This window comes from Fodinibius salsisoli (assembly GCF_026229185.1).
Lineage (GTDB): Bacteria > Bacteroidota > Rhodothermia > Balneolales > Balneolaceae > Fodinibius > Fodinibius salsisoli.
This window is the reverse complement of the sequence record NZ_JAGGJA010000010.1, coordinates 57,672-115,342: the sequence shown is the minus strand read 5'-3', so window position 1 is coordinate 115,342 and position 57,671 is coordinate 57,672. Positions and strand designations below refer to the sequence as shown.

51 protein-coding genes and 1 tRNA gene (2 of these 52 cut by a window edge) are annotated in these 57,671 nt (G+C 43.3%); 17 read left to right on the top strand and 35 right to left on the bottom strand.

The features are described 5' to 3' along the window. The 3 genes in view from J6I44_RS14865 to J6I44_RS14855 are tightly spaced (at most 24 nt apart) and all read right to left on the bottom strand, a layout consistent with a single transcriptional unit that may run on beyond the window. Positions 1-226: the 5' portion of a phage tail sheath C-terminal domain-containing protein gene (locus J6I44_RS14865; protein WP_265766941.1), read on the bottom strand. Its footprint begins 1,742 nt before the window's first position; the window shows 226 of its 1,968 coding nt (coding positions 1-226); it begins with the start codon at positions 224-226; the stop codon falls past the left edge of the window. Positions 227-250: 24 nt separating this feature from the next. Then, entirely contained in the window at positions 251-1,306 is a 1,056-nt protein-coding gene (locus J6I44_RS14860; protein ID WP_265766940.1) for a hypothetical protein, read from the bottom strand. After that, positions 1,293-1,886, bottom strand: coding sequence for a Pvc16 family protein (locus tag J6I44_RS14855; RefSeq protein ID WP_265766939.1), 594 nt, complete (start codon positions 1,884-1,886; stop codon positions 1,293-1,295). Before J6I44_RS14855 ends, J6I44_RS14860 begins: the two co-directional genes overlap by 14 nt. Before the next feature lie 342 nt (positions 1,887-2,228). Here J6I44_RS14855 and deoC point away from each other — a divergent pair, with 342 nt between their 5' ends. From deoC to J6I44_RS14830, 5 genes are all read left to right on the top strand, one after another. Continuing rightward, positions 2,229-3,122, top strand: coding sequence for a deoxyribose-phosphate aldolase (gene deoC / locus J6I44_RS14850; RefSeq protein WP_265766938.1), 894 nt, complete (start codon positions 2,229-2,231; stop codon positions 3,120-3,122). Positions 3,123-3,281: 159 nt separating this feature from the next. Continuing rightward, positions 3,282-4,808 carry an aldehyde dehydrogenase family protein gene (locus tag J6I44_RS14845; RefSeq protein ID WP_265766937.1) on the top strand — a complete coding sequence of 509 codons (1,527 nt, stop codon included), beginning with the start codon at positions 3,282-3,284 and terminating at the stop codon, positions 4,806-4,808. Positions 4,809-4,925: 117 nt separating this feature from the next. Continuing rightward, on the top strand, positions 4,926-5,543 hold the full coding sequence (locus J6I44_RS14840) for a transposase (protein ID WP_265766936.1): 618 nt from the start codon (positions 4,926-4,928) through the stop codon (positions 5,541-5,543). A gap of 27 nt (positions 5,544-5,570) precedes the next feature. Further along, positions 5,571-6,440 carry an aldehyde dehydrogenase family protein gene (locus J6I44_RS14835; protein WP_265766935.1) on the top strand — a complete coding sequence of 290 codons (870 nt, stop codon included), beginning with the start codon at positions 5,571-5,573 and terminating at the stop codon, positions 6,438-6,440. 4 nt (positions 6,441-6,444) lie between these two features. Beyond that, entirely contained in the window at positions 6,445-7,026 is a 582-nt protein-coding gene (locus tag J6I44_RS14830; protein WP_265766934.1) for an SPOR domain-containing protein, read from the top strand. Between the two features lie 70 nt (positions 7,027-7,096). On the opposite strand, the gene ychF is transcribed toward J6I44_RS14830, so the two are convergent. The 3 genes from ychF to nusB are packed head-to-tail and all read right to left on the bottom strand — an operon-like array spanning position 7,097 to position 9,371. After that, entirely contained in the window at positions 7,097-8,191 is a 1,095-nt protein-coding gene (gene ychF, locus J6I44_RS14825; protein WP_265766933.1) for a redox-regulated ATPase YchF, read from the bottom strand. A gap of 31 nt (positions 8,192-8,222) precedes the next feature. Next, positions 8,223-8,888: a metallophosphoesterase family protein gene (locus J6I44_RS14820; protein ID WP_265766932.1), complete on the bottom strand. Its 666-nt coding sequence runs from the start codon at positions 8,886-8,888 to the stop codon at positions 8,223-8,225. Positions 8,889-8,915: 27 nt separating this feature from the next. Next, positions 8,916-9,371 (bottom strand): transcription antitermination factor NusB, encoded by a 456-nt coding sequence (gene nusB / locus J6I44_RS14815; protein WP_265766931.1) that lies wholly within the window; start codon positions 9,369-9,371, stop codon positions 8,916-8,918. A 189-nt stretch (positions 9,372-9,560) separates the two neighbouring features. Here nusB and J6I44_RS14810 point away from each other — a divergent pair. The 7 genes from J6I44_RS14810 to J6I44_RS14780 all read left to right on the top strand — a co-directional run bounded on the left by J6I44_RS14810 (position 9,561) and on the right by J6I44_RS14780 (position 15,136). Further along, positions 9,561-9,638: transfer RNA gene (locus J6I44_RS14810), tRNA-Val, on the top strand. A 450-nt stretch (positions 9,639-10,088) separates the two neighbouring features. Continuing rightward, a complete protein-coding gene (locus tag J6I44_RS14805; protein ID WP_265766930.1) occupies positions 10,089-10,304 on the top strand; it encodes a DUF433 domain-containing protein in 216 nt (71 codons plus the stop codon). After that, a complete protein-coding gene (locus tag J6I44_RS14800; RefSeq protein ID WP_265766929.1) occupies positions 10,301-10,633 on the top strand; it encodes a DUF5615 family PIN-like protein in 333 nt (110 codons plus the stop codon). Before J6I44_RS14805 ends, J6I44_RS14800 begins: the two co-directional genes overlap by 4 nt. A gap of 912 nt (positions 10,634-11,545) precedes the next feature. Then, positions 11,546-12,775: a sensor histidine kinase gene (locus J6I44_RS14795; RefSeq protein ID WP_265766928.1), complete on the top strand. Its 1,230-nt coding sequence runs from the start codon at positions 11,546-11,548 to the stop codon at positions 12,773-12,775. Positions 12,776-12,981: 206 nt separating this feature from the next. After that, complete coding sequence (locus J6I44_RS14790) at positions 12,982-14,076, top strand: hypothetical protein (protein ID WP_265766927.1); 1,095 nt, start codon at positions 12,982-12,984, stop codon at positions 14,074-14,076. 82 nt (positions 14,077-14,158) lie between these two features. Then, the gene (locus J6I44_RS14785; RefSeq protein ID WP_265766926.1) at positions 14,159-14,485 is read left to right on the top strand and encodes a nuclear transport factor 2-like protein; all 327 of its coding nucleotides are present in this window, start codon (positions 14,159-14,161) and stop codon (positions 14,483-14,485) included. Between the two features lie 141 nt (positions 14,486-14,626). Further along, entirely contained in the window at positions 14,627-15,136 is a 510-nt protein-coding gene (locus J6I44_RS14780) for a RipA family octameric membrane protein (RefSeq protein WP_265766925.1), read from the top strand. Positions 15,137-15,169: 33 nt separating this feature from the next. Here J6I44_RS14780 and J6I44_RS14775 read toward each other — a convergent pair whose 3' ends face one another. The 3 genes from J6I44_RS14775 to J6I44_RS14765 are packed head-to-tail and all read right to left on the bottom strand — an operon-like array spanning position 15,170 to position 19,100. Beyond that, a complete protein-coding gene (locus J6I44_RS14775; protein WP_265766924.1) occupies positions 15,170-16,213 on the bottom strand; it encodes a UDP-glucose--hexose-1-phosphate uridylyltransferase in 1,044 nt (347 codons plus the stop codon). Positions 16,214-16,232: 19 nt separating this feature from the next. Continuing rightward, positions 16,233-17,429, bottom strand: a complete 1,197-nt coding sequence (locus tag J6I44_RS14770; protein ID WP_265766923.1) for a galactokinase — start codon at positions 17,427-17,429, stop codon at positions 16,233-16,235. A 33-nt stretch (positions 17,430-17,462) separates the two neighbouring features. After that, the gene (locus tag J6I44_RS14765) at positions 17,463-19,100 is read right to left on the bottom strand and encodes a sodium/sugar symporter (protein WP_265766922.1); all 1,638 of its coding nucleotides are present in this window, start codon (positions 19,098-19,100) and stop codon (positions 17,463-17,465) included. 252 nt (positions 19,101-19,352) lie between these two features. Here J6I44_RS14765 and dgoD point away from each other — a divergent pair, with 252 nt between their 5' ends. From dgoD to J6I44_RS14750, 3 genes are read left to right on the top strand one after another with little or no spacing between them, the layout of a single operon-like run. Next, positions 19,353-20,507 carry a galactonate dehydratase gene (gene dgoD, locus J6I44_RS14760; protein ID WP_350356712.1) on the top strand — a complete coding sequence of 385 codons (1,155 nt, stop codon included), beginning with the start codon at positions 19,353-19,355 and terminating at the stop codon, positions 20,505-20,507. Beyond that, the gene (locus J6I44_RS14755) at positions 20,501-21,484 is read left to right on the top strand and encodes a 2-dehydro-3-deoxygalactonokinase (RefSeq protein ID WP_265766920.1); all 984 of its coding nucleotides are present in this window, start codon (positions 20,501-20,503) and stop codon (positions 21,482-21,484) included. The genes dgoD and J6I44_RS14755 overlap by 7 nt, the downstream gene beginning before the upstream one ends. A gap of 3 nt (positions 21,485-21,487) precedes the next feature. Then, the gene (locus J6I44_RS14750; RefSeq protein WP_265766919.1) at positions 21,488-22,858 is read left to right on the top strand and encodes a GntP family permease; all 1,371 of its coding nucleotides are present in this window, start codon (positions 21,488-21,490) and stop codon (positions 22,856-22,858) included. Between the two features lie 9 nt (positions 22,859-22,867). On the opposite strand, the gene eda is transcribed toward J6I44_RS14750, so the two are convergent. From eda to J6I44_RS14720, 6 genes are all read right to left on the bottom strand, one after another. Further along, positions 22,868-23,497 carry a bifunctional 4-hydroxy-2-oxoglutarate aldolase/2-dehydro-3-deoxy-phosphogluconate aldolase gene (gene eda, locus J6I44_RS14745; RefSeq protein ID WP_265766918.1) on the bottom strand — a complete coding sequence of 210 codons (630 nt, stop codon included), beginning with the start codon at positions 23,495-23,497 and terminating at the stop codon, positions 22,868-22,870. Positions 23,498-23,504: 7 nt separating this feature from the next. Next, the gene (locus J6I44_RS14740) at positions 23,505-24,563 is read right to left on the bottom strand and encodes an aldose epimerase family protein (RefSeq protein ID WP_265766917.1); all 1,059 of its coding nucleotides are present in this window, start codon (positions 24,561-24,563) and stop codon (positions 23,505-23,507) included. A 133-nt stretch (positions 24,564-24,696) separates the two neighbouring features. Next, positions 24,697-25,848 (bottom strand): cellulase family glycosylhydrolase, encoded by a 1,152-nt coding sequence (locus J6I44_RS14735; protein WP_265766916.1) that lies wholly within the window; start codon positions 25,846-25,848, stop codon positions 24,697-24,699. A 21-nt stretch (positions 25,849-25,869) separates the two neighbouring features. Further along, positions 25,870-27,453 (bottom strand): family 43 glycosylhydrolase, encoded by a 1,584-nt coding sequence (locus tag J6I44_RS14730; RefSeq protein WP_265766915.1) that lies wholly within the window; start codon positions 27,451-27,453, stop codon positions 25,870-25,872. A gap of 67 nt (positions 27,454-27,520) precedes the next feature. Then, positions 27,521-30,010 carry a glutaminase family protein gene (locus tag J6I44_RS14725; RefSeq protein ID WP_265766914.1) on the bottom strand — a complete coding sequence of 830 codons (2,490 nt, stop codon included), beginning with the start codon at positions 30,008-30,010 and terminating at the stop codon, positions 27,521-27,523. A 39-nt stretch (positions 30,011-30,049) separates the two neighbouring features. Beyond that, positions 30,050-31,102, bottom strand: a complete 1,053-nt coding sequence (locus tag J6I44_RS14720; protein WP_265766913.1) for a glycoside hydrolase family 43 protein — start codon at positions 31,100-31,102, stop codon at positions 30,050-30,052. 164 nt (positions 31,103-31,266) lie between these two features. Between J6I44_RS14720 and J6I44_RS14715 the strand changes: the two genes are divergently transcribed. Continuing rightward, complete coding sequence (locus J6I44_RS14715) at positions 31,267-31,428, top strand: hypothetical protein (RefSeq protein ID WP_265766912.1); 162 nt, start codon at positions 31,267-31,269, stop codon at positions 31,426-31,428. A gap of 384 nt (positions 31,429-31,812) precedes the next feature. On the opposite strand, the gene J6I44_RS14710 is transcribed toward J6I44_RS14715, so the two are convergent. From J6I44_RS14710 to J6I44_RS14625, 18 genes are all read right to left on the bottom strand, one after another. Beyond that, entirely contained in the window at positions 31,813-32,610 is a 798-nt protein-coding gene (locus J6I44_RS14710) for a 3-keto-disaccharide hydrolase (RefSeq protein ID WP_265766911.1), read from the bottom strand. Positions 32,611-32,629: 19 nt separating this feature from the next. After that, on the bottom strand, positions 32,630-33,505 hold the full coding sequence (locus tag J6I44_RS14705; RefSeq protein ID WP_265766910.1) for a glycoside hydrolase family 16 protein: 876 nt from the start codon (positions 33,503-33,505) through the stop codon (positions 32,630-32,632). Between the two features lie 228 nt (positions 33,506-33,733). Continuing rightward, positions 33,734-34,069: a hypothetical protein gene (locus J6I44_RS14700; protein ID WP_265766909.1), complete on the bottom strand. Its 336-nt coding sequence runs from the start codon at positions 34,067-34,069 to the stop codon at positions 33,734-33,736. Positions 34,070-34,321: 252 nt separating this feature from the next. Continuing rightward, entirely contained in the window at positions 34,322-35,575 is a 1,254-nt protein-coding gene (locus J6I44_RS14695) for a DUF4998 domain-containing protein (protein ID WP_265766908.1), read from the bottom strand. 38 nt (positions 35,576-35,613) lie between these two features. Then, positions 35,614-36,849, bottom strand: coding sequence for a DUF5000 domain-containing lipoprotein (locus tag J6I44_RS14690; RefSeq protein ID WP_265766907.1), 1,236 nt, complete (start codon positions 36,847-36,849; stop codon positions 35,614-35,616). A gap of 57 nt (positions 36,850-36,906) precedes the next feature. Next, positions 36,907-38,850, bottom strand: coding sequence for a RagB/SusD family nutrient uptake outer membrane protein (locus J6I44_RS14685; RefSeq protein ID WP_265766906.1), 1,944 nt, complete (start codon positions 38,848-38,850; stop codon positions 36,907-36,909). 64 nt (positions 38,851-38,914) lie between these two features. Further along, positions 38,915-42,427 carry a TonB-dependent receptor gene (locus J6I44_RS14680; protein WP_265766905.1) on the bottom strand — a complete coding sequence of 1,171 codons (3,513 nt, stop codon included), beginning with the start codon at positions 42,425-42,427 and terminating at the stop codon, positions 38,915-38,917. 88 nt (positions 42,428-42,515) lie between these two features. Next, positions 42,516-43,565, bottom strand: coding sequence for a FecR family protein (locus J6I44_RS14675; RefSeq protein ID WP_265766904.1), 1,050 nt, complete (start codon positions 43,563-43,565; stop codon positions 42,516-42,518). Positions 43,566-44,050: 485 nt separating this feature from the next. Beyond that, positions 44,051-44,644, bottom strand: a complete 594-nt coding sequence (locus J6I44_RS14670; protein WP_265766903.1) for an RNA polymerase sigma-70 factor — start codon at positions 44,642-44,644, stop codon at positions 44,051-44,053. A 204-nt stretch (positions 44,645-44,848) separates the two neighbouring features. After that, positions 44,849-46,408, bottom strand: a complete 1,560-nt coding sequence (locus J6I44_RS14665; RefSeq protein WP_265766902.1) for a glycoside hydrolase — start codon at positions 46,406-46,408, stop codon at positions 44,849-44,851. A 91-nt stretch (positions 46,409-46,499) separates the two neighbouring features. Further along, the gene (locus J6I44_RS14660) at positions 46,500-47,837 is read right to left on the bottom strand and encodes a BNR repeat-containing protein (RefSeq protein ID WP_265766901.1); all 1,338 of its coding nucleotides are present in this window, start codon (positions 47,835-47,837) and stop codon (positions 46,500-46,502) included. A 23-nt stretch (positions 47,838-47,860) separates the two neighbouring features. Further along, on the bottom strand, positions 47,861-48,886 hold the full coding sequence (locus tag J6I44_RS14655) for a LacI family DNA-binding transcriptional regulator (RefSeq protein WP_265766900.1): 1,026 nt from the start codon (positions 48,884-48,886) through the stop codon (positions 47,861-47,863). A gap of 306 nt (positions 48,887-49,192) precedes the next feature. Next, a complete protein-coding gene (locus J6I44_RS14650; RefSeq protein ID WP_265766899.1) occupies positions 49,193-50,230 on the bottom strand; it encodes a porin in 1,038 nt (345 codons plus the stop codon). Between the two features lie 137 nt (positions 50,231-50,367). After that, a complete protein-coding gene (gene phoU / locus J6I44_RS14645; RefSeq protein WP_265766898.1) occupies positions 50,368-51,057 on the bottom strand; it encodes a phosphate signaling complex protein PhoU in 690 nt (229 codons plus the stop codon). Between the two features lie 39 nt (positions 51,058-51,096). Further along, complete coding sequence (gene pstB / locus J6I44_RS14640; protein WP_265766897.1) at positions 51,097-51,927, bottom strand: phosphate ABC transporter ATP-binding protein PstB; 831 nt, start codon at positions 51,925-51,927, stop codon at positions 51,097-51,099. Between the two features lie 41 nt (positions 51,928-51,968). Next, a complete protein-coding gene (gene pstA, locus J6I44_RS14635; protein WP_265766896.1) occupies positions 51,969-52,826 on the bottom strand; it encodes a phosphate ABC transporter permease PstA in 858 nt (285 codons plus the stop codon). Further along, positions 52,819-53,694, bottom strand: a complete 876-nt coding sequence (gene pstC, locus J6I44_RS14630) for a phosphate ABC transporter permease subunit PstC (protein ID WP_265766895.1) — start codon at positions 53,692-53,694, stop codon at positions 52,819-52,821. Before pstC ends, pstA begins: the two co-directional genes overlap by 8 nt. Before the next feature lie 63 nt (positions 53,695-53,757). Continuing rightward, positions 53,758-54,726, bottom strand: a complete 969-nt coding sequence (locus J6I44_RS14625) for a PstS family phosphate ABC transporter substrate-binding protein (protein ID WP_265766894.1) — start codon at positions 54,724-54,726, stop codon at positions 53,758-53,760. Between the two features lie 312 nt (positions 54,727-55,038). On the opposite strand from J6I44_RS14625, the gene J6I44_RS14620 reads away from it, so the two are divergent. Beyond that, entirely contained in the window at positions 55,039-55,782 is a 744-nt protein-coding gene (locus J6I44_RS14620) for an NYN domain-containing protein (protein ID WP_265766893.1), read from the top strand. A gap of 89 nt (positions 55,783-55,871) precedes the next feature. Here J6I44_RS14620 and J6I44_RS14615 read toward each other — a convergent pair whose 3' ends face one another. Next, a complete protein-coding gene (locus tag J6I44_RS14615; protein WP_265766892.1) occupies positions 55,872-56,759 on the bottom strand; it encodes a cell division protein FtsX in 888 nt (295 codons plus the stop codon). 12 nt (positions 56,760-56,771) lie between these two features. After that, positions 56,772-57,671, bottom strand: partial view of a putative porin gene (locus J6I44_RS14610; RefSeq protein ID WP_265766891.1) — the 3' portion only. 1,152 nt of this gene lie beyond the right edge of the window; only the last 900 of its 2,052 coding nucleotides appear in the window; its start codon lies beyond the right edge, outside the window; its stop codon occupies positions 56,772-56,774.

The window sequence follows — 57,671 nt, the reverse complement described above, 5'->3', positions numbered from 1 at the left end:
GGTTTACCGATTTTACATTAACCGGCGGAGCTCCCCCGAATTTCTCCTGGTATTCAACCATGGAGCTTATTTTAAATGGTTCAAGATGCAGATCTCCGGCATTTTTATTCTTAGCTTGCTTAGTATACCCGATAAAAGCTGGAATAGCGGTTTCTACTTCCGCCACTGAGGGCGGAAATATCGATATCTCTTCAACATAAACGTCTGGTGTTTTATATGTAGGCATTAGACTATCGGTTTGTGGTTGTCATTAGATATATAAATAAACTTCTGAGTAAAATTTGTTGATATTGGCCTCATCCCTTCTAAGCATATTTTGTCTCGGATTGGGCAACCCATCCAGAACTTTTCGGTTAGAAGTGCTAAACTTTTTCCTCAGGCTCAGCGAGTCGATCCCCTCCTGGGAAAGCGGAATCTCCTGATCTGAAATAAATACGGAATAGTTACTGGGATAGCTTCCGGAGGTATCCTGCGTAAAAGTATAGCTTCCGTTTTGAATGCCCGGATCATCTAAATCGGCCCCACTCTTATTTACGATAATATATTTCCAGAAGGTGCTTCGCTTTTGGAAGGCCAGCTGATAGTTTTGAGCCTCAACAAAATTATTGTCATCCAAAAATTGATAAGTGGAAGGCACCTCGTTGGAATGGAAGACTTCTATAATCCCAAATACACCTGCCATCTGCTCTGTTCCCGCGGAATAAAATAACTCCTCTTTACTGCCATCAATCCATAGTTCTGCACGTCCGGCCGGGTAGTTCGATAAATCAAATTGGAAGTTAAACACCCCTTCTGTATTTGAAACCTGCTGTTTCTCTTCAATACCCAGATCGGGAAATACCAGGCGGGCGGTTTTCTGTATCTCTGTACCCGAAACTGCATAACGGTAGTTGCCAGACTCAAGATCAAGTTGATCTCCTGCTGTCACATGATCCGAGGCAAAATGCAAATATTTTATCCCTCCATCGATATTGGACTGTAGGTTGTTAAAGTAGTAGATTGTTTTCCCAACCTCATGAAATGGCAAATCGGTGTAATTAAGAAAGTCAGGCTGCTGCTGGTGTAGCAAGAACTGATATCGGGCCGGTTTCTCGGGCGAACGAAGTAACTCTACATCACCTCCACCTGCAGGAATAACTTCCCCAAGAACGGAAAATCCCGAAGGGTTTTTCCTGAACAGAAGCCCATGATTACGCAATTGCCGGACCGTATCTCCCGCCGGTGTTATCCTAAAATCAGCCGACTGATTGTTACGGTAGTAATCGTGGGAAATTTCAAGTTGGAATAATGATTCATAAAGTGCCATAACCCGATTTTTTCTCCCCTTCTATGTTAATCTCTTTTATTGGTAACACATCCCCTTTAATTTCTTCATCTTCTACTATCAGCGCTCTCACCTTATATAAAACTGACGGCATATGTTTAGCCCCCAGCGCTCCCCACAGATGGTTCATCTGTTCGAAGCTCATGGTTTGAAGATCAAAAACTAACCGGTCAAGAGAGGGGTCAAGCGAAGGATAGGTTGTTCGGTCAAAGACATTCCGGCTTTGAAAAAAACGAATGACATGACTTATCGCCTTAAGCGCCTCATCATATTTCCCAAAACGAGCTACAAACAGCAAAAACAGGTTAAGTTGAATCTCCGGATTATATTTCCGGTATCCATTTTCCTGCTTAAGGTGGGGCTTTTGGGCTTTCCGAACTTTTTCTTCTTCGATGTTGACCAGTGTTATACCAACACTGTCGGATTCAATACCTACTTCCCCATTTTGTTCTACAACATTACCTAGTACAACCTTGTCGGTATTGTCATTATCCCCGGCTTGTTGTTTAAGGTAGAAATCCAGCTGTTCCTGGATAAATGTCAATGAGCGTTCTATTATCATATCCCTCTCTCTCCATCAACTTAAATTCAATCCCTTTGTATTAAACTGTTTCAAACATGAGATAATTTTTTCTTTTTTCAAAGCAGTTTATTAAAAAAAGTTAACTTTTTTGTTCTTCGGTAAAATTCAGGCGGAATTGGATACTACATGAATAAGGATCCTTTCTTTTGGTGTCACCCTAGCAGTCAATCCAGATTTAATTGACTTGTGTCCATTCTTTTTTTTGTGAGGTTTTTACCACAACATTTCTACACAGATAACACTTGGGGGAATAACCAAGGAATTATTACCTTTTGATAGACCTTAAGCAAAAGCAGTAACCCAATATCTAACACTTTAAATATGCCGGATTTCAGTGAAACCATCCCCATAGATCAAGTCGGTATTAAAGAACGCGTAGCGCGTCTGAATAGTCGTAGCATTAAAAAGGAGTCCAAAATAATGGCCCTCAAAATGGCTCTGAGTATGGTTGATTTAACTACGCTTGAAGGCATGGATACCCCGGGTAAGGTTATACAGTTGTGCCATAAGGCCAAGGAACCATACGCTGATATGCCTGACCTTCCTACCGTTGCCGCCGTCTGTGTCTATCCCAATATGGTGAGCGTTGCCAAGAAAGCGTTGCGCGGTACCGACATAAACGTTGCCAGCGTTGCTACTGCTTTTCCAAGTGGCACAGCAACCCTTGATGCCAAGCTTAAGGAAACTCGCCAGGTCGTAGCGGATGGGGCCGATGAAGTGGATATGGTTATCTCTCGTGGTAAATTCCTCGCAGGCGACTACCAATACGTCTTTGATGAAATAGCAGCAGTCAAAGAAGCCTGTGGTGGCGCACATCTAAAAGTCATCCTGGAGACCGGGGAGCTGCAGACACTCGAAAATGTACGCAAAGCCAGTGATCTGGCGATGCATGCCGGAGCTGATTTCATCAAAACTTCAACCGGCAAAGTACAGCCGGCAGCTACGCAGCCTGTTACGCTGGTCATGCTGGAGGCCATCCGGGACTTTTATTATGAGACCGATCGAATGGTTGGCATGAAACCAGCGGGCGGAATTCGCAAAGCAAAGCAAGCCATCCAGTACTTGGTTTTGGTGAACGAGACGTTGGGAGCAGACTGGCTTACGCCCAACTATTTTCGATTTGGAGCCAGCTCCCTTGCAAACGATCTTTTACTTCAAATTGTAAAACAAGATACTGGTGTATACCAAAGCAAAGATTATTTTTCTAATGATTAGTTAACTGCAGAGCCGCAATGGATCCGCAAAGATCGCGACGTTATTCTCAATAATGAGTTATTTCGGCGTGTTGTAAATAATTTGTAATCATAGCGAACTCCTGCGATAACTCCGCGTATTTTGCGGTTTATTCTTAATTCACAAATATCTTTTAAAAAAATGGCTGACGAACAACAATCCACCCAAGAAGTTGAGCAGGCAGAGGATGCCTACAAACCATCTTCTCCTACTTCGAAACTTAATTTTGAGGGTCCATGGCAGTATGACGAGGCCCCGCAGAGCAACGATCATATCGAAATTAAGGATCAATACGATCTCTTTATTGATGGAAAATTCCAGAAGCCTGCCAAAGGTCGATATTTCTCGTCTGTCAACCCGGCTACCGAAGAAGAGCTTTCTTCTATAGCCGAAGCCACCCAGCAGGATGTAGACAAAGCCGTAAAAGCGGCCCGTAAGGCCTATGTTAAAATATGGTCCACCATGGATCCGGCTGAACGGGGTAAATATATTTTTCGGCTGGCACGTCTTATCCAGGAACGGGCCCGCGAGTTTGCCATCATTGAATCGATGGATGGAGGAAAACCCATCCGTGAGTCCCGGGATGTTGATATCCCCCTCGCTGCAGCTCATTTTTTCTACTATGCCGGCTGGGCTGATAAACTTGAGTACGCCTTCCCGGGCAAAAAGCCCGAGCCGCTGGGCGTAGCGGGACAGATTATTCCCTGGAATTTCCCCCTGCTTATGCTGGCCTGGAAGATAGCCCCAGCCCTTGCCACCGGTAATACCGTTGTATTAAAACCTGCCGAGACAACATCGCTTACGGCCCTTAAATTTGCTGAACTTTGTCGTGATGCCGGACTCCCCGAAGGAGTAGTCAATATTGTTACTGGTGCCGGACAAACGGGCTCCCTGCTTGTTAATCACGAAGAGGTGGATAAAATTGCTTTTACCGGGTCTACCAAAGTGGGCAAAATTATTATGGAATCGCTGGCCGGGACGGACAAAAAATATACCCTCGAGCTGGGTGGCAAAGGACCTAATATAATCTTTGAAGATGCTCCTATTGATCAGGCGGTTGAAGGCATCATCAATGCTATCTTTTTTAACCAGGGGCACGTCTGTTGCGCAGGCTCCCGGCTGTTGGTACAGGAAGGTATTGCCGACCGTGTCATTCAGAAGCTTCACGATCGTATGGAAACCCTCATTGTCGGTGATCCATTAGATAAAAATACGGATATCGGAGCCATCAACTCGGAGCAGCAATACAAAAAAATCAATCAATATTTAGAGCTTGGTGTTAATGAAGGTGCCGAGATGTATCAGAGCTCCTGTGACCTTCCGGAAAAAGGGTATTACTGCCGCCCTACCCTCTTTTCCAATGTAGGTCAATCGAATCGTATTGTCCGGGAAGAAATTTTCGGTCCGGTTCTAACGATACAGACCTTCAGGACGGCTGAAGAAGGAATAGCGAAAGCCAATAACACGCCTTATGGGTTAGCCGGTGGTGTCTGGACCGATAAAGGATCAAAGATATTCAAGGTAGGCAGCAAAATCCGTAATGGGGTTGTCTGGGCCAATACGTATAACCAGTTTGATCCCACATCGCCTTTCGGCGGGTACAAAGAAAGCGGCAAAGGCCGTGAAGGTGGGCTCCACGGATTGTATCCGTATGTAAAATTGAAATAGAACACAGATGATGCCGATGGCACAGATACACACAGGTTTAATCAGTTTTTATCCTATTATTTTTTGGTAATCATAATTTTATGAGACGGACGCGGTCCGTCTCTACAGAATTAATTTTTGGAAAAATATAAAGACAAATATCGATCTGATTCCCTACGGTTACAAGGATATGATTATTCTTCGGCCGGATTATACTTTATTACGATCTGTACTAAGAATCGTATTTCTTGCTTTGGAAAGGTTGAGAATGGGCGTATGAATCTCAATGCAGTAGGACATATTGCTGCTGATGAATGGCAAAAGACTGCCAAGATAAGAGATAGAGTAATATTAGGAGAATGGGTTGTCATGCCCAATCATTTACATGGCATTATTTATTTAAAACCAACGGAATTGGACAGCAATTGTAGAGACGCATCGCATCATGCGTCTCAGAATAAAACAGATGGATCTATGGTACAGACAGGTGACGGACGCGGACCGTCTCTACCTGATGGAAAAAATAATCATGGCTACAAAAATGAATTTGGGCCACAGCGAGATAATATTTCGTCTATTGTTCGCGGTTTTAAATCATCTTGCACCAGAAAAATACGAACACAATCTTATAAATCCTTTGCTTGGCAAAAGGGGTTCTATGATCATATTGTTAGGAATCAAAAGGCGTTGATTAAAATTGAAGAATACATACGGGAGAATCCGTACCGATGGCACAAAGATAGATACTATTGCTAAATTTTTAAGTCTATAAATTGGAGAATTATGTCAGATCGTATTGAAGTTTTAAAAACCTACAAAACATATATCGGTGGGAACTTCCCGCGTACCGAATCAGGTCGCTATTATAAAGTATATGATGGGGATGATCAAATCCTGGCCAATGCTTGCCAATGTTCACGTAAAGATGTTCGTGATGCTGTCGTAGCGGCTCGTGATGCTTTTGAAGGCTGGAGTAACCGAACGGCTTACAACAGGGGACAAATTCTATATCGTATCGCAGAGATGCTCGAAAGCCGAAAAGCCCAGTTCATTCATGAACTCGAAACCATTGGCTATAAAAGCAAACAAGCAAGATCCGAAGTGGATGCCTCCATTGATCGCCTGATTTATTACGCCGGCTGGTCGGATAAATATCAGCAAGTGTTTGGGAGCATCAATCCGGTGGCCAGTTCGCACTTCAATTTTTCACTGCCCGAGCCTACCGGCGTTGTCAATATCTGGGCTCCTGAGAAACAGCCGCTGTTGGGACTCATCTCCGTCATTGCCCCCGTCATTGTCGGTGGCAACAGCTGTGTGGTCTTGGCCTCAGAGCAATTTCCCCTGAGTGCCATAAGTTTTGCCGAAGTGCTCAATTCTTCTGATGTGCCGGGCGGCGTTGTCAATATCCTAACCGGTTATCGCGAAGAGCTGCTCAAACATATGACCTCGCATATGGATGTGAATGCTTTCTTTTATACCGATCCGGATATTCCTCAAGAACAGCAGAAACAAATTGATAAAAACGGGGCTTTAAACTTAAAACATATTATTCGAAAGCCTGTTGAAGATTGGCAGGATAAAGAATCAAAATCTCCTTATTTTATTACTGAATTTCAGGAAATTAAAACAACTTGGCACCCGGTCGGACTTTAAGATTATGAAAAACATTTCGCTTTTAATCCTATGTCTAACGACTCTTCTACTCAGTTCATGCGGTACGGTCCAAAAATCAAGCTCATCGGGTCCCTCAGGTGGCGATAGCCCCGATTCTGGAACTCTTACAGAAGAAGAGGCCATGGCTTTGGAACAGCTGCTGGATCAAAACAGGAATCATTTGGCTGACTTACAGCGTTCAGAGCAGCTGGAAATTCCCCGCGCCTTCCTAAAAGAAGATACTACCAGCTCAACTACTGATAACAATCCCTACCGGGGTTACCGAATACAGCTTATCTCTACCCGTGACATCCAGCGGGCTGATACTACGGCCGAAGGATTCAACCAGTGGATCACTGAAGAGATGCCCAACTATCGGGCTAAATCTTATATCAGCTTTAAACAGCCCTACTACAAAGTGCATGTCGGGGACTTTCAAAGTCGGACCCGGGCCATACAGTTTACCCAGGCTGTAAAAAAGAGATATCCGGATGCATGGATCGTTCCCGATGAAATCAATCCCGGAAGTGTTCCAGCAGATACGGTTTCATTCGAGATGAAAGAAGATAAAGAAGTGAGTCTGTAATAACCTGTTTTATTAACCGTCGGACGGCCTAACAGCCATCTGACGGTCTATAAAAATTCTATCGGGATGATTATACATTAAAACGGAAGAGCATGACATCGCCATCCTGAACAATGTAATCTTTTCCTTCCTGGCGCATTTCACCCGCATCTTTAACGGCCTTCTCGGATCCCAACTCTTTATACGTTTCATAGCTAACAGTCTCGGCACGGATGAATCCACGTTCGAAATCACTGTGAATTACGCCCGCAGCTTCCGGTGCAGTAGATCCCTTGCGAACGGTCCATGCCCGGGATTCCTTTGGTCCGGAGGTAAAATAAGTAATCAGTCCCAGTTCTTCGTAAGCAGCCTGAATAAGTCGATCTAATCCCGCACTGGAAATCCCCAACTCTTCCAGGAAAAGCTGTTTTTCATCCTCGGGCAGCTCGGCAATCTCAGACTCTATCTTTGCACAAAACGTTACGACTTCATCCTCAAATTCAGCCGCAATCTCCCGGACCTCATCTACCCAGTCGTTCCCGGAATCGAGATCATCTTCTGAGACATTGCAGGCATATAGAACCGGCTTTTCGGAAAGCAAAAACAGTTCACGGTAGGCTTGTCGTTCTTCCTCAGAAACCTCGTATGTACGTGCTGCATTACCCACTTCCAGATGCTCTTTTAAGCCTTGTACAATTTCAAGCTTGCGGACATCCTCTTTGTCTCCACTCTTGGCAGCTTTCTTGAGGCTTTCCAGCCGCTTCTCCACGGATTCAAGATCTTTAAGGATAAGCTCATCCTCGATGATGTGAATATCTCTTTGGGGATCTACATCGCCCTCCACGTGGATGACATTTTCATCCTGGAAACAGCGCACTACATGCACAATGAGATCTACCTCCCTGATGTGTGACAAGAACGCATTACCCTTCCCTTTACCTTCGGAGGCCCCTTTTACCAGGCCGGCAATATCCACAAATTCTACACTGGTAGGAATCTTTTCTTTGGATCCGACAATTTCGTGCAGATTGTCCAGTCGCTCATCGGGCACCGGCACGACCCCTACATTGGGATCGATGGTACAGAAAGGAAAGTTCGCCGCATCTGCTCCGGCATCACTCAAGGCATTAAAAAGGGTGGATTTTCCAACATTAGGTAATCCAACTATTCCACATCGTAAGCTCATGAAAACTCAGTTACTAAAATTTTAAAATTAATTAATCGATACAATCCTGTTGAATGAACTCTTTCTCGGGCAGCTTGACGGCCGTAAGCTTTCCATAACCTCTCCGGTTATATACACAGCCGGTATCAATGCCAATCATTTGAGACTCATTGGTAGGGCTTGGGCGTGGTGTATGCCCAAAGACGACGGGCTTCTCCCAGGGCTTTTTTGCCGTGTTCAAATGCGAACGCTCCCACAAAAATTGCTGTACTTGTTTCTCATCCAGGATTGACTCACTAATGGTTTTGGATGGCGATAAGCCCGCATGAACAAAAAAGAAGTTGGGGGTATCGTAGTAAAACTCCGTAGATCGATAAAACTGGTCGTGCTCATCCGGAAGGTTAAAGCGTCGGCTGTCAACTTTATAAGAGCTCACGGTGGTGTCGCCTCCATTCATCAACCAGAGATGCATCTCCCCCTTGTCAATGGCATCGAGCATCATCTGCTCGTGGTTGCCCCGTAAAAAGATGCAATCGACCTGCTTTCTAAAGTCAAGCAAAAAATCCACCACCTGCTTTGAGCCCGGTCCCCGGTCTATATAGTCTCCTACAAATACAAAAGTGCGATCATAAAAGCCGTCTAATTTATTAATCAGGGCCTTCATTGTTTGGAAACATCCATGGATATCTCCTATCGCTATGTATTTTTGCTTGTCCACGCTAATAAACCCAATACTTATTTCTCATTAGAGAGAGGTTTCAATACGTCCCCGACCTTTTTTCTGGATGCGACCGTCATCCTGAAGCTGTTTTAAAGCAGAATCGAGAATACCATTAACAAAATTCCCGGATTTCTGTGTCGAGAACTTTTTAGCCACTTCAATAGCTTCGTTAATAGTTACCTTGGTAGGAATCTGCTCAAAATATAAAAATTCTGCAATAGCCAGCCGCAACACCATCAAGTCTACTTTATTTAACCGCCCAATGCGCCAGTTATTGATATGAGATTGGATAACCTCATCAATGGTTTCCTGGTTATTGACAACTTTTAAAAAAAGTTTTTCTGCAAATGAAAAGGTATCACTGTTGTTAATCTTAGGCTTTATGACGGACCGAATGATCTGAGTCCATTGCCCTTTACCTATTTCGTTGGCGTAAAGCGCTTGTAAGACTGCCTTTCGTGCTTCTCTTCGTTGAGACATATAATATTTTAAACCGTAATTTATACAAACCCAAAAATACAAAACCTGTGCTACAGCTGAAAGCAAAAAGGAGCAAATCTTTCATCGCGGCTTCTAATGCAGATAAGTGTAATAATTGTTTGCTAAATTGCCGTAAAGATACCTATATTAGCCGCTCTTGTTATTTGTGGATTTAAGACAAATAATTTTGGGTGCTTAGCTCAGTTGGTTTAGAGCGCTACCCCGACAAGGTAGAGGTCACTGGTTCGAATCCAGTAGCACCCACCACGTAATAAAAGCCTTAGCTCGTGATGAGTTCGGGCTTTTTCATTTTCTCCCTTCCTCTTCCCAACTTATCTGTATGTATCTCCCTCCATTTAAACACATAACATCTGTTATGTATCGACATTATCTGTATTGTCTATTCCCCCAGAGTACAACATAGCATTCTATTTTTCAGCTTCTTCTTGGGGCAGTCTTAACACCGTCAAAAATCTGCATCGCAGTAATTTAGCTTTCCAAAAATCCTAATTCCCGGTTTGTCTTGGCCAGACGGGGCTCATGTCATTCGTTTCTCGCTGAGTATCTTTCCTTCGTTAGTTGCTAATTCAACAACACGCCGCACGCCGATTATACACAAATCGTTAGGGCAACTGCTAAACTTTTCAAGAAATTTCTAAATGACTTAGTCGTTGCTTATCTTGATAAAAGTAAATTCCTTAACTCTTATTCTAAGTTATGAGTCTTTCTAATAAACTCATTGAACAACGAAAAGATATTCTTGGTGGAACTCCTGTATTTAAAGGAACAAGGGTTCCTGTTAAAACTTTTATAGAATATTTAGAAGCTGATCATACGGTTCAGGAATTTTTAGAAGATTATCCTACCGTTTCCCGTCAACAAGCTATTGAAGTACTTGAATCCTTTAAAAATCAGCTTCTTCAGCCCCAATGATTAAGATTCTATTGGACGAATGCCTTCCTAAGAAATTGAAATACAGAGTTGAAGAATTAGATCCTGATTTTGATGTAACTACAGTCCCGGAGATGAATTGGGCCGGTGCAAAAGATGGACCTTTGTTATCAAAAGCTGAAAAGGATTTTGATATTTTTATAACAAGTGATCGGAATTTGAGTTTCCAGCAACCTATTCAAAATTCTGAAATACATGTGTTTCTTCTTATAGCACCTACAAATATTTATGAAGATCTTCTGCCTTTAATTGAAAAGTTGGAACCAGTTATTAAAAATTACGAGTCGGGGCAATTTAGTAAAATCAAATAGGCAGTTGTCCCTAACCCGCCTTTAGATTACCTCTAAGAAAATTACTACTTACTTTGGTGGTATAACCGCTACTGGACCCGCCGGGGTGCCACTGCGTGGCCTCCCGACCCGTCGGGAGATTCCATGGGGCAGTTTATGTGCAATATCGTTAGCCTGCTTACTTTAAATTCAAAAACACTCAACCAATTTGTCCTTTACATTTTTTCAAATTAAACGGGAGGCGTTAGCTGAATTCATCAATGATTTTTTTATAACTATTGGTATTGATCCTTTAGTGGTGTGGGATTCATCGTAATGATGTTGGTAATTGTAATGTTAAGGGGTAAAGAATTTATCAAGAGCAGGAAAAAGAAAACAGAATATGGTATTGGTACTTTAATTTCTGATATAGTTACCATATTTATTACTGCTTTTCTTGTTTATTTGTGCTTTAAAACAAGATGAAATCAAATAAATGATCTAGTCTCTAAAATGACTTGAGAGCAGGGTAACCAGCGCTCTAAGGGGTCCCTCCCTCGTTCAAACACAGTAGTCCATATAGCAACCGTTTGTCACCAGTTTATTCTTATTAGTGCGATTACCGGCCTTTTTTTTAATTGAATTTATCCTTCCCAAACAGGTAATTAAAGATAGAGGCATAAAGTTTCGGTACTTTTTTATATTTTTATAATAGTCTAGGTAACGCGTTTAGCGGTTGAAACTAGCTTTCTTGTCATCCTGTCCCGAATGCTCGGGATCAGGATCTCCTAAAGTTGGGGGCTGTTGATATGAGCTGACAGTAGATCATCGTTGGCTACCACCGTTCCGATGCATCGGGAGATTGGGGGCAAGATGACAAGAGGGATAAATGTCGGTTATTTGCCACAAATTCAAACCCCTAAACAGGTTATATTAATTTTGGGAGGAGGTTATATGCCAAGTAAGCAGCCAGGATTGCCCAAAAAGAAAGGAGAAATAAGAAGGCTTATCCATGAAAAAGATTGGTCACAAAACCCTTTGGGACCTATAAAAGATTGGCCTTCCACCCTGTCTGATATCGTCAATATCATCCTGGAAATCGACTTTCCTATCGTGATAGGGTGGGGAAAAAACTTAATCAGTATTTATAATAATGCCTACCGTCCCCTGCTGGGCAAAAAGCCAGAATCACTCGGCCGCCCCTTCCTGGATATTTGGTCTGAAGCCCGCGATACCATCGAGCCCCAGATTAATCGTGCTTTAAATGGGAAATCTGACTTCTATGGTAGTGCTGAGTTTATACTCTTGCGCAATGAAAATCCTGAAAAGGCATGGTTTGATTATACATTTAGCCCGATTAGGGATTCTGAAGGCAATGTCAGGGGAATAATCAATATCGCTATTGAAGTAACCTCAAGGGTCCAGACTCAAAAAAAGCTAAAAAAAATGAATAAGATCCTTGATAGAAAGGTTAAAGAACGGACCTCCAAGCTGGAAGAATATAAAGATCAACTTCAAGCACTAACCTATCAATTAAATAGTACCAAAGAAAAGGAACGCAATGACATTGCCAGGTTTCTTCACGACCATGTGGGACAATTGTTAGATTTAAGTATTATCAAACTGGATCAATTAAAGAATTCGGCTCACAAAGATGACGTTTTAGGAAAAATCAGTGATATAAAGGAGGTATTGCTTATGGCCAATAAGAATACCCGAAATTTCGTAAATGAGCTGAAGCCTCCGCCCTTATATATAAATGAAAATATTGCGGACCTGTTAAAATGGCTGGCCCAAAAGATGGAAAAATATGAATTGGAAATTACCGTGGAGGATGATAGCCAACAGAAGCCAGTTAGTGAAGAAACCCATAAAGTTTTATATGAGAGTGTCAGGGAATTATGCTTTAACATTATCAAGCATACCGATGTAGTTGAAGCCTCAATAAAACTTAAAAGAGCAGATAACCATATTCTAATAATCGTAAGAGATACCGGAAAGGGTTTTAATTATAAGCGAGAAAAGAACACACTAATAAAAAAAGGAGGCTTTGGACTGTTTAATATTCGAGAACGCATGAAAATGCTTGGTGGGAATCTGGAAATTATATCTCAACCGGGAAAAGGAACCAAAGCTCTGCTCACTGCCCCGCTAAAGTATAGCTCTAAATCTATTTATGAGTAGTTGGGTAAAATGTTAAACTCAGCTAAATAATAGGGCCTTGAGTTTTGATGTGCCCACTCACTCTGCTATGCAAAGACTCGGTGTGCAGGCCAGAAGTAATAATGTCAACCCAGGGTAAAAAAACACATAAAGGTTTCTGCAACTAATCTTCTATTGAAAGAGGAACGTCTGGTTTACCGGAAAACAATAACTGAGGGAGGTAAGATATGGATCAGCAAGTGATCATTTATATACATGGCATATCTCCGGATGAAAATCTGGCAACGATAGCTAAGGTAATTGATGGTGAAGATCTAAGAGAAATTCAGGATCCTCAACGCAAAATGGAGCTCTCCCATAGGAAAGAGTATGAAGCTCTGCAATCAGGGGTTAAACGATACTTACGAAAGGAAAATAAGCAAGAAGAGTGGGATAAAGCTGAGCATTGTTTTACAGAATGGGGTTGGGAGTATCAGGAATCTGATGCTCAAAATCTCGGTGCGAGTCACCGATTAAAAGACGCTCAGCACTATTTGGGACAGCGGGTCATCAAAGCCATTACGGACAGTTATTGGTTTACCTTATTACCCCAAAAAGCGATCCGAAAGTTAGCGCTGTATGGGCTGGCCGATGCTTTTTACTATATCTCTTCGGATGGAAGAAAGTCCATCAGGGCAAGAATTTACCACCTTATAGGCAACCGTTTAGGAAACCTGTTAAGTGACCCTGACAGCACCATTACTATAACCATTATTGGTCACAGTGCCGGATCCGTCGTAGCATTTGACTTGGTCAACTATCTATTCACCGAGGATAAGCTATCCATGACAGAGTTATTGGAGGAAGCAAATGCACTCGAAAAAAATATATCCGAACTCAGGAAACTTCGTGAACAGCATGAAATGCCATTTACCAAAGGAGATGCCGCCTTAGAAGATACACTCTCATTTGTTAAAAGCTTGATAACGCTTAAATCAATTAAAGAAGATAACCGACTAACATTACGCCGCTTAATTACAATGGGATCTCCCATTGCCATGATGGCTCTCCGAAGCGATAAAAGAATTAGGGATTTAGCATACGGCAACAGAATTCCCTTGGATTCCCTCGGGTTGACAGCCAATGGCAAAAATTCCGAGGCTCCCCTCTGGGTAAATATGTGGAATAAATATGATCCAATTTCATTTCCGGTGGAGCCAATGGTAGAAGAAAGTCCCAATGTAAAAGATTATCACTTGCGAACGGCCTGGAATCCCCTGAATAGTCATACAAACTATTGGCATTCAAAAAATGTGCACCGCCTGCTTGCCCGGTTATGGTAACGTAAAGATACAGCTGATACTTAATTCCCTGGAAAGGATTGTTTATAGCTTGTACTCAAATATCAAAACAAAGGAGGACAATATGAAATACAGGCAAATCATTCGTCAGTATTATCAATCCTATAAAGAGACTGACAAAGAAGCATTAAAAGAAACGTTAACTACGGATCTAACTCATATTAGTGATTGGGCTACCTATACCGACAGGGATGAAATGATTGAAGAAATTTGGCCTTCGGTCGGGCAAAGCTGGGCTACAGACCTGCAAATATTTGGTGCCCATCCCGAGTTTATGGTACGCTATAAGGTGGTGAGTGAAGAAAATCCGGCTCGAAATATGGCTGAATTTCTGCGATTCAAAGATGAAAAGATCACTGAGATCGAAGTATTTACGGGACGTGAGCTATAAAAAAATGAACAGCTTGCCTCACCAGCTCGAAATTGGTAAGCTACTACTTATGAAAGATGGGGCTCTAAAAGCCATTGGCTCAGATATCTGGATTCGGGAGATATCATAAGAAGAAGCAAAATTATCTATAAAAACACAGTAATGATGGGATATGAAGATTTCTTGATTGAGGATTATAAGTTAAAAGTAAACTACCTTACCTCCCATTTCAGCAGAATGTGGACACGATTTAACTTTTTTCTTACGGTCCAGACGGGCATATTTGGTTTTTGGGGATATTTACTATTTGATGCGAATAACCAAAATGCTGAATTGAGTATTATTCCCACTGTACTCGGGCTTTTCATTTCCTTGCTATGGTTTTTTGTTGGAGCCCAAGACCGCGCATTAGTAAAAGGATACAGAGATGACATCAAATTTATCGCTGAAAAAATCGCCCAAATTGATGACCGCCTTTGGTGGTATAAAGATAGCTACGTAGGCTCTGCCTATAGCGAAAAGCAACAAAAAGCTTCTTATCACGGCTTATTTTCCTGGTACTATAAACCAACAAGTATTACAAAGCTGGCTGCCATAATCCCCTTCTTTCTTAGCTTATTTTGGATAGTTTTAGGCGCTATTACTTTCCCTTATTGGAGAGTTCTTTTTTAACTCAAATAATAGCTTCCGGGTTAAAAAGAGCCCTCATTTAACTTTATAGTGGATACCCGAAACCTCTCGAATAAGCTGTGCGCTGGACTCCGGCGTTATATCCCTTTGCGGGTTCCCCAGCATCTCGTAGCCCACCCGGAACTTCTTGACCGTAGCTGATCGTAACAGTGGTGGATAGAAATGCATATGGAAATGCCATTCCGGATGCTTCTCCCCATCGGTGGGCGCCGGATGAAAGCCCGCTGAATAGGGAAATGAGACCTCAAAAATATTGTCATACCGAACCGTAATCTGCTTAATGATATCCGCCAACGCCTCTTTTTCTTCTTCAGTCATGTCGGTAAAGCGTGCAAAGGGGCGGCGACTTACCAGCAGCGTTTCAAAAGGCCAAAAGGCCCAGTATGGCACCAATACCACAAAATGATCATTAGCAGCCACCACACGTTCTTCACGGTCCAATTCAAGCTTCAAATAGTCACTAAGCAATGTTTGTCCATGCTGCTCGTAATAGTCCTTCTGCTGCTTTAACTCTTTGGCCGACTCACCGGGAATGGTTTCTTGTGCCCATATTTGTCCGTGTGGATGCGGATTGCTGCACCCCATGATCTCACCTTTATTCTCAAAAATCTGCACGTAGTTGATGTAGTCACGAACTCCCAGTTCAGCATATTCCCTGGTCCAAAGATCTACTACCTCCCGTATTTGCGAAAGCTCCATCTCCGGGAGGGTCAAGTTGTGATGGGGCGAGAAACAGATCACACGGCAAATACCTCTCTCCCCTTTGGCTATCAACAGGTCATTAGTATTTTGCGATTCTGGAGGCACATCCGGCTTCAGTGAACTGAAATCGTTCGTAAAAACAAATGTTGAATCATAGTCGGGATTTTGTGCATCCCCGGCCCGGTCATTGCCCGGACACAGGTAACAATCAGGATCATATTGGGGCTTTTCGCTACCCGAACTCTCTTCCTCTTTGCCCTGCCATGGACGCTTGGCCCGGTGCGGTGAAACCTGGATCCATTCTCCTGTCAGTGGATTATAGCGGCGGTGCGGATGATTCGATAAATCTAACGACATGAACTATAGACTCTTAAAATTAGCTTGAAGTTTGGGCATTAATGCTGACTTCGGAATTATGAATAAGATGCGTCCCCCCTGCTACCTTCATCTGGTAGATCTTTACTTTTTGCCCCAATTTTTCCAGATACTGCTCAGATACCTCTGAAATAAAATGATCCAGATTCTGCTCCTTAACCAAATTGATTGTACATCCACCAAAACCTCCTCCCATCATACGGCAGCCAAATACGCCTTCTATCTTCCAGGCAATATCTACTAGGGCATCCAGCTCATCACAGCTGACTTCATATTCATAGCGAAGTCCGGCATGGGATTGATACATGCGCTGGCCAAATGACAGGATATCATTCTTATCCAAATCATTACAGGCCTGTAGTACCCGCTTATTTTCTTCGACTACAAACTTACAGCGCCGAAAAACGGTCTCATCCAAATCCGACTCATGGGCCAGCAGAAATTCTAATTCTACATCACGAAGACTTTGAATATCAGGATCAAAGTTCTGTAAAACCGATACCCCTTTTTCGCACTGCGAGCGTCGGACATTGTACTCAGAGGAAGCCAACTCTCGTCGGACGCCCGTATCGCATAGTACAATACGGATATCATCCCGTTTAAAGGGATAAAACTCATACTCCAATGACCGGCAATCGAGCTTTAAAGCATAGCCTTCCTTTCCATTCAGGCTTACAAACTGATCCATGATACCACACTGCACACCCACAAATTCATTTTCAGCTTTTTGGGCGATCTGGGCCATCTCCGCAGGAGGTATTTCCAAATCATATAACTGGGCCAAGCCGAATAAAACACCGCCTTCGAGGGCCGCCGATGATGACATACCCGCTCCAATAGGTACATTACCCCCAAAAACACAATCAAAACCGCCTACCTCATAGCCATGCTTACGAAGTTGATCAACTACGCCCAGCAGGTAATTAGGCCATTCTTTATCTGATTTTTTAATTTCACTTGAGATATCAGCTTTATAAAGCTGTTCTTTATCAGTGGCATAAATTCTTGCTGTCTGTGTATCATTGGCTGAAATGGCCAGAACAATACTCTTATCAACGGCTGCCGGCAGAACAAATCCTTCATTATAATCGGTGTGTTCTCCTATAAGGTTTACACGCCCCGGAGAATTAACCAGCAGATAGTTACCGGTAAAATGATTTTGAAATTCACTTTGTATCTCTTTGATCAACTGTTTCATCTAATCAAATCTAATTCTTCAATATTTTTTTACTTACCAAAATACCGCATACAGTACGGCCACCAACACCAGTATAATATATGAGCCGATGTTAAATGATGAACCCGTCTTAAACATTTCAGCAGTGGTATGAATAGCTTTGGGATCTTCATCATGCGGATTCGTCGTCAAGCTTACTCCGGCAATAATTACGATGGTCAGAATGAGCGTGTAGTACATCTGATCCAAAAATGGAAGACCAAGTGGTGCCAACTTAAGTGCCAATGCAATAACAATGGACGATAGCACCCCATAAATAGCTCCCTTGGTGGTTGTTTTCTTCCAAAACAGTCCCATTAGGAATACGGCTAAAATGCCCGGACTCACTAATCCGGTGTACTCCTGAATATACTGAAATACCTGCGGAACGGTCCGCAATTGCGGGGCCAGAAAAACAGCAACCAGCAGGGCTACCGTAGCCGTAATACGACCCATATTCACGGTCTGCTTATCAGTAGCATCTTCATTAATATACGGAAGATAAATATCCATTGTGAATATTGTGGCTACCGAGTTAAGCATCGAAGCCAGTGATGAGACAATGGCCGCTGCAAGCGCTGCTACTACTAAACCCAGGAATCCAGGCGTTAAGAATACCTTCATGAGCCATGGATAAGCGTTATCGTACTCGATACTTCCATCCGGATTCTTAAATACATCAATGATTCCGGGAATTTGAGCGGTACCCTCTGGCTGTGCATAGAGCACATAAACGATAATTCCGGGAATAACGACGATCAGTGGGATGATAATTTTCAGAAAAGCAGCAAAGATAATTCCCTTTTGAGACTCTTTAAGTGATTTTGCAGCCAAGGTCCGTTGGATAATGTACTGGTTGAATCCCCAATAGTAGAGATTCGCCACCCACATACCACCAATAAGTACCGCTATACCCGGTAAGTTGTTAAACTCCGGATTGGACCTGTTCAAAATCATGTTGAATTTATCGCCTGCCACCTCGTACAAATGACTAAAGCCGTTGAGAATACCTCCCTCGGGCGTAATATGATAGAGCGCTGCAAAGGTCGTTACCAGCCCACCTATCACCAGCAGCCCCACCTGCAATACATCGGTCCATGCCACTGCTGAAAGCCCACCGTACAATGAATAAGCAGCGGCAATTACTGCCAAGCCGACAAGAGCATAGACAAGCAGGCTCCCGTCTCCCGTTCCCATAATCGTATCTATTGCTTTTGCTCCCAGGAACATAACGGTGGTCAGGTTTACAAAAACAAACAATCCAATCCAGAAAACGGCTAAAATGGTTTTCAGTGTTGTGTTGAAACGCTGTTCAACGAATTCAGGTATGGTGTAAAGTTTCTTTTCAATGAAAATGGGCAGCAGATACTTTCCCACAATGATCAGCGTGATGGCAGCCATCCATTCGTACGAGGCAATGGCCAGGCCAACGGCAAAACCAGATCCGGACATCCCGATGATTTGCTCTGCCGAAATATTGGCGGCAATAAGCGAGGCACCTATGGCCCACCATGGCAATGATTTACCCGCTAAGAAATAGTCTTCAGCGGTCTTTTGATGTCCTTCCTTATCGCGGGAAACCCAAAGCCCAATCCCAATAATGAGCGCACAATAGAGGGAAAAGACGATGATATCGAGTGTAGTAAAAGCCATACGATTTAAAAAAATTTGCAGTCTTAATGTTTCGCTGTTAGCATTCGTAGAAGATCACAATTCGACAAGGTAATATTTATATATCGCAAAATTAATTTTTAGTCTATAAAACAAAAGACATATGTTATCGATAACATATGTCTTCCAATATACTATTCTTTTAGCTACTTTCAAGTGGCATTAAAAGATTTTTGCTCAAGGAGCATGCAATAATTATAATGTACCGAAATAAAATGGGAAAAAGTTTTTATGATGAGGAAAATTAAAGAGCTGCAACTATTTAAGCTCCCACCCCGGTGGTTGTTTTTGAAAATAACCACTTCGGATGGCATTGTTGGATGGGGCGAACCTATTGTGGAAGGTAAAGCTGATACCGTGGCTGCTGCGGTTAAAGAATTAGGCCAAAATTTAATCGGCCATGAAGCCGGCAATATTGAAGATATTTATCAAATGCTCTACCGGGGTAGTTTTTATAGAGGCGGCCCGGTTTTAATGAGTGCAATATCAGGTATAGAACAAGCACTGTGGGATATCAAGGGCAAAAGCCTGGACGTACCTGTTTATGAACTGCTCGGAGGTGCCGTTCGTGATAAAATGCAGGTTTATTCCTGGGTAGGTGGCGATAAACCTTCGGAATTGATTAATGCTATCCGCCAGCGTCAGGAAATGGGATTTCAGCATGTCAAGATGAATGCCGTGGGTAAAGTAAAGTGGCTGGAAACACCCCAGCAGATAGAAACCATCGTTCAAAAAATTGCTCACATTCGTGATGAAATAGGCTGGGATATAAGCATCGGTCTTGATTTTCATGGTCGCGTTCGAAAAGCCATGGCCAAAAGATTGGTAGCAGAATTAGATCCATTACAACCGATGTTCATCGAAGAGCCGGTCTTATCCGAAAACCTGGCGACGCTGGACGTATTGAGCCAGTATACCTCTGCTCCACTGGCAACAGGTGAACGGCTGTATGGGAGATCGGGCTTTAAACCTCTACTTGAAGGAGGATATGTGGATATCATCCAACCGGACTTAAGCCATGCCGGCGGTATCTGGGAAACGCGCAAAATAGCAGCTATGGCCGAAACCTATGATGTAGCCATTGCACCACACTGTCCGCTGGGCCCCATCAGCTTTGCCTCAGCATTACAACTGGATTTTTGCTCTCCCAATGCGTTAATCCAGGAGACTAGTCTCGGTATTCATTATCATGATGACAGTATGGACCTGCTGGATTACCTTGTTGATCCAGATATTTTTGAGGTTAAGGATGGGTATATAGAACGTAATGATCGCCCGGGACTGGGAATAGAGATTGATGAAAAAAAGGTAAAAAAAGCGGCTCAACAAAGCCACGATTGGCATAATCCAATCTGGCGCAATGAAGATGGATCTATAACAGAATGGTAGCCCCTGTCCTGGATAACGAAAACAAGCATAGCACCCGGCATTTCCTAAGCTGCGACTGGGGTACATCTTCTTTTCGTCTCAGGCTTGTCAATATAAATACCGGCAAAACTATTGCCCGTCTTTCTAATTCGTTCGGCATAAAAAAGATCCACGACCAGTGGTTAGAAGTTGAGAGTAATAGAATCGACTACTACCAGTCTTTTCTAAAGCAACAGATTGATGAATTGAAAAAAGAAAGTGGCCCAAATACAGACCGGTTGCCTCTGGTAATTTCTGGTATGGCCTCTTCCTCTATGGGCATCCAAGAGCTGCCCTACAGCAATCTGCCATTTCAGTTGGATTATCCTAATCTACATATCAAAACTCTTGAATCGACCTCTCAGTTTCCATATAGAACGTATCTTGTATCCGGTTTATGCACCCAATCTGATGTAATGCGCGGAGAAGAGACTGAACTTGTGGGCCTCTTTGCAACTCTCGATATCGAAAGGGGATGCTATATACTGGCCGGCACTCATAGCAAACATGTCTGGGTTAAAGATAAAGCCGTGACCGACTTCAAAACATATATGACCGGCGAGCTTTTTGATTTACTATTGTCCAAGAGCATCCTCTCCCAATCGGTCAAACAACATTCTAAAACAGATCCCGGCCCGGCATTTACAAAAGGTGTTAACGCTTGTTCTAATGAGAATTTGCTCCACAATCTTTTTTCTATCAGAGCCCATGATATCCTTAACCAAACCAACCCGACTGATAGCATCGATTACCTAAGTGGCCTACTCATTGGCACCGAACTTAAGGACCTCGATCAAAAACAAATAGGGACTATTGTACTTGCGGGCAACCAAAGGCTGCAGAAATATTATGCAAAGGCTTTAGATTTTCTAAAGCTCCGTTATACGCAGGCCGACCCGTCGGTTTCAGATAACATTATTTCACGAGCCCACTCTATTATTTTAAACCAACAAAACTAAATTATGATAAGTCAGCCTATCTTCCTTCTTCTGATAACACTTATTGCTATTATCCTTCTTCTTGTACTGGTGATGAGGCTTAAAATTCATGCTTTCATCTCCTTGCTAATTGCCAGTGCCTTTGTGGGCTTAGGGGCCGGCATGGGCTTTGAAGAAGTGCTCAACAGTATTCAAGAAGGGATGGGCGGCATCCTGGGATTCATCGCCATCATTGTAGGCTTAGGCTCCATTATTGGAAAACTACTCGAGGTTTCCGGTGGTGCTGAAGCCCTGGCTCGAAATATCGTCCAAATATTTGGAGAAGAACGCACCTCCTGGGGACTTACCCTCACCGGTTTTATTATTTCCATACCCGTATTTTTGGATGTAGGGTTTATCATCCTAGTCCCCATTGTTTATGCATTAGCCCGAAAAGCCAATCGATCTACCCTCTTCTACGCCATTCCGCTTTTAGCAGGACTCGCCGTCACCCATGCATTCATCCCTCCCACCCCGGGGCCTACAGCCGTTGCAGAAATTATGGACGTTTCTCTTGGATGGGTCATCATTTTTGGATTTGCAACGGGCATTCCCGCCGCCATTTTAGCCGGACCTGTTTTTGGCCGATATATTGGTAATAAAATTGATGTTTCTCCTCCCGATTTTAGTGAAACTCCCGAAAGAAGCGGATCGGTGAGCGAACAGAAATGGGACTTCTTTATTATTCTCTTAGTGATTTTACTCCCTCTTCTCCTGATCGTCAATGCCACTATTTTTGATATCATGCAATCCAATCAGATAGTAGCAGAAAACTCGTTCTGGATCAATTTGATTCAATTTCTGGGGCACCCCTTTATTGCATTGATCATTGCAACGCTGGTAGCTGCTTATTTTCTGGGATACCGCAAAGGATTCTCCGGCAAAGAAGTGCTCAAGTTTTCTGATAAAGCCCTCGCACCGGCCGGCCTCATTATTTTGGTTACAGGTGCAGGTGGGGTTTTCAAAGAAATACTAATTGACAGTGGTGTCGGTGAGGCCCTGGCTCAAACGATCCTGGCGTACCAGGTCGCCCCTATTGTTTTAGCCTATGTGCTGGCGGTCATCATCCGGGTTACACAGGGATCAGCGACCGTTGCCATGGTTACCTCAGCAGGGATGGTGGCTCCCATTGTCAGTGAATTTGACCTCACTTCACCAGAAAAAGCCCTCATTGTAATCGCTATCGCCGCCGGAGCAAGTATCTTATCTCACGTTAATGACAGTGGCTTCTGGCTCGTCAATAAGTACTTGGGTCTTACCGAAAAGCAGACCCTTCAATCCTGGACGGTAATGGAAACTATTGTATCCTTAACAGGATTTGCCATGGCCCTGCTGCTCTACTATACGGTGGTTTGAATTACTTCTTCAATCAACATTCATAGCACTTATCGATTCCCGGACAACCTTCGTGATACTTTTAAACTCTCTATTCTGGATGAGGTTAGATGGACTTAGCCACGAACCACCCACAGCCAACACTGATTGGTGGTTTAAGTAAGCATTCATATTCTGGTGGGTTACCCCTCCCATCGGGATAAATTGTAAATCCGTATGCGCATAAGGACCTTCCAGTGCTTTTAGATAATTAGCCCCGCCCACACTCTTTATTGGAAAAACTTTTAACACTTTAAATCCAGCAGTAAAAGCTCTCTCTATTTCAGAGGGAGTCATCACACCCGGAATAAAGGGGAAATCCAATTCGATGGCCTTATCTGTTATGCTCGGGTTAAAACCAGGAGCTAGACCAAATTCCGCTCCGGCATTAGCCGCCGCCTTTAAATTTTTCACCGACAATATCGTGCCTGCCCCTATATGTATTTCCGGATACTCTTTTGCTATAACTGATATTGCAGTCGCTGCTGCTGGTGTTCGAAAGGTCACTTCCATGACGTTAAGATCGGCTTCCAGGTACGCTTCAGCCAGGTGCAGTGCGCACTCCGCGTCAGGGAGTGTAACGGCAGGCAGGAGTCGTTTCTTAAAAAAAGTGCTCAGCATAACGATATTATTGGCTTGTTAGAAATCTATAGACTGATAAAGAGTGGTATATTTCTCCCGGGCGTAACACGGTGGAAGGAAAATCTGGTTGATTTGGAGCATCCGGAAAGTGTTGTGGTTCCAGACAAAAAGCGGTCCGATGATTATAGGGATGGCCCTCTTTACCCGTGTCTGAACCGTCCAAAAAATTACCTCCATAAAACTGTATGGCAGGTTCTGTGGTCAGTATTTCCATCGTTCGTCCAGACTCCGGGTCTGTGACCTTGGCGGCCTGTGTTAACTGACCCCATCGCTCTTTATCTAACACAAAATTATGATCATATCCTTTGCCATAAGCTAACTGTGTATTCTCTTCTGACAATTGCTCCCCAATAGCTGTTGGCGCAATAAAATCAAAGGGAGTGCCTTCGACAGGGGCAATCTTCCCAGTGGGGATAAGGGTTGAATCAATGGGCGTATAGGAAGAGGCATTCAGCCTTAATTTATGATCATTGATGGTACCGCTTGCAGCTCCGCCCAAATTAAAGAAGGCATGATTCGTTAGGTTAACTATGGTAGCTTGATCGCTGACCGCAGTGTAGTCGATTTCCAGTGCATTATCTTCTGTTAACCTATACTGTACTTGGATCTGGAGATTCCCGGGATATCCTCCCTCCCCATCCTCCGAAGTGTACTGCAACACCAAATGGGTATCATCCAGCTGATTAGCTTCCCAAATTACGTTATGAAAACCATCAGGACCTCCATGCAAATGGTTGGATCCATCATTGATAGCCAGTTTATACTCTTTGCCATTTAATTTAAACTGGCCATCCGCTATACGATTTCCGTACTGTCCAATAAGAGCCCCATGATAAGTTTCATTGGCATTGAGGTAGCCTTCAATGCTATCAAAACCCAGTACGATATCCTCATACTTTCCTTCCGCATCCGGGGCCAGCCAGCTGACAATACGTCCCCCATAATTGGTGATAGCAACCTTCATTCCCTGTTCATTTTGCAGAATAAAGAGGTCAGTCTGTTTACCATTAGCGTGTGAACGAAAATCTGATTTTTCTACAGGCAAAGTTGTGTCGGATTTCTTGAAATTAATATTCGGCTTGCAGCTTATAAATAATACAAAAAATGCAGACAGGCTAATATACCGGATAAGGTGCAAGCCATGGGCAGATAATTTCTAAAATACTACATTGCATTTCCTATTCCACTGTATGCTCTTTAATCAAAGCTGTTTCGCTGCTGTCATAGGGCGTTCCATCGGCACGCAGAATATCGTGAAACCAAGGATTGGGTTCGGAGGTGTATTCCTTATCCCAGGAATCCCATGGATAAATGGTCTGTGTCTTTCCATTTACAAAACCCCAATTATAAGCTCCGACATTATGTTCCTTGAGGACGGGTAGCTCATTTTCGAAAGTGCTGCCACGCGGACGAGCCATGTATTCGGTACAAAACATGGGACGGTTATATCGCTTTAATGCTTCAATCCGCTCGCGCATTACCTTGGGACCTTCATAAGCATGAAAGGTAATGACGTCCGAATGCTCAAGCATGAATTTATCCATGGCTTTCAGGGAATCGGGATTACACCAATCCCCGTACCATAGACCAGAAGTAATAGGCTGAGTTGGATTGGCTTCCCGCGCCCACTTAAAGCTTTTTTTAAGAAGTTTCAGCGCCTGTTCTTTTTTATTATCCAACTCAATATCACCATAAGCCCGGTCATTGGTGTTGTCGGGTTCATTGAAGATATCCCAGATATAAACGCGCTCGTCATCCCCAAATTCAGTAAGCACGCCCTTCACATAATCTTCCAGGTAGCCCCACTTCGTAGTGTCACTGAGCACCTCTGCCCCCGGACTTTGAACCCATCCGGAGTTATGAACATGAGGAGTTGGTTCCGGTTGCTTCCCCCACTCCGGATTGGGATGCCAGACCCCATCCAGCAGTACAAACATAATACCGATATCGTGACTGTCGGCAATATCCAGAAACTGATCGATACGTTTGATAAAGCCTTCCTTATCGTTCTTCCAGGCCAGATCATGCAGGTAAACCCGCATGGTATTGAAACCCAGATCTTCTGCCCAGCCCAATTCCTGTTCGATAGTCTCGGGATCAAAGGTCTCAGCTTGCCACATCTCCAGCTGATTGATGGCCGTCCTGGGCGTATAATTAGCCCCGACAAGCCACCCTTTCTCTTCATACCACTGATTGGCCTTTTCAACTGACCATCGCTCGCCTGCCTCCTTTGGCTCCGGATCAGGTTTCTCTGTATCTGAGGACGAGCAAGCATACGCCAGACTCATCAACAGACTTACTGCTAATAGTTTTATACAAGATATTTTCATTTGTTTATCCCAATTCATCGGTTAATCTGTATTTGTTAAATTGAATTCTCTGATATTTACATAGACGGTTGAGTCGCCTTTGGCTACCATTCCAAATCGGAAACCCATACCCCAGGGAACCAATGGCGAAGCATCCACGCTATCGGCCAAAGAATCCCAGTTTTCTCCATCATTGATCTTAAAATTAAGTACATGTCCATCTGCGACCTGCATTTTTAAAGAAACGGTTGCTCTGGAATTTGGAATCTCCGCCTCACCTAATATTTCTGTTTCCCTATTAACGGTTCGCCAAACTTGTACGCCATTTTGATCTGTGGAAATCCCGATAGCGGCCACGGGGGCTCCAAAACTGTTATCCGCACCACCAACTAACGCAATCCCTCCTTTTGCATCCTCTCCAGTTTCCCTCAGACCTATGGTTGCTGAGATTTCATAGTTGAGTGATCGTGTAGGTTGTACTAATAAGGTCCCCAAATCTTGATTTACTCGCGAAGCGCGGACCATAAGCCCGCTTTCCCCCGTTTTATAATCGATATCCTGGGTAACACGCCACTGCCATAGCGGATCGAGCTCTTTTTGGAAGTCATCCGAAAAATCCCATGCTTCTCGACTCCGGCTGTACAGGGCATCATTATCAAAGGTCGGCCAGTTGTTTTCGGTCCATTGTATCTTCTCCAACACTGCTTCGCGTCCGACAAAAACACTGCCATCTTTGCTATAGGCATGATATAAGAAATAAAAATCATCTCCTTTGGGTACCACTGAACCATGCCCCAGGCATTTCCAGTCTTTGTTATCGGTTAACACAGGATTTTGATCATACTTTTCCCACGGACCCAATAATTTCTTGGATCGGGCGACCCCAGTTTTGTAATCACAAGCCACATCACAACAGGAACCCGCTGAGTAAGTGGCATAAAAATAATCTCCTTCTCTGAAGATACTGATGCCTTCTACCAAGTGACCTTCCCACGGAGCATCATTGCGGAATAACTCGGTCTTTTCACCAAGCAGTTCAGTCCGGTCTTCTGAAATCTGCTGTGCCCACATCGGCGTTGGCTTTCCCTGGCTATTGCCATCTTCCTTCCAGAGCATATACAGATTGCCCTCCTTATCCCGAGCCTCATAAGCATCAATAGAGCCCAGTTCTTGCGACACCAGCGGACCGTGATCGGTATAGCTTCCACCAGGATTTTCAGCGCTGGCTACCGCAACGCTTAGCCGACCGGTTTCTTTATCCCGCGCCGTATAATAGGCATACATTTTTTCCTGTTCTTTGTCATAAGACAGCTCCGGCGCCCAGAAATTTTTCTCCGCCCAGTCGGGTGCTCCATCCGGAAAGACATAGGTGACCAGCTCCCAGTTGACCAAATCTGTAGATTTGAAAATGGGAAACAGCGGCGACCATTCGTTGGATGTTGCCGACGCCCAGTAGGTATCTCCTACTTGTACCACTGTGGGATCTGGACGGTCGCCTGGCAATACCGGATTCGTTATTTGAGGACCTGGTTCTTTGGTCTGCTGTTCATTTCCACATCCAATTGTGAGAACAAACAAACCAAGGAGCAGTACATGTAATGATAGCCTGTAAGATGGTATTCTCATTTTAGAACTCTTTAATAAAAATTGATTCTTTAATTATAAACGTTGATTAGCAATTTTCAGCTTGGCTTTAATCATTTTTGAGCTTTTCCTCCAGCATTGGCAAAAAGTAACCACCAACTACCGATCGCGCCTGGAAACCTACCTGGGAGGCATCATCGGTTTCATACCAGTCGGTCATCGGCACCCGGTCAGAGGTAGTATTAAACGCCTTATACATCGGTTCAATAAACTTCAGAAAAGTATCCCGGTCCTCGGTAAGTGTAGCCGTCCACATAATCCAGTCGCTTTTGGTGTAGGTCGCCCGGTTATCCAGCGGCAGGCCAAACTCATTCTGTTGATCAAGATAAAAATCCACCTCTGTTTTGTTGATTTCATCCGGAAAGATATTTAGATCCAAGATATCATCCCACGCCAGGTTGTATTTTTGGCTCCATGTATTTGGCTTCCCAAAAGCCAGCATGTAGTGATCGCCGGCGTCAGCCATATCCATCCACTTTTGGGCCATCTCTTTAGCACGACTGGTAAATTTTTCTGCAAGATCATCTTTGCCCAGCATTTTGGCAAGACGTCCATACCCCGCTACTCCCAGAATCGCTTTAATTGAAAGATTCGCGTTGCGCGCTAAATGACCAGAAAAATCATCCGTTGAAAGCTGGTTCTTCGGATCCAAACCATTCTCCAATAGATAGTTAGCCCAAGTAGTCAGAGATTCCCAGTGTTTTTGGGCAAAAGCCGGGTCATCTTCGACAATGGCAATAGCGGTGGTTAAAATAAGCATATTCCCCGCCTCTTCAACCGGCATATCCTCGCCGTAGGTTTGTCCATTGGCAATGGGATAAGTACCAACATCATGGGCCGGAAACGGCTTGGTCCACCGCCCACTTTCGGTATAATAAAAGATAGGTCGGAGCATTCCCTTCAAGAGTTCCGGGTTGTAGTATAAAAATAGTGGTGCTGATGGATAGGTAACATCAACCGTACCGATAGATCCATTGCTGAAATTTTCCTTGCTAAAAAAGAGCGCCTCTCCACTTGGAGCGGCCACCAGCTTATGTGCGGATATCGATTGTCGGTATGCCAATTCCGTAAGCTCGGCATATTTTTCTCCGCCGGCTTTCCGGGCATCTTCAACGAGTTTCTCATCAAATTTCTGAGCTTGCTGCCACAACGACTCATACTCTTTTTCGGCTTCCTCAAGCATGGGTACGACCGAGGTCCCATCCTTCTTCCACCACGCCTGCAGTGGTGCCCCAAAATACTCCACGGAATAAATATCATCGTAGCCTATCAGGGCATGGCGACTTGCTCCCTGTTTATCAACAGATCCAAAATCGTACGCTACGCCCAATGATATTTGGTTTGCATTCACCGTTTGGGGCATCGGTTCAGTTTCAATGCCCTCCAGGTTACCCTCCTCGGAAAATTGGAATGACAGCTCTTGTGACGGTGCGATGCTGATTGTACTACTTGTCTCCCTGGGCGTTGCTAGATAAGAATACCCCCAATCGATGCGAACGCCATCGCCTTTGCGTCCCAATACCTGCTGCTTAGAAGTACCTATACGCATAACATCAAGACTTCTGGATGGCATGTGCTGCCAGACCACCTCCTGCTCTGTGGAGTTCACCGCCATATTTCCGCCGGTACTTAACATGACTTCCACTTCGTGTGGTTGGTTATCGGTAGACTGAACATCAAAGGTTATATAATTGACGGGCCGTGAGGCCAGATTCAGGTCATCCAGCAAAAAAGGAGCTGTAAAAGTGGTTGTTAGTTGAACAGGACCGGCATCAAAGGTATGAGTAGTTTGGGTAGCGTTGACCGTGGCAGACGTCTGCTTTGCTGCCGGAACAGATACTTTTGAGGGAATTTGCTCAACCAAACCGGCATCTAAATAAGCCCCGCCAGCCGTATTATCGCAGCGAATGGCCAAGATATTTTCTCCTTTTTTCAATGCTGCAATTGCCTCATCACGCAATTCAAAGACCTGGGGTTCGCCCACCCAACCTTCTGTCTCAAATCCTAATACTCCATTGATGTAGACCCGAACATTATCATCATGAAACATCTTGAGTTTGAGATTGCGGCTGTTGAGGCTATTCAAGTCATCAATATTGAATGTTCTCCGTACCCATATGCTTCCCTGCGACCACTCGTTGGCTGCGGACTCAAAGGTTCCGAAGGAGCCTGTTGCCGTTTGCCAGCTGGCATCGTCAAAACCTTCACCCTGCCAGCCGTCCGTAGGTTCATCGAAGGTAACATTCCAGAACCGATCACTTTTTACAAAAGGTACGACCGTACGGTAGGTAGGAATTTCTTCACCCAAAAAGGACATCGCCTCCCCATCAACGCGGATTATGCCCCGCAGGGAGTGTGGCCGTTCCGTCCAGTGCCGAGTAGGGCCATCGTATAGCGAATCCTGCATGGCCCAAACGCTGGTATAGGGATCAATCGTTATGAGTGGATATGCCGGCGGACGAAGCGGCTTATCCTGCTGTGCAAACGCTGTCTGTGCAGCCATGATAAGAGCTACAAATAGAAATGAAAATTTATACATAGACTATGGCTATTTCTAAAAATGAATCCTATTTAAGTTTTATTCACTGCAGGTACCAGATGGTTTCTCTAAAGATTTGCCAGCAACTACCGGACGATCGAACTGAGGTGATCCATCCTCTTGCCAGCCGAATGGTTGCATATGGATCACCCGGTTCCAACCCGGATCGGTGCTCACCTTAGTGTGATAGGCAATCCAGTGCTCTTTGCCATCAGGAGAGGTCGTAAAACTAGCGTGTCCTATTCCATGGACTAAGTCGCTACCCTCAAAGACAGGTCCACTTTTTTGCCAGTGCTCGGGATTCATTGGATCCTCTCCTACCAGTTTCAGCTGACCCAACTTGTAGGATGGAAGCCACGACTGACTGGCCGAATAAACGATGAATACGTCTCCATTATGTTTCAGAATCTGAGCACCTTCATTTATCGGCAGTGAAGAACTAATCTCCCACTCTTCTTCCGGGGAAGATATCTTAACCCTGTTACTACTGATCGTCCAGGAGTTCTCCATTTCTGCTATATACAAATGTTGAGGTGTTTGATCAGTATCTCTGTTTTCTTCCCAACCAGACCATATTCCATATAACTGGTCTTCATGCTCTAACACCGTAAGGTCAATAGACCAAATATTATCCGCTTTTGTTTCAATATCATTTCCGGTATATAGTTGACCTTTATCTATATAGCCTCCCATCGGGTCGGCTGTTTTAGCCTGTAATACTCCACTTCGTTGAGATATAAACGGACTTCCCGGCTTTTCTCCCGCTGTGTAATAGATGTACCATTGGCCATTTACAAAATGTAACTCTGGTGCCCATAGGCTATGCTGATTCCAACCCGTTTCGGGAAGCGACCACACAAGTTTTTCATTCTGCTTTATATTTGTGAGTTCTTTGCTCTTGGATACATATAGCCCTCCCCCTCTTGATTCTATGTAGTAATAATAATTTCCTTTCTTGGTAATCCAAGGATCTTGTCCCTTTGCTACAGGGTTCGAAAATGTACAAGGGATTAAACTATCATCATCTCCATTATTTTGACCTGCTGAACTACCTGGACTACAAGCAGTTGCAATTCCAATAATTAGAACCATTAACAATATCCTTGTAGGAGTCATCTTCTCCATTTCTTAAATCGAAAGTATTAGTTTTTAGTAATAATCTTGAAATGCCAACACGTATTTAATCTTATGGGCGTATATAGCTGGTACGCCGCTTGTTATCCCGCAGTAGCCCATCGCCTGCAAACGAAGTAACATTGCCAGAAACCAATGGCTGGATGCTTGGCGGTCAATTCGAGCAGCCCGTTGATGATCAACTGATCATGCTTCGGCTTGGGTTTGTTGCTATAGGTGCGGCGGGGAATACCTGCTACCTTTTGGCTTTACTCCTGTTGGCCCAAAATAGAGATGGAGCGTAATTTTTTATAATAGAAAGTAGTGAATTTTATCTACTTTCAGGGAAGTCCACAAATGTTATCGATAACAACCTGAACTAAAGATACAATTAGCGATGTTAATGTCAAACTTTTTTGAATAATTTTGAACATCTGTGATATTTTTTCCAGATGAGCTACCCTCCAATTACGTTTAGCAAAAACACCAAAAGCTGTAATAATTGAATGCAACAAAAGTCCATGGAGCTATGACAGAAAGGGTAAAAAGAATGACTCTACTTGAACATTCTGGTCACAACCGGACGGGGATTTAATAGCAGCTCATTAAGTATTACCAACTCCTGTATAAGACTCACTCTAGCCACTCTGTGATTGATTAGCCATTTGCGCCCAAGATGAAATAGGAGTTTAGTTCAAAGTCTTGATTTTTATATCCTTAAACTCTACGCCCTGCCCCTCTGACTGTAATCCAATATATCCTTCTTTGAGGGCCTTTCCATCAACTTTTATATCCGGATCAAAGCCATCTGCTACCCCGCCTCCAATCTGAGGCTGAGTATATTCCAACACCTTTTCTCCGTTGACCTTATGGATAACCAGCGAGTCGCTGTACACGATAAGGTCTGCTTGCACCCATTGATCCCACTTAAAGCTTTTGGAAGAAGAATTGATACAGTGGCGGGGATCCTTTTCTCCTTCGAAGAAAACGTCGGTCCCGGGTGAACACATATTACCCGTAGATCTTCCATTTCCCTCAGCATCGGAGGCCAGCGTCTGGTATTCCACCGAAATGGGCCAGTCCTGTTCTTTTAAGATAGTAGCAGGATCCTGGGAGTGAAACATAACCCCGCTATTGCGATAGGTATAACCCGGAGCGTCTTCGAGCCATTTATCAGTGAACCGATATTTGAATTTAAGGTGGAAGGATGAAAACGGTTCCTTATAAAACAAGTGCCCGTAACGTTCTCCAAATTTATCGTAATCATCGTAGTTTACCTGTATCACTTCATCTTTTACCCGGAAGGTATTGGCATAATTGTCTCCGACTTCGTGGTGATGGATTTTGGTAATCCAGCCATCCAAATTTTCACCATTGAAAAGCGTTTTCCACTCACTATCACCCGTATTTTGCGCTTTGGAACCGCATGAAATAACGAATAGTACTATTAATGGTAACAGCGGCCAGACATACTTTTTTTGCTTCATTGATTTATATAATTAAATGCTAATTTCGCTGATATACACGTACGTAATCTACTTTATATTGTTTGGGAAACGCTGTGTCAGATGGATCTCCCCCATTAGATCCCAGCGCTAAATTTAACAAAATATAGTGAGGCTGGTGAAATGGATTAAACCCATCAGGATTGAGCGTGATTTCCAGATCAATTTCGTTTAAAAGCTCGTCATCCAAATATAATCTTATGGATTCTTTTGTCCAGTGCATTTTCCAGATATGAAATTTTTCCGGCCATTGTGGATCTTTTTCTAAAAACGTAGAAAAAGGCACCTCTTGATCATCCCACACCGCTTCCCACTTCTGCTCGCTGGCCCAGGCGGCGTTGGCAAGAATGGTCTGCTGACCATCCACCTTGTAGAATTCCATGATATCAACCTCTCCATTGGCGGGCCAGTCCCGGTCTTCGTGAGTCCCGAGGGTCCAAATAGCCGGCCACATTCCGTTGGCGGTGTCAATTTTCGCCCGAACTTCTATGATGCCATATTTAAACTCCTGCTTACCTCGGGTGTTTATACTTGAGGAAGTATATTTGGCATACTGACGATTTTCCCGCCAGTCATTGCTTGTAGAATCATAGGAAGTGTTTGGCACCTGCTCACGCCTCCCCTCTATTACCAATTTACCCTCTTGTATGGTAGCATTATCCTTTTGATACCATTGAAGCTCTTCATTTCGTACGAATCCATGCTCGTACGACCAGTTAGAAGTATCTGGCTTGTTCCCCTCATTGAATTCATCATGCCAAACTAATGTGTAGCCTGGCTTAGAAGGAGCATCATCTGATTTATGAACAGACTGGGCAGAACTGTTGCAGCTGATCCCCATTAGTACTGCCATAGTTACAAGAATTTTCGAAATCATGAATTTAATCTATTTATTCGCAAATACATTTCCTTAGCTTATTAAATTCTCAGATTCGGCATCCCCTTCTTCCAGAGAAGCCAAAAAAATAAAAACTATAAAAAGGAACTGACGTAACCTATTATTCAGTCTTGTTTTTGTAAATGCTCATTTTATTCCAGACTATTAAACATTTAACTACCCTTCTTTTAAGCATTTATTATGCTCAGTGTCCTATATATTAGTTACTCATATCGGCGATTTTTCTCTTTGCCTTTTTAGCTCCATTATTTCAGAAAGAACTTCATATCCTATAAATAAACTGCCGCTCCAAAGAAATACTTCCAATCCATATCCCCACAATAATTGCAGACTAATTGAAACAGACAAGCCTATAGTAATTGCTATGAGTGTAACAGTTTTATTCATATGCCAATATTTTTTCAGCCCTGACACCAAAACGGAAGCGAAAAGTACATACCCCAACCACTTCATCAAAGACAAGCCAACGCCAAAGATCAGGTGGGATATTATTGATATAAAAACCGTTACTACGCAAGTATAAAGAACAGTCTTATTGCTCATTATTGCAATAGTTAACTGATTAAAATATCAGATATAACGAGTGGGTCGGTTAAAAAAATGTTTTTGTTACCAACATACGGCTTCATCGGGCGACTGGGGTTGTCGCCGGATGAATATGGTAGCCTTTGAGTAATCATTATGCCTGCATTTATTACTCGCCTTAGCTATACCTTAACCAAAATGCTCCGCTCCTTCATTAGTAAACATAAGCTCCATACATACCCACTATCAATTTAGGACTTAATAATCGTACTATTCCCCGTGTTTAAAGAATTCAAACGACATAATGTTGCAGTGTCTACCATTAGAGGTACCCGGATATTGTTCGCTTACATTGCCACCCGGTTGTGTTGTCGCATATCCCACCGATACTTCTTGCTGCTGATTGATAGTAAACTCAACTTTAAAATCTTCGGGATCTTTGCTCTGTAAAATTCTGGAGTATCCGATCGTAGCCGCATCATTTTCAATAGCTCCATCATCCACATCAGGCAGAATATCACCTTCAGCGACGACCAGATAAGCGTAGTCACCTTCTCCTTCATTACTGGTATCATTACCATTGCGCAAATTAGCTTTAAAAGTATAGGTCCCGGGAGAAAGGGTTACCGTTTGATAAATCTTTCCATTTGTGATACCTGGAGCCCCCCATCCCGATTCCACATTAAAAATATTGCTATTCCATTCATCCCATCCGCCATGATCATCATGGATTCGAATGGCATCGTTGGTTGTCCAGTCTGCGAGTATTCCCCACCGGCCTGAGGTTGAGGATGCTTCAAAAGGGACACTGTAATTTTTCAGGTACGTAACTTGTGGAATATCAGCCTCGTATTCGGTATAAAAAGTATCAATACTGGTGGGTTCCGGCAGAAACATAGTCCGGTACTCAAATTCATCTCCAATCTTATAATTGGGGAGCTTGACATCTGAGCTATCAACAGGAACAATTTTAGTCTGCATCTGCCCATTAGAGTCTGTATATCTTATTTGAGTTGCAAATACGCCACTGGATAAATCCATACTTCCAAATTCAACAGTGGTATTTAAGTTACCCGCATATAACTCTTTATTTTTAACCGGCCGATTTAACAAGGAAGCCTGATATTTTTCCCCGTAAACTTCTCCACTTATGTTTACAGGAACAGAAGTATTCCCCTGTTCATCATGGGTAACAATTTCGAAATTGTAGACCTTTTCCTCCAGGTCTTCGATATAAATTTGAAGCGTATCTATCCCGCTGGTTCTCTCAATAGGTACCGTTATTGAATCTCTGCCAGCATTCCAGGATATCTTAGCGCCGGTAATCTTGGGATCAGAAATTAACAATCCTTCGATCAGTACTCGATTTTCTCCCGAATGAACCTTTACTGAATCCGCTTTGCCGGTATAAGTTCGTTCCCCATCTTCAATATATTTTTCGTGCTGGTACATATCTGAACAGGCGGCAAGACCCAATACCAGGGCTATGACCAGTATATATCCTTTGGCTATCATGATTTTCATAATGCTAAATTTTTAATTTTGATATTAAATGCTTGCTCTTACCGGGAATCGCCATACACTTGTACTTCAGCGATGCCTATGTTTGTACTTCCACCCCAGTTTTCAAGTGACCGAAATCGTAAATACCGCACCTTTGGAGCATTGATATCAAACTCCCAGCTAAAGCCCGCATTTGCGGTCTGATAATCTTCATTATTTTGTTGTCCATAGGACAATCCAGAGGGTTTGGTCTCTTCAAAGGTACCGAGCTTGTGCCAGTTATCCTGTTGCATCCAATTTTCGGGATCTTCAATGCTCGGATCGGAAGCACCCCATATTTCAAACTTTCTGGGACAACCCAGGTAATAATAAGTTCGCCCAAAACCACCACTCGAATAGTACTCGGGATAATCCCAAATCCGAATGCGGCTGAGTTTGGCTGTTTGTCCAATATCAAAAGTAAAGGTATGCGGTTCTGACGGTGTATGGGCCGCCTGTGTCATATAGATATTGGGCCAGTTAATAATATCACCATCCCAAAGACCATACATGGGAGTACTATTATGGCGGGGCGCATCGCCCTCTATGCGGTTAGCATTATAGTCCGCTTGCGGAATAGGAGCCTCATATAGCGGGGCTATTTCTGTAAAAAGGGTATCGGTATAATTTAGCCAGCGGTCGCGCACGGTAAATGCAAATTCCTGCCGCAAGGTATCTAATCCTCTTAAAGTATATGCCACCTCATTCGTTGAGGTGTAGATACTATTGGGATTGGTTTCCCATTCTCCAAAATCATTCTTTTGTAAAATAAGAATCGCAATATCATTTCGCTCAGGGTTTGCTGCTTCAACCTGGATCCCTCCAAAAGCAGCTTGTGTTTTTAGGCTTTTAAAAGTATCCCAAATTGTAGATCGTTTGGGCTCGATTGTTACCGAGGTAGGTTCTGAAGCAAGCTCACCCTTATCCACAGCATACAATTCTACAGTATGTTCCAGTGAGTCTGCATATCCCTCAATCATCATGGAATTGTTATAAAAGGATGACTTAACCTCCATTTCTTTACCGGTGCTCAGCGTATACTCTGCCCTTACATATAACAGGTCTTCATCATCGGGCAATGTATAGGTAAGCTTGGCCCCGCCGGGGACATTTTCTACGCTAACGTTTTGCACTTTCCCCGGTGGAGTACCATCTGATTCTATGGAATCATTGACCCCACTTTTCTTACAAGATATGATTAATGCCGTGCATACTCCGATTAGTAGCAAATATTGTTGTATTTTAAGCCAGTTCATATTGCTATATTTTTATTCCTTAAGGTTTTCACTCCACGATTAATCCGAGATCCATACTTACCAACCCGGATTTTGTTGTAAGGCCGGATTTTGAAGGATGGTATTTTCATCAATAGGCCACAGATAATCACGGGGAGCCACAAATTCTTGCTGATGCAGGGTTCGAATCTGGTAATAGGATTCTGCTTCTTCACCGTAGACATTCCAGCCTGTGATTGGTTCATTGAACTCTTCGCCTGCTCTTTTCCATCTTCGCAGATCCCAGAAGCGTTTCCCCTCGAAGGCAAGTTCAATGAGTCGTTCTTGTTGAATAATCTCTCGTAACCCTTCTTGGGTGGTATGTTTGGAAGAGTTGGTTGAATAATTCTTCCATGAAGCCTCTACCCCCTCCAAACCTGCCCGGGCCCGAACACGGTCAATATACTCGTAAACCTCCTGCGAAGGACCTTGTGTTTCGTTTAACGCCTCTGCATACAGCAGGTAAAGATCGGCAAGGCGCAATTCGGGCCACGCATACTCTTTATAAGAAGCGCCGGAAGAGCTCATCGTTTGATTCCAATCCACCAATTTTTTGATATAATATCCGGTCACATTAAAGTGAAAAGCATGAGTCGAACCGGAATAGTCACCAAATTTAGCCCGTATAACCCACGTATTTTCATCCGAATTACTGGGACTGTCATATTTATAGAACGTGCTGCCATCAAAGCCGAGATCTGCATAAAATCGAGGCTCTCGGTCGAAATTTAGCCGTGCTGTTTCGAAGCCCTCTTCTATATTATATTTCTCAGAAGCATCGGCCGTACGAAGTGCTGCTTCTTCCGTAAAGTCCAGTGTTTTATCTTCGCTGATGGGCACCCCATTTTCTGAATAGAACATCCGTGCTATTTCAAGCGGGGCAGATAGTATTTTTCGGGCATTATTATGGTCATGCTCAGGATCTAACGGTACCATAGCCAACGCCTGCAGGGTAGTAGTTGTACTATTGGAATTACCCCAGATAATTTCCGGATTCCACCGTTCGGCCACGGCCTGCCTGATACTTAGCTTCGTCCGTGTGGTATCGGTAAGATCGAAGGATGACTCTCCAAAATCATACAGTTGATGTCCATTGGCCCGGGCCACCTCTATAGCTTCTTTAGCTGCCACAGCTGCAGAATCCCATTTCTCAACCTCAAAATTTGGATTTATGAAGGGCGTTCCTTCTTCATTGGTGAAGTTTGAAAAATCTGTATTGCCGTTAAATAAAGGACTTGCAGCTGTTGCCAATATTTTAGCTTTAATTCCCAAGGCAATAGGTCTGGTAAGACGCCCCAGCTCCGTCGCCCTGTCATCAATACTATTAGGCAGTTTATTTTCAGATTGATTAATCAGTTGAATAACATAGTCTACCACTTCATCAACCGGTTGCCGGGGCCTCTGGACTTCACCTTCGGGGGCATCTACCGAAATATTTTCTTCAATAATAGGGATGGGCCCATACATTCGCATCAATAGAAAATGGAAATATCCTTTCAAAAATTCGGCTTCTCCGATCCATCGCTGCCGTTCCAAGTCATTGAGGTCGGGCACCTGATCAGGGTCTTTCAGGTTTTTCAGAAAAATATTGCAGTGACGAATTCCCTGGAATAACTTGTAATTATCCCCTGGCCCCGCGCCATCGTAATGTCCGGACCACGAATCGTAGTAGGGATTTGAAACGCGCTGGTTATTACGGGCTATCTCAAAAGAGAAGACGTTGCCTATACTTGTCTCATATGGAATCCAAAGCTCATCCCCGGCCAGCATTCCGGTGTTATAATAAACATCTCCATTTCTGGGCAAATAGGAATATAACGTGAAAAGATATTTTTCGGCCTCATTACGGAGTTTAAAGGCGTTGTCGGTGGTTGCCACATTATCGGGCACGACATTTAAAAAGTCGCACGATTGTGAAACCAACGCGATTCCTGCTACTACAACCGCAACGATCCCCCTGCGTATGGTTACTGATAGTTTCATAGTCATTCGTTTTTGATAAAAATTCATACTCAAATGGATTTATTTTTTGCAACTCGGCTTTTCCCTACAGTTCAACCTCAATGCCAAAATTAAACTGGCTCTGGATGGGATATCCCAATCCATCAGCACCCATTTCAGGATCCCAAAGTTTAAACTTGCTCCACACGGCTATATTGGTAGCCGTTGCATATAATCTTAAATTTCGGAGCCCTGCTTTTTCAGCTACACTTGCAGGCAATTGATATCCCGCTTCTAATGTTTTGAGCCGGAGGAACGATCCATCCCGCATCCACCAAGTGGACTGCTGATTATTATTTTCAATAAAAGTGTTGCTCATCCGTGGCCAGAACGAGTACAAGTCGCGATTTTCTTCCGACCAGTGGTCGTTGGCTATTACATCAAGGAGTCCATTTTGTGAACTCCCATTTATTACAAATGGTGATATATTTTGTGAATTAATAAAAAATGATGACCGGGCGGATCCCTGGAAGAAAAAGCTGAAGTCGAAGCTCTTAAATCCTACGGTCCCACCAAGTCCATATATTATTTCGGGTGTTGTGGGATACCCAAGAGGCACCCGATCAGCTCCAGAGATAACACCGTCATCATTCACATCATAATATTTAATATCACCGCCCATATATTCCCCAAACTGGGTAGGAGCGTTAGCTACTTCGGTATCGTCAACGAACAGTCGCTCTGCGATATATCCAAACCGTTGAGAAATAGAGTGCCCTTCTTGCGAACGATATTCCATTCCTGCCGGATAATTGATTTCGTCAACTTTGGTCTTTTCGCTTGTAGCATAGGTCAAATTACCCCTCATTTGCGCCCACCAGTCTTTCGAAATCTGTTTCTGGTAATCAAGAGAAACATCGACCCCCTGGCTTTGTGCCTCTCCGGTATTGGCTGAAGGTGTCGCCATTAGTCCCATGCTTGGATTTAGATACGAACGGGGCTGCAGAATATTCGTTCGGTGGCGGCGATATACATCTACAACTAAGTTTGTTGAACTACTGAAAAGGGACAGATCAAAGCCCAAGTTTATCTGTTCTGACTTTTCCCAGGAAATATTGGGATTGGAATATCTTGAGGTAGAAACACCCGGCCGCGAATAATCGTACTCTTCTCCAAATGTTGCGCTATACGTATTATTATTTAAATTAACGCTCGACAGATAAAAGAACCGATCTCCCCTCGCTCCAATAGCATCATTACCGATCAGACCATAACTGGCTCGCAGCTTTAATTCACTGATGGCTCCATCAAATGGATTAAAAAAGTCTTCATTGGATATACGGTAAGCAAGTCCCAGCGATGGGAAGAAGCCAAATCTATGATTCTCGGCAAATCGCTCGGATCCATTATAGCCAAAGTTAAATTCGAGCAGGTACCGATCATCAAAACCATAGGTAAAGCGACCCGATAGACCGATGTTACGCTGGGGTAATGAGGATTGTACATTGCCGGCATTGCCGGTCTGATAACTCGACATCAGGCCAATTAACATACCCGAAACTGCATGTTTATCAACAAACGTACGGTTATAATTAACGGCGGCCTCAACGTACATGTCTGAATCCAGTGATTTTGTCCCCTCATTATAGTTGAGGTATTCAGAACCAGTGACCCCTACAGAATTGGTACTCCCATCATTGAGCACCCGTAAATTGGTGTCTCCCGTCGATGTATTTCGATAAGAATTATAATAGAAGGGATTATACTGCCGGGCGACATCGAAATAAGAATACCGGTTAAGGTACCCCATAGCACGGGCAGACAAGCCGGTGGTCACAAAATCCAGATCTTGCTTAATCTCAATTTGTGGACGAATAGTAGACCGTTTATAAACCTGGTAGCCTTTGACCATTTCAGCATACGGATTGGTGAGCAGTGTATTGCTTCCTCTGCCCGTAACTGCACCGCCAAACATAGGGTGCTCTAACCACGGACGCATAGAGGAAGGATATACAGCGGGAAACTTAACGGGATTTGACCAGATAGCTGCATTGAATATCCGCTGGCCGCCATCAATTCTATTACCATTTTCATCATAGCCGCCCACCGGACCCGAATAATTATCAAATTGTCCATAAACCCGAATAATACCTTCCGTGGTAGAGGTAAGATCAAGGTTGATATTACTTCTAACTGAATAGTTTTGCAGGCTAATATTGTTATTAAAGTCGTTTTGCCCATCAACTTTCAGTACCCCGGTATCGCGGTTATACGTTCCAGCCACATAATATTGAACTTTATCACTACCTCCACTGGCACTCATATTATAACTTTGGTTAACAGTATAATCCTTAACCAACTGATCTATCCAGTCATTGTTGGGATATAATAAAGGATCATCTCCTGCTTCTGTATGATCAATTTTTGACTGGCTATACGGCAAAATAGCATTGGGATCACGTGTCAATGCAGCCTGATTTGCTAAATTCATGTACCGTATATTATCAGCGAACTGAAAATTTTGCGTATTTGTAGAAACCTTAGTTTCAGCACGAAATTTAAATAAAGTTTCGCCTGAATGACCCGATTTTGTTTTAATTAGAACCACACCATTTGCTCCCCGGGCGCCATATACCGCTGCAGCAGTGGCATCTTTCAGCACAGAAAAGGAAGAGATGTCATCTGGCTGCAGGCGGGCCATATCGGTGGTGGTGGATTCTATCCCATCAATCAAGATTAAGGGATTCACCTTACCTGCCCCAAAAGTACCCAAGCCGCGAATGAAGAAATCAGAATTATCAGCTCCCGGCTCACCACTACGTTGAAAGCCAATCATTCCGGCAACCCTTCCCTGCATCATAGTTGTTAAATTACTGCTCGGACTTTTTTGCAGCTCCCCAACTGAAACCGTTGAAATGGAACTAACCAGGCTCTCTTTTTTTTGCTCACCGAACCCTACTACAACCATCTCCTCCCCTTCTACTGTAGTCGGATTTAGGTTTACATTAATAGTAGTACGGCCATTAATTGGTACTTCTTTTGTCTGGTAACCTATAAATGAGAATACCAGCGTATCCTGCAGTGATGGCACGTTAAGCTCATATGTTCCATCCGTGTTCGTACTGGTCCCTTGAGAGGTTCCTTTGATGGCAATATTGACCGCGGGCATCGTTTCTTCTGTTAAAGCGTCCGTTACGCGGCCCGAAATTGTTTCTAACTGCTGTTTTACTTCTTTCAGAGCTTTATGATTGTCGTTGAAAACAACCAGTTTTTTACCCTGAGAAATGCCGTACCTCAGTTTGGTGCCCTCCAGCAACCTATACATAACTTTATTGAAAGTGACTCTCCTAAGATTTACCGTCACCGACTTATTTAAGGGCAAAATTTCTTTACTATAGACAAGGCTAAGCCCGTTATTTTCAGCCAGTTGGTTGAGGGCATCCAATAGTCTTTGCTCCTCTAAATTAACAGAGATTATCTTATTTGTTATTGATGCTGATTGATTTTGATCAGGATATTTGATCAAAGAACTCGCGACTAAATCGTTTGAGACATTTTCGGTTTTAGAGCCGGATTGGCCAACAGCATACATATTCATTCCTGAAACGAATATGATCATAAGCATTAATAGTAAAACAAAGCTCCATTTGTCACTATATTTTAGCATAGGTTCCCTCCTATCATTAGGTTTCTGGTATAAATTTCTTTCATTCATCTTCTTTGTCCATAAAGGTTATATGTCCATCTTTTTTCTCATAGTCTATTCCCATCGTAAGAGTAATAAGGTCCAATACTTCAGATACGGCTTCATCCCTAAACTCGCCTGTAATAGTACGTTCTGTTAAAGAGGAGTCGACAAGATTATACTTTATTCCATACCATCTGTTAAGCCTCTTTAATACTTCCTTAAAGGGTGTATTTTTAAATATTAGCCTCCCTTCTACCCACCCTATATACAGACCTAAATTCTCAACATTTTTAACATCAATTTCATCCTTCCCAGACATCAAAGCCATCTTATTGGAAGCCACCTCTATTGTGTTTTCTTCCTTTACCCCTCCAAAAGCTACTTTCCCTTCTTGAACAACAAGGCGTATATCTTCATCAGGGTATGCCTGCAGACCGAATTTTGTACCCAGTACCTGCGTAATTGATTGGCCTGCCTCAATAATAAATGGCCGTTTAGGGTCAGAAGCTACATCAAAGAAAGCCTCTCCCTCCAAATATACCTTCCGGATATCTGAGTTAAACTCAGCAGACACCTTAATTGTACTACCTCCATTTAACCATATCTTTGTGCCGTCATTCAATTTGAATTGGCTACGCTGTCCTTTTTCAGCAACGATCTCTTGCATCACCAGGGTAGCCTCCTCTGCAGAATCGGAATGATTATATCGATCATATATGAACAAAGAAGCAAAAGCTAAAACAAGGAAAAGAACTGCCGCTGCTGCAACACGATACTTAAAAAACCTTGGGCGGCCTCTTACTTTTCTATTTTCAGAAATACGATAAGATTCCTTACTTCTTCTCGAGGCTTCCTTTACTAATCTAAGATGTGAGTGATCTTGCTTCTCCAGATTATTTAAAAATTCATTCCATCCCTCTTCTGCGTCCCATTCTTGTCTGTCAGGACGTTCTTCCCAGATCGCTTTAAGATCATTTATCATACGAGCATGCTCGGGGTCTTCATTGATCCACTGATCAATTTTTTGCTTCTCTTCTTCAGAGCAATTACCTGAAATATATTTCCCCATTTGATTCCAGGATATTCGTTCACTCATTATTCTTACAGTTGGTTTGGATGTTACTTCACCCTATACACAACTGGAATCCATCCTACCCTTACAAAAAATTTTATTTTTTTTGAGAAATTTTCTGACTTAATCGATTTTTCCTCTTTGGGAGAATAATAAAAGATGAGTATTTGCTAGAAATGAAAAACGAAAGGAGCTTAAAACTTAGTCAGAATAAATAATGTTCGAGCGGAAATATATTTGCCCAGGAACCCGAAGTACTTAATAGTTTTGCCTATAACCCATTATACGGTTGAACAAATTTGTAAAACAGGATATGATCTTGGGGCTGTCCTAGGATAAATAGATCAAGGGCCTCTTCCACTCATCCGACTTCATCCCCAGAATTCAGATAAGAAGACCACTTTTAAAGATAATAGCTGGTATGGACCTTGTGAAAGGAAACCACATAATACCTTTGTTTACATACTATGACACAGACAAAATTACATTGAAAAAAAAGCTACCAATATTAATAAAGACTCTTTAACGTGTTCCTTTGTGAATCTTCTCAACTTTTTAAGTGCCCTCCCTATCTGGGTTTCCACTGTTTTAACAGATATATCCAACACTTCTGCAATTTCCTTATACGTTAAGCCGTCATAACGGCTCAAGTTAAATATCTCTCGGCAACGCGCAGGCAGATCATTGATGCCTTTCTGTATAATCTCTACTCTTCGATCATTTACCTGTGCTGTTTTATCATTTATTTTCCATTCACTAACACGTAACCTGACCTCCGTATCAGCTTTCTGTTTGACCTGCTCATGCTTCTTATGGTTCAAAGCCTCGTTACGAACTGATTTATAAAAATATGCTTTAGCATCTTCATGATTATCCCAGAATCTTTTCTGCTCCCAGACTCTTAAAAAAACCGATTGCACAATATCTTTTGCAACTTCTCTGTCATTCACATAACTGAAAACAAAGCTGCATAAATCAGGATAGTGACGCTTAAAAAAATGTTCAAACCGGTCTCTTCTACGTTCAGAATGACGTGCTTTTTTCCCCTTATTAGATTTAAAAGCTAAATCTGACATAACCCCTAAAGTTGTCCCTACATTTTCGTTCTTTTTCTAAATTTCCACCCTTATAGCATGTTATCGGAAACAATTATAAGTGTTGAATATACAATTTTTGAACACATTTTCAATTATTGCCCAAATAAATACATTTCTGGGCAATAATTTTGCACGAAATGAAAGAAAAGGGACTCTATAGATATCTAGTCAGCGTTGCTCCTGCTATTGCCCTACATCTCCCTGTAGGGTCATAATGGAGCGGGCTGGAACCGTAACTGATTCATCACTGGCCACCGCTTCTTGCTTTTGGAGGTCGGCTTCACTGGAGGTCAGATAGGGTGTGAGGTTGGATAGAGTGTGATCGCCGGCATTTTCAAGACTTACCGTTACCGGCCTTTCTCTATCTCCATAATTAACCAGTACAATCGTTAGTTTGTTTTGCTCATCATGGAAATAGGCCGAAACCATTAGCTGTCCGGCAGCTTCTTCTGGTGTGGCGTTATCGGATCGGCTTCCCCCAAGGCGTACCGCCCCGGGACGAATAAATCGGCTAAAGTTGCCTAATCCCCATAAAAGTTTAGAATCATAAACCTCACCATTCTGAGTATCTTTATCGATATAGACGAGCCCGTCTTTATAATCATAAGGGCTCACGGCCAGCCACCACTGCCACGATACCGCGTTAGCGATTGTCATATCGTAATGCAGCACCCGGGCCACATAGAGGGCCGGACTCATGCCCAAATCTCGTCCCCCGCCCTGGATCTGCTCGTTATCTGCCAGGATGCAGTATTCCGACATCCAGTATTCGATAGACCCACTCGCCTTCTCAATACTTTCCCTTACTTTCTGGCGCTGCTCAATCATTTCACTCACTGGCCACGTCGTAAAATAGCTGTGCCCTGCCATCTTTGGGGCTAAGGTTGGCAGATCCTTGACTTTGCTATCCGAACCAAAGAAATGCTCAGCCTGGTGGCTCCGGCCCGTCAGATCACCATCATACAAAAAGTTGATCTGGGCAGCCTCCGGAACCTCTATTTTAGCTTCTAAATTATACTCCCTGATCTTTTGATCGAGAGCCACAATAACTCCGGATATCTGGTCATTCTGATAAGGAGAGCCCTCCTGACCGTTACCTTGCGACCAATCCCACTGCGGTTCGTTCACCGGGCTGATGTAAGTAAACGGAGTCCCCTTATTTTTAAAATACTGTCCTATCCGGGCCAGGTAATCAGCAAAATCATCGTAGTATTTTTCAGAAATATTAGCCTGCCCGCTTCCATCGCCAAATGCTTTGCCTGTTTGGGTAAGCAGTACGGGCGGACTGTTGACAAAGCCGATGAAATCTTTTACTCCACGTTCACTGGCCGCTTGCATAAACCACTGCTGGCCTGCCTGCTTATTCCAATTGTAGGTGCTATCGGCCCTTAAAAAGCTCTCAGCCCGCCGCCAGGGATCACCGATCCCGCTGTTCTTTCCTTGCCTGGCGCTTCCTGCCCCAATATTAAAACGCCAGGTTGAGAGCCCGATCCCCTTTGGATTTCCTTCTGGTGTGGTTTCCATGCTGAAGAGATAGTCCGCTATTTGCTCTCGCTTTTCCAACGGCCAGTTCTTGCCCACAAACTGTGTGCTCCAGGCATCAGAAGCACCAAATCCTTTAACCTCCTGATGCTGATCCTCAAAATTGACGGTCAGTGATAAAGTATCAGTATAGGATGTTACCCTTGTTTCTTCCGTATTTTTATCCTGGCAAGAAAAGGCGCTGATCCAAAATATAGCCAAGAACATTATCTTGCTATAACCTATTCTGTTTTTAATTTCCTGCACAGCCAGAGTTTTTAAAGTTCATTGGATGTTGCAACTTATCTATTACTCAATCCTTCCATTTTAGCACTGAAACAGGCTGAGGTCCCAAAGCTTGCAGAGTTTCCTCATCTCCCTGCCCCACTTTTTGAACAAAGAGATAAAGGATATTTTTCTCTTTCCAGGCTTGTCGATCTAAAGTTGGTTCCCACATTTCAACGGAAGAAGTGTATAAATCCTTTATTTCTTGGTTTTGATAATCAGTGCCTGAGACTTTTGCTATAGAAATTTTGCCACTGCGCTCTAAATCGCGAAAGATCAGGTATAATTTTTCATCTGATGCGATAATCTGAGGACGTGATATGGGAATTCGTTTCGTCCCGCCGCCACTTAGTGAAAAAGGAGTTGTGCGACTCCCTACCTGCTGTGCTCTCCATGTATCCCCATCTTGCCAAATAATGTGATACTGAGGGCTTTTCTCATCGGAAGGACGCCAGTAGGTAGCGATGACAGGTTCCCCGTATCCATTAACCGTCATAGACGTTTGGTTGATCAATTCACTTCCTTCCGGAATATAATATACAACCTCTGCATTTTGCTCGTTTATTGGTAGTTGGTACTCCTTGCTATCGGATGTTCTCCAGGATTTGCCCTCATCCGGGGAATAAGCATACATAACATCATGATTGGTGGCCACATCCCAGCTTTCACGCCATGTCCAGGAAATATGCCAGCCTCCGTTTTCATCGATCGCTACATTATTCATATAGGCATTTCGCTCTCCTTCTCCATCGATAAGCGGATGGGCTATGACAGACCATTTGCCAGAATTTAAATCATATCGATTTAGCATAATATTACCTCCGCCTGATTTGCCTCTCCGATACATAAAAAGCAAATCGCCGTCAGAAAGTTGGTAGAATGCAGGATAGGTGACCCCACTCTCATGTTGACCCGTCATTTTCTGTAGATTTGTAAGCCGGAGGCTGCCCGGTTTTATGCCTTGTGCATATAGAAGGTCTTGTCCGTGCATGCCCCATGAAACATGCAGAAGTCCGTTTCCATCTACCGCAAGACTTATCGCATTATGGGCATCGTTGATGTTCGCTTTATACTGGGTGGGGTGAATTCTCCATTCGTTAGTACCAATTTTTCTTTTGGCCAAAACCATGGTTCCCTGCTCATCATAATAACCGGTAAACTGGGTATCTCCGTGAGTAGTAAGACTATTCTGCCTAAAAATGACGGCATTAATGGAGTTTTGTGCCCAACCCGGGCCTATGCGTGACAGTGTAGCTTCACCTGTTCGGTCATGAAGCAGATCTTCTTGTGCTTCTACCTGGCCCGATAATACAAACAGATAGAGCATACTGTATAAAGTGAACTTTCCCAATCCCCTAACAATCATAATCTTAGCCCTTGATACCAATTTTAAGAATTACATCCGCAGGAAGCACGTATTTTAAGTGTCGTCAACAGCTCTATATTTTCCGTAGGTTCGTCTTCATTTTCAATTGAATCCAGCAGCTTACGTGCTGCTCGTTTACCTACCTCATATGCCGGCTGATGGACGGTCGTCAATGGTACTTTAAGCAAGTTGGCTCGTATATCATCGGTGAAGCCCACAATTGCAAAATCATCAGGAATGGACAGCCCTTCTTCATTAATGGCCTGGATGGCACCAATGGCTGAGGGATCGTTAACATTTATAATCGCCTCTGGAAATTCATCACGAGGAAGGTCCAGTATCTGTTTCATGGCCTTATATCCCGCTTTTTCCTGAAATCCTCCCTCAATAATCCATTTATCAACGAGTGGAATATCATGTTTATTCATGGCATCCAGAAACCCTTGGTACCGCTCACGACCAACCGAAACGTGCTGAGGGCCGCTTAGATAAGCCAACTTTGTAAATCCATGTTCCGTTATTAGATGCTCGGTAATCTGCCGGGCACTTATCTTATCATTAACACTAACACAGCTTGCTCCTATATTTTCTACACAGCGATCAAAGAAAACGATTTCCGTGTCGGACTGTATAAGCTGTTTGTAAAATGAATAATCTTCTACGGTAAGGGATGAAGAGATAAGGATTCCATCCACCCTTTTCGAGCGCAAAGCCTTAATGGCTTTCTTCTCTTGCTCAAACTTCTCATTGGCGTTGGTTAGAAAAAGCTGATAACTCGAACTATTGGTGACTTCCTCAATTCCCCGAACCACTTCCGGGAAGAAAGCATGCGTAATTTCAGGTATCACAACGCCAATAGTATAGGTTTTACTCGAAACCAGGCTTTTCGCCACGTGGTTTGGGGTATATCCCATACTCTGTGCCTTCTCTAATACTCTTTGACGTGTTTTTTCATCAACATTATCCCGATTGTTGAGCGCGCGTGAAACCGTCATTGCTGATATGCCCAGCGCCTCTGCAATATGTTTTAAGGTTACTTCTGATCCCACAATTGTTTTTTTAAGGTGAAAATTTATTTACATAACAAAAAGATAAAATAATTGCTGATTATATGAATCGCTAAAATTGTTTTAAAAGGAGGCTTTGTAAAAACCAGCTATCATCTCAAACGGAGTGAAGTAATCTCTTTCACCCTCTCTATTGAAAGGTTGCTTAGCCAGTTTACAATAACAAGCTCAAATTTCGGGATTTTTCAAGGCCTCCATGAAATAGATACCCAACAAATCCTGCCCCGCTAATTGAAGGCAAAATGACAAGAAGCCTACTCCTCAACAGCTAACTAAACCCTTATAATTTCAAAAGTTGTACGAGAGGGTCAAGCGAGGCACAATATTGGCTTCAGGGTTAGTTCCTGTTTGGGTCTCTCCATAAAAAACGGCTTCAACATTGGGCATCAAATGGATGTTATCGTGTAACAGAAGATCCACACCCCCAACGACAAAGGTAGAAGAACCGGCCTCAGAACTCATCGGCAAATAACTGGTAGATGCCCCTCCCGGATTGGGATCAAAAAGATGATCAGCACGGATAAATCCCCCAACCTTATCGGTAAAATTCGCATTAGCAAATACGGAGATTAAATCCTGTTTTCGCTTGTTTTCCTGATGAATATTATCCTGAAACTGGTAAGAATATAACGCCCCAATGTTGAAGTTATCAGACTGATAACCTGCAAATCCCTGGCCTGTAACGATATCAACATTATTAGGCTGTTCATTCCAATCGCCATATGCTTGTATCACAAAATGCTCTGTCAGCTGGTAACTCAACGAAAGCATGAGCTTTTTTCCTTTATTGAGTTCCACACCATTACTGCTGCCATTACCAACAAAAAAGTGATAGCCGATACGATTATCTTGCCCAAACTCTCCCTTAGCAGCAAGACCAAAATCGCGGGAACTACCAAAATCAAACAAATCTTGGGGAGCCTTTTCAACGGAACGGTAGCCCCATACATCTTCTACTAATCCAAAAGTGGGGGTTGAAGAGATCCCGGCATAGATCTGATGGCTGTTCTTCGACCATTTTAGATAAGCATCTTTAACGGTGGGAGTCATTTCGGTATTTGTGCTCAAATCCCCTGAGCTGTTCATCTCCAGACGAAGACGACTTGAAAAATGATCACTAATGGACCGTTCGTAGGTTAAATAAATGCGACGGAACCAAAATCCATTGTTTCCTTCAACTTCAGAATCATGATGCTGCGCAAACCAGTAATAGTCGCTATACACCCTGCCACTGAGCGTTCCCTTTTCGCCGACCGATACCTGGGCTTGCACATCATTAAAAATTGTAAAAATACTTATTAGACAGAGTATTCCTATCTGTTTCATTATGAGTGTTTTTTGTTATGTTGTGCTGATCTGTTTTTGACAAGCCTGAATAACAATTTGATGAAACCATTCGATCAAATGTTGAAGCCTGTTTACTGCTACCTGTTTCTACAGGTAAACCAAATGAAAGTAAAAGCCTAACTGTCGGATGAATTATTGTTCTGAGATTTCATCTTCTGGTGCTTTAATACCTTAGCTTCAATGTAGAAGATTAGTTCTTCGGCGATGTTCTTGGTTAAATCACCCACCCGCTCCAGTTTTCGAACAATAGAAAAAAGGTAGAGGTAATTTTGAGTCTGTTCTACATCCTCCTGTATGAGTTCGGTCGTTAAACCGGATACCTCTCTGTTTATTTCATTTAACCTTTTGTCAAGTTTGAATACTTTGCGCGCCAGCTTTGTATCCTCGGTGATAAAAGCGTTAAAGATATTGCTCATCATTTTCAAAGAAACAGCATACATTTCATCCACCTTCATTTTCTGGATGGTTTCTTTGTCCATTGCTTTCCCAAAATCAAGGATATATTTGGCAATACTATTAGCATGATCGCCAATGCGTTCCAGGTCAGAATTTATTTTAAAAGAGGCCATCACAAAACGAAGATCCACAGCCACAGGATTATGAAGAGCCAATAAATTCTCACAATCCCTGTCTATTGTCAGCTCCAGGCTATCTACCCGTTTTTCGTTGGCTGTTATTTCATGAGCAAGTTCTTCGTCAAACTGGTCAAGTGCTTTAGAGCCCTTTTCCAGCTGGTTCTTGACCAGAAACATTAGCTCGAGAATGTTATCCTTTAGTAATTTAATTTCGTTGTCTAAGTTCGCCATGTGCAGAATCTTTAAAATGGAACGCTACGGTGAGGGTGTTTAACCGAATCGTCCCGTTATATAGTTTTGTGTACGATCTTTTTCTGGATTCGTAAATATCTTCTGGGTATCCCCGTATTCTACCAGTTTACCCATATAAAGGAAAACCGTATTGTCACTAATTCGGCCGGCTTGCTGCATATTGTGTGTTACAATAGCAATCGTATATTTCTTTTTTAGCTCGGTAATAAGTTCTTCTATTTTAGCCGTCGAAATGGGGTCCAGGGCAGAAGTAGGTTCATCCATCAGCAATACTGAAGGCTTAACGGCCAGTGTCCGTGCCATACAAAGGCGCTGCTGCTGACCTCCGGAAAGTGCCAGAGCCTGTTTATCTAAATCGTCTTTGACCTCTTCAAACAGTGTTGCTTGTTTCAAGGACTCTACCACGCGCTGCTCAATAAAATCCTTATCTTTAATTCCCTGAATTCGAAGACCGTAAGCTACGTTCTCGAAAATTGATTTGGGAAAAGGATTCGGTTTCTGAAAAACCATCCCGATTTTTTTCCGTAATTCTTCCACATTGACTGACGGATCGTAAATATCCTGGCCTTCCAGCAGAATCTGGCCATTCATTGAAAATCCATCAATGTAATCATTCATCCGGTTGAAGAGCCGTAGAAAAGTGGATTTACCACAGCCGGAGGGCCCAATAAAGGCTGTTATTGAATTATCAATGATATCCAGACTAATATCATGGATAGCCTGAAAATCGCCATAAAAAACATCGATATTTTTAGCCCGGAGTTTATACGTCTGGTTCTCTGAGTTAACTCTGGGCTCAGTTTTTACTCTTGTTGCCTTTGGGCCGGATGCTTCTGATTTTACTTCCATAATCAAACTTATTTATACTATAAATTAAGGAGCACTGTCAATTACCAATCGATCTTCCGTTGCCAGCGATGTCTCATATAAACAGCAATACCGTTCATTATAAATGTTATGAGCAACAATATAATAATAGCGGCGGCGGCATTAATAGCAAATTCATGCTGTGGTCTTGATACCCAATTAAAAATTTGGATGGGCAATACGGTAAACTCATCCAAGGGGCCTTGTGGAGCAAATGGTACATAAGCCAGCGCCCCCACCACAATAAGCGGAGCCGTTTCGCCCACTGCTCGAGAAATAGCTAATATAACGCCTGTAAGGATTCCTCCAAAAGAGGCCGGCAAAATCTGATTCCAGATTGTTTGCCACTTCGAGGCCCCAAGTGCTACCGAAGCTTCTTTAATGGTGCTCGGTACGGCACGAATAGCCTCACGCGTTGACACAATGATAATAGGTAAAATGAGGAGTGCCAGGGTTAATGATCCTGCCAATATACTGCTGCCCATATTCATCAATCGGACAAAAACCTCCAGCCCCAATAATCCATAGATAATAGAAGGCACACCGGCTAAATTGGCGATATTGATCTCGAGGAATTTATTTAGCTTATTCTTTTTGCCGTACTCTTCTAAATAAATACCCGCACCAACGCCCAATGGAAATGATATAAGCGTAGTCAGTACCAGCACCCAAAGGGTTCCGATCCATGCGGTATAAATACCGGATCGCTCAGCAAAACGGGATGGCAGGCTTATCAAAAAGTCCCAGCTTAACCGCCCTACTCCCTGGTAAATGATAAAGCCAATAAAAATGGCCAATATCAACAGGCACAGGATGGTAGCCGTCAGGCCCATAGAACGAAAAACTTTATCGTATAATCTGCTCGTGCTTGCTCTATTCATATTCCTCCTGGTATCTTTCCTTAATCCAATAGCTGATGTTATTTAGAATAAAGGTGAAGATGAACAACGTGATTCCCGCCGCAAATATCGTTTTATAAGCCAGCGATCCGTGAGGCACATCTCCCATACTGACCTGTACGATATAGGCCGTGATGGTTTCTATAGGCACTGTAGGATCAAAACCAAATCGCGGCTGCTGTCCTGCAGCAATAGCCACAATCATTGTTTCTCCTATGGCCCGTGATACTGCTAAAATAGCGGAGACAACAATCCCCGAAGAGGCGGCCGGCACCATTACACGGAAGGCCGTCTGAAACTTCGTCGATCCCATTCCGAAAGAAGCCTGCCGCAAGGAATTGGGGACAGAACTGAGTGCATCTTCACTTAGGGAAGAAACAAAAGGAATAATCATAATTCCCATTACAATACCGGGCGACAAGGCATTAAACCCCGAAAGTTCCGGGATAAAGGTCTTGAGGAAAGGAGTCACAATCATCAAGGCAAAAAAACCATATACAACCGTCGGTACCACTGCCAGGATTTCAAGCAAAGGCTTAAGAATTTGCCGGAACCGCTTAGAGGCATACTCGTTGAGATAAATCGCAATCGTCAGACCTACAGGTAATGCCACTGAAATTGCAATAACGGTCGTTAGGAAGGTTCCACTCAAGAGGGGTAAAATACCATAACTTTTCTGGGTGAAAAGTGGAGTCCATTTCGTAGAGGTCAGGAACTCGACAATTGAAACCTGACTAAAAAAACCAACGGCTTCAATGGCCAGTATCAGGATGATACCTATGGTTGTGAAGACGGTAACCAAGGCACAAAAGGCCAGTATCTTTTCAATAATTTTTTCTTTCACATTCATATCCGCAGATATAGGCTACAATTGACAACGGGCGGAAAATATCCGCCCGCGTTGCCAACTAAATTAATTTGTAGTTGTAGAAGATGAATCTGATGAGCTCGAATAAAACGCTTTGAACTTTTCCTTCTGGGCCTGATAGACAGAATCGGGCATAGCAATATATCCAATTTGTTCGGCCAGCTCAGGGGCATTATTCAGATAAAAGTTTATAAACTCCTGTACACTCTCCTGCTGGGCCGCTTCTTTTCTTACATAAATAAACAGCGGCCGGGCAAGTGGATTATATGTTCCGTTGGATACGGTTTCCATGGTAGGTTTTACTACTTCTCCCTCCCTATTTTCAACTCCTACAAGCTTTAGCTTGTCTTGGTTTTCTTTGTAGTAGGCCAATCCAAAAAAGCCGAGAGAATGTTGATCGGTACTTACTCCTTGTACCAGTACATTATCGTCTTCACTGGCTGTAAAGTCACCACGACTGGCACCACTCTCTCCTACTACAGCTTCTGTAAAATAATCATACGTTCCAGAAGCCACACCGGGGCCAAAAAGATGAAGCTCTTCATCCGGCCACTCTTCACGAACATCGCTCCATTGATTAATTTCTCCCTGAGCAGAAGGCTCCCATATGGTCTTTAATTCTTCAACTGTAAAATAATCAACCCAATCGTTACTAGGATTTACCAACACAGCCAGACCGTCATAGGCTACTGAGAGGCGAAGATAGTCAATACCATTGCCCCCAGCCTTTTCTTTTTCACCTGGACTGATAGCCCGGGAAGCATTATTAATATCAGTATCGCCACGCAAAAACTTCTGAAAACCGCCGCCTGTTCCCGAGACGCCAACCGTGACCCGAACATTCGGGGCTTCTGACCGAAACTCTTCGGCAACAGCCTCTGTAATGGGGAATACGGTACTTGAACCGTCAATTTGTATTTCACCTGAAAGCTGATCTTCCGAACTTCCACCTGGCCCACAGGAAACCAATAGTAAACTACTTATAATAAATAATGCTAAGTATTTATTGACCATCTTTTCGAAATTTATAGAATTACGTTTTATAATGTGTGCAGTGTGCTTGTTTTAACGTGCTAAAGGTATTCTAAAAAAAGGAGAGTTTTGTTAACTCAATATTAAGAATTAGAATTTTCTGGTTCCCTGCCACTTTAGAGCCCGATACGCAACAATGAGTCTTAACAGCCCAACCACAAAAGCCAATCACTTTAGGAGTAAAACCTTCTAGCTCCCCTCCTAACCGACCCTTAGATTAACAGGGTGAGAATGTAATGGTTTTATTGTACTTTGTCACATTCGCAATACTCCTTTATAATCAACTCTTATTTAATGGATACAGGTTCAAATACCAAACTTGCTGTACTTATCGATGCTGACAATGCTCAACCCGCCATCGTGGAGGGACTGCTGGCAGAAATTGCCAAATATGGCACGGCCAACGTAAAGCGTATCTATGGAGACTGGACCTCCAACAAATTGCGAGGCTGGAAAGAGCATCTGCTTCAATTCTCTATCCAACCAATCCAACAGTTTGGATACACGACCGGCAAAAATGCGACCGACAGCGCTATGATTATTGATGCCATGGACCTGCTTTATACCGAACGTTTTGATGGCTTCTGTATCGTCTCCAGTGATAGTGACTTTACCAAATTGGCTGCCCGCATCCGAGAATCAGGGCTTACGGTCTACGGGTTTGGAGAACAGAAAACCCCGGCCCCTTTTGTTGCTGCCTGCGACAAATTCATTTACACCGAAGTATTAAGAGGTGAAGAGGAACCGGATGAAGAGCCCTCTTTTAAACGTATGTCCACCAATGAACTTAAGCAAGATACCAAGCTGGTGAGACTGCTAAGAAATGCAACTGAAGCCTCTTCTGACGAAAATGGCTGGGCGCACCTGGGACAAGTAGGAAGCTATATTGCAAAGCAGGCCCCCGAATTTGATCCCCGGAATTATGGCTACCGCAAGCTGGGAGAACTGGTCCAGGCCATCAAACTTTTTGATATTGAAGAACGGTCTACCGGGCAGGGACACGCCGCTGCAATTTATATAAAGGATAAACGTAAGTAATAAGTCACAGGCTTTATCCCGCCCACTCATCTGGATACAAAGCTACTACCTTAGCTTATTATAGAAAGATAATCTATGTACCTCCCGTATCAATCAGAGGAGATGGAGGTTTGCTTGATGAATCGACGGGCGGCCCATTGACTGCCCCAGAAGCCCATAAAAATGGACAGTAAAATCATAGCTCCGCTCAAATAATACCAACGACCAAAAGGCCAGGCCAGAATTCCAAACTGGGGAACATATTCCGGCAAAACAAAATGGAAAGCAATATACATAATTCCCACCGCTAAGAATCCGGCAATAAGTCCCTGAATAATACCTTCAAAAACGAAGGGCCGTCGGATGAATCCATTGGTGGCCCCCACCAGTTTCATAGCTTTAATGAGGTCTCGCTTCGCGTAAATAGTGAGACGAATAGTATTAAAGACCAGCACCAGTGCTGCCAGCAAAATCAATATCCCTAAACCACCACCGGCCATCGCTACGGTGCGGAATCGCTGCTCCATCATTTGCAGTAACTGCTGGTTGAATCGGACCTCATCGACCTCGCTATACCCTTCGATCTCCGTAATGAGGCTGTCAATCCTATTAATATTCGTATTAGGATCCACTTTAAGTCGAAAGGAAGCCGGCAAAAAGTTGAGCTCCGCCATTGACCCAGCTCCACTGCCAAACTCTTCTTTAAAAATGGTAGCAGCGCTGTCTTGTGAAATATAGGCAACCTCCTGAACGAGTTCTTGATTCTCAAAATCTTTCTGTAATTCCAAGGTTCGGTCCTCATCCGGATTGGTAAGAAAAACTTCCACATCAATAGATTGTTTAAGCTGCTGAGCAACCTCATAGGCATTATAAGAAACGCGGGCCAGCACGCCCAGCAGTAACACTGCAACAAAAAGGGAAAATATTGCGGTAAAGGAAGCCAAACGAGCACGTTTAAAGCCGGCCATACCCTCTTTGATCACATATTTTAAACTCATAAACAGTAATTGTTAGTTTCTAAATAAGGCGCGAACGCTAAAAATAAATTTACGCTGAGACATTGGGTATTGAGCAGTTTCAAAGTAGCCCAACTGGCTTACATCGTCAAGCACATTTTGCCAGCGCAATACAAAAACAATTGAGCGTAGCCGGGCTGAAATATCAACATCCAGTCGATTGAATATAGGTAACTCTTGGTCACCACTGACCGACTGCCAGTAATCCAGTTCGGGGCTGTAGTGGTCGGCCTGGTACCGAGATGGTGACATTATACCGGAAAGCCCTGCTTTTACATAGGTAGCACGACCAAAAAGATATCCTTTCCAATAAGCTCCCCCCTTAAACCAAATGCGTTGCCTGTCCCACATTGGAATGGTTGATCCAGGTTCAGACAAGCTGTTGGTAAACTGATGGAGAGTAGCCGAACCCTCGAACTCAAAATGAGTGGCATCCCAACTGAAAAAAGCGGTAGCAGATTGAGAGGCATAGGGGTCCACATTCTTAAAGGTACTATCGGGTTTAATCCTGATTCCATTATCTATGGCATAGGAATCCAGGTTAGGTAAAGTCGTGTCGGGCCGAAACATAATCCCGTTTTCAATATCCTTATGCTGCACGCGAATGCCTAAATGGGTGTCTTTTGTAAAAGCATACTTCAATTCTGCACGTCCCTCGCGAATATTTTCATTCGAAAGCGTGGGATTTCCGGCATAACTTTCTGACTGCCAATACAACTGTTGGGGAGTAGGCATGTTAGATCCCACGGAGAGCGCCGGTGATAAGGTAAGCTTGCCAAAGGTAACGTCTGCACCCGCACTAAGCCTGTTTCCCTGGAAGGCGTCATCTCGGTATTGGAATCCGCCGTTGCCGTGGATGGTTAACAATGACCCTATATCGAGCGAGAGCTTTGC

Bases quoted from the DNA above. Each gene is read 5' to 3' on its own strand.
- pstC (WP_265766895.1), bottom strand. From the start codon at position 53,694: ATGAATGTGAAAGAAAAAATTATTGAAAAGATACTGGCCTTTTGTGCC.
- J6I44_RS14785 (WP_265766926.1), top strand. From the start codon at position 14,159: ATGAAATACAGGCAAATCATTCGTCAGTATTATCAATCCTATAAAGAG.
- J6I44_RS14735 (WP_265766916.1), bottom strand. From the start codon at position 25,848: ATGAAAATATCTTGTATAAAACTATTAGCAGTAAGTCTGTTGATGAGT.
- J6I44_RS14690 (WP_265766907.1), bottom strand. From the start codon at position 36,849: ATGAACTGGCTTAAAATACAACAATATTTGCTACTAATCGGAGTATGC.
- J6I44_RS14750 (WP_265766919.1), top strand. From the start codon at position 21,488: ATGATAAGTCAGCCTATCTTCCTTCTTCTGATAACACTTATTGCTATT.
- J6I44_RS14660 (WP_265766901.1), bottom strand. From the start codon at position 47,837: ATGATTGTTAGGGGATTGGGAAAGTTCACTTTATACAGTATGCTCTAT.
- J6I44_RS14855 (WP_265766939.1), bottom strand. From the start codon at position 1,886: ATGATAATAGAACGCTCATTGACATTTATCCAGGAACAGCTGGATTTC.
- J6I44_RS14675 (WP_265766904.1), bottom strand. From the start codon at position 43,565: ATGGGGAAATATATTTCAGGTAATTGCTCTGAAGAAGAGAAGCAAAAA.
- ychF (WP_265766933.1), bottom strand. From the start codon at position 8,191: ATGAGCTTACGATGTGGAATAGTTGGATTACCTAATGTTGGAAAATCC.
- deoC (WP_265766938.1), top strand. From the start codon at position 2,229: ATGCCGGATTTCAGTGAAACCATCCCCATAGATCAAGTCGGTATTAAA.
- J6I44_RS14725 (WP_265766914.1), bottom strand. From the start codon at position 30,010: ATGTATAAATTTTCATTTCTATTTGTAGCTCTTATCATGGCTGCACAG.
- J6I44_RS14780 (WP_265766925.1), top strand. From the start codon at position 14,627: ATGATGGGATATGAAGATTTCTTGATTGAGGATTATAAGTTAAAAGTA.
- J6I44_RS14790 (WP_265766927.1), top strand. From the start codon at position 12,982: ATGGATCAGCAAGTGATCATTTATATACATGGCATATCTCCGGATGAA.
- phoU (WP_265766898.1), bottom strand. From the start codon at position 51,057: ATGGCGAACTTAGACAACGAAATTAAATTACTAAAGGATAACATTCTC.
- J6I44_RS14775 (WP_265766924.1), bottom strand. From the start codon at position 16,213: ATGTCGTTAGATTTATCGAATCATCCGCACCGCCGCTATAATCCACTG.
- J6I44_RS14795 (WP_265766928.1), top strand. From the start codon at position 11,546: ATGCCAAGTAAGCAGCCAGGATTGCCCAAAAAGAAAGGAGAAATAAGA.
- J6I44_RS14700 (WP_265766909.1), bottom strand. From the start codon at position 34,069: ATGAGCAATAAGACTGTTCTTTATACTTGCGTAGTAACGGTTTTTATA.
- J6I44_RS14770 (WP_265766923.1), bottom strand. From the start codon at position 17,429: ATGAAACAGTTGATCAAAGAGATACAAAGTGAATTTCAAAATCATTTT.
- J6I44_RS14800 (WP_265766929.1), top strand. From the start codon at position 10,301: ATGATTAAGATTCTATTGGACGAATGCCTTCCTAAGAAATTGAAATAC.
- J6I44_RS14625 (WP_265766894.1), bottom strand. From the start codon at position 54,726: ATGGTCAATAAATACTTAGCATTATTTATTATAAGTAGTTTACTATTG.
- J6I44_RS14620 (WP_265766893.1), top strand. From the start codon at position 55,039: ATGGATACAGGTTCAAATACCAAACTTGCTGTACTTATCGATGCTGAC.
- J6I44_RS14650 (WP_265766899.1), bottom strand. From the start codon at position 50,230: ATGAAACAGATAGGAATACTCTGTCTAATAAGTATTTTTACAATTTTT.
- J6I44_RS14670 (WP_265766903.1), bottom strand. From the start codon at position 44,644: ATGTCAGATTTAGCTTTTAAATCTAATAAGGGGAAAAAAGCACGTCAT.
- J6I44_RS14695 (WP_265766908.1), bottom strand. From the start codon at position 35,575: ATGAAAATCATGATAGCCAAAGGATATATACTGGTCATAGCCCTGGTA.
- pstB (WP_265766897.1), bottom strand. From the start codon at position 51,927: ATGGAAGTAAAATCAGAAGCATCCGGCCCAAAGGCAACAAGAGTAAAA.
- J6I44_RS14730 (WP_265766915.1), bottom strand. From the start codon at position 27,453: ATGAGAATACCATCTTACAGGCTATCATTACATGTACTGCTCCTTGGT.
- J6I44_RS14835 (WP_265766935.1), top strand. From the start codon at position 5,571: ATGTCAGATCGTATTGAAGTTTTAAAAACCTACAAAACATATATCGGT.
- J6I44_RS14685 (WP_265766906.1), bottom strand. From the start codon at position 38,850: ATGAAACTATCAGTAACCATACGCAGGGGGATCGTTGCGGTTGTAGTA.
- pstA (WP_265766896.1), bottom strand. From the start codon at position 52,826: ATGAATAGAGCAAGCACGAGCAGATTATACGATAAAGTTTTTCGTTCT.
- J6I44_RS14805 (WP_265766930.1), top strand. From the start codon at position 10,089: ATGAGTCTTTCTAATAAACTCATTGAACAACGAAAAGATATTCTTGGT.
- J6I44_RS14830 (WP_265766934.1), top strand. From the start codon at position 6,445: ATGAAAAACATTTCGCTTTTAATCCTATGTCTAACGACTCTTCTACTC.
- J6I44_RS14860 (WP_265766940.1), bottom strand. From the start codon at position 1,306: ATGGCACTTTATGAATCATTATTCCAACTTGAAATTTCCCACGATTAC.
- J6I44_RS14705 (WP_265766910.1), bottom strand. From the start codon at position 33,505: ATGATTTCGAAAATTCTTGTAACTATGGCAGTACTAATGGGGATCAGC.
- dgoD (WP_350356712.1), top strand. From the start codon at position 19,353: ATGAGGAAAATTAAAGAGCTGCAACTATTTAAGCTCCCACCCCGGTGG.
- J6I44_RS14845 (WP_265766937.1), top strand. From the start codon at position 3,282: ATGGCTGACGAACAACAATCCACCCAAGAAGTTGAGCAGGCAGAGGAT.
- eda (WP_265766918.1), bottom strand. From the start codon at position 23,497: ATGCTGAGCACTTTTTTTAAGAAACGACTCCTGCCTGCCGTTACACTC.
- J6I44_RS14755 (WP_265766920.1), top strand. From the start codon at position 20,501: ATGGTAGCCCCTGTCCTGGATAACGAAAACAAGCATAGCACCCGGCAT.
- J6I44_RS14765 (WP_265766922.1), bottom strand. From the start codon at position 19,100: ATGGCTTTTACTACACTCGATATCATCGTCTTTTCCCTCTATTGTGCG.
- J6I44_RS14615 (WP_265766892.1), bottom strand. From the start codon at position 56,759: ATGAGTTTAAAATATGTGATCAAAGAGGGTATGGCCGGCTTTAAACGT.
- J6I44_RS14680 (WP_265766905.1), bottom strand. From the start codon at position 42,427: ATGATCATATTCGTTTCAGGAATGAATATGTATGCTGTTGGCCAATCC.
- J6I44_RS14710 (WP_265766911.1), bottom strand. From the start codon at position 32,610: ATGAAGCAAAAAAAGTATGTCTGGCCGCTGTTACCATTAATAGTACTA.
- nusB (WP_265766931.1), bottom strand. From the start codon at position 9,371: ATGTCTCAACGAAGAGAAGCACGAAAGGCAGTCTTACAAGCGCTTTAC.
- J6I44_RS14720 (WP_265766913.1), bottom strand. From the start codon at position 31,102: ATGGTTCTAATTATTGGAATTGCAACTGCTTGTAGTCCAGGTAGTTCA.